Origin of the sequence: Phormidium tenue FACHB-1052 (assembly GCF_014696675.1) — a bacterium.
In the GTDB taxonomy this organism is placed as follows: Bacteria; Cyanobacteriota; Cyanobacteriia; order Phormidesmidales; family Phormidesmidaceae; genus Nodosilinea; species Nodosilinea tenuis_A.
This window is the reverse complement of record NZ_JACJQN010000022.1, coordinates 1-57,671: the sequence shown is the minus strand read 5'-3', so window position 1 is coordinate 57,671 and position 57,671 is coordinate 1. Positions and strand designations below refer to the sequence as shown.

The 57,671-nt window shown below is 59.6% G+C and carries 48 protein-coding genes and 1 riboswitch (1 of these 49 running past the window's edge); of the genes, 30 read left to right on the top strand and 18 right to left on the bottom strand.

Features of this window, described 5'->3' with window-relative positions:
- The 5 genes from H6G07_RS23310 to H6G07_RS23290 all read right to left on the bottom strand — a co-directional run.
- Positions 1–756 carry the 5' portion of a Crp/Fnr family transcriptional regulator gene (locus tag H6G07_RS23310; protein ID WP_073610705.1) on the bottom strand. Its footprint begins 45 nt before the window's first position, so only the first 756 of its 801 coding nucleotides appear in the window; it begins with the start codon at positions 754–756; its stop codon lies beyond the left edge, outside the window.
- Between the two features lie 83 nt (positions 757–839).
- Positions 840–1,151, bottom strand: coding sequence for an NIL domain-containing protein (locus H6G07_RS23305; RefSeq protein ID WP_084173573.1), 312 nt, complete (start codon positions 1,149–1,151; stop codon positions 840–842).
- A gap of 90 nt (positions 1,152–1,241) precedes the next feature.
- A complete protein-coding gene (cysW, locus tag H6G07_RS23300) occupies positions 1,242–2,117 on the bottom strand; it encodes a sulfate ABC transporter permease subunit CysW (protein ID WP_073610706.1) in 876 nt (291 codons plus the stop codon).
- Positions 2,110–2,955 (bottom strand): sulfate ABC transporter permease subunit CysT, encoded by an 846-nt coding sequence (cysT, locus tag H6G07_RS23295; protein ID WP_073610707.1) that lies wholly within the window; start codon positions 2,953–2,955, stop codon positions 2,110–2,112. The genes cysW and cysT overlap by 8 nt, the downstream gene beginning before the upstream one ends.
- A gap of 92 nt (positions 2,956–3,047) precedes the next feature.
- Positions 3,048–4,124, bottom strand: a complete 1,077-nt coding sequence (locus H6G07_RS23290; protein WP_073610708.1) for a sulfate ABC transporter substrate-binding protein — start codon at positions 4,122–4,124, stop codon at positions 3,048–3,050.
- Between the two features lie 349 nt (positions 4,125–4,473).
- On the opposite strand from H6G07_RS23290, the gene H6G07_RS23285 reads away from it, so the two are divergent.
- Positions 4,474–5,505, top strand: a complete 1,032-nt coding sequence (locus H6G07_RS23285; protein WP_073610709.1) for a sulfate/molybdate ABC transporter ATP-binding protein — start codon at positions 4,474–4,476, stop codon at positions 5,503–5,505.
- Between the two features lie 224 nt (positions 5,506–5,729).
- Positions 5,730–6,599 carry a prolipoprotein diacylglyceryl transferase gene (gene lgt, locus H6G07_RS23280; RefSeq protein ID WP_139297173.1) on the top strand — a complete coding sequence of 290 codons (870 nt, stop codon included), beginning with the start codon at positions 5,730–5,732 and terminating at the stop codon, positions 6,597–6,599.
- Here the strand turns inward: lgt and H6G07_RS23275 are convergent.
- From H6G07_RS23275 to H6G07_RS23265, 3 genes are all read right to left on the bottom strand, one after another.
- Complete coding sequence (locus H6G07_RS23275) at positions 6,596–7,048, bottom strand: response regulator transcription factor (protein ID WP_073610710.1); 453 nt, start codon at positions 7,046–7,048, stop codon at positions 6,596–6,598. The two genes, lgt and H6G07_RS23275, sit on opposite strands and share 4 nt — an antisense overlap.
- Before the next feature lie 94 nt (positions 7,049–7,142).
- A complete protein-coding gene (locus H6G07_RS23270) occupies positions 7,143–8,432 on the bottom strand; it encodes a sensor histidine kinase (protein ID WP_073610711.1) in 1,290 nt (429 codons plus the stop codon).
- Complete coding sequence (locus tag H6G07_RS23265; protein WP_073610712.1) at positions 8,425–9,114, bottom strand: response regulator transcription factor; 690 nt, start codon at positions 9,112–9,114, stop codon at positions 8,425–8,427. Before H6G07_RS23265 ends, H6G07_RS23270 begins: the two co-directional genes overlap by 8 nt.
- Positions 9,115–9,173: 59 nt before the next feature.
- Here H6G07_RS23265 and H6G07_RS23260 point away from each other — a divergent pair, with 59 nt between their 5' ends.
- Positions 9,174–9,563 (top strand): hypothetical protein, encoded by a 390-nt coding sequence (locus H6G07_RS23260; RefSeq protein WP_073610713.1) that lies wholly within the window; start codon positions 9,174–9,176, stop codon positions 9,561–9,563.
- A gap of 77 nt (positions 9,564–9,640) precedes the next feature.
- Here H6G07_RS23260 and H6G07_RS23255 read toward each other — a convergent pair whose 3' ends face one another.
- The gene (locus H6G07_RS23255; RefSeq protein WP_073610714.1) at positions 9,641–10,210 is read right to left on the bottom strand and encodes a hypothetical protein; all 570 of its coding nucleotides are present in this window, start codon (positions 10,208–10,210) and stop codon (positions 9,641–9,643) included.
- A gap of 129 nt (positions 10,211–10,339) precedes the next feature.
- Here H6G07_RS23255 and H6G07_RS23250 point away from each other — a divergent pair, with 129 nt between their 5' ends.
- The 3 genes from H6G07_RS23250 (at position 10,340) to H6G07_RS23240 (ending at position 13,544) form a co-directional block, all read left to right on the top strand.
- On the top strand, positions 10,340–11,050 hold the full coding sequence (locus H6G07_RS23250) for a response regulator transcription factor (protein WP_073610715.1): 711 nt from the start codon (positions 10,340–10,342) through the stop codon (positions 11,048–11,050).
- Positions 11,047–12,474 (top strand): ATP-binding protein, encoded by a 1,428-nt coding sequence (locus tag H6G07_RS23245; RefSeq protein WP_244901962.1) that lies wholly within the window; start codon positions 11,047–11,049, stop codon positions 12,472–12,474. Before H6G07_RS23250 ends, H6G07_RS23245 begins: the two co-directional genes overlap by 4 nt.
- Before the next feature lie 338 nt (positions 12,475–12,812).
- Positions 12,813–13,544 carry a TPM domain-containing protein gene (locus H6G07_RS23240; protein WP_139297177.1) on the top strand — a complete coding sequence of 244 codons (732 nt, stop codon included), beginning with the start codon at positions 12,813–12,815 and terminating at the stop codon, positions 13,542–13,544.
- A 209-nt stretch (positions 13,545–13,753) separates the two neighbouring features.
- Here the strand turns inward: H6G07_RS23240 and H6G07_RS23235 are convergent, their stop codons facing one another.
- Positions 13,754–15,925 (bottom strand): hybrid sensor histidine kinase/response regulator, encoded by a 2,172-nt coding sequence (locus tag H6G07_RS23235; protein WP_242026959.1) that lies wholly within the window; start codon positions 15,923–15,925, stop codon positions 13,754–13,756.
- A 191-nt stretch (positions 15,926–16,116) separates the two neighbouring features.
- On the opposite strand from H6G07_RS23235, the gene cobN reads away from it, so the two are divergent.
- A complete protein-coding gene (gene cobN / locus H6G07_RS23230) occupies positions 16,117–20,010 on the top strand; it encodes a cobaltochelatase subunit CobN (protein WP_073610716.1) in 3,894 nt (1,297 codons plus the stop codon).
- A 261-nt stretch (positions 20,011–20,271) separates the two neighbouring features.
- Here the strand turns inward: cobN and wecB are convergent, their stop codons facing one another.
- Entirely contained in the window at positions 20,272–21,417 is a 1,146-nt protein-coding gene (gene wecB, locus H6G07_RS23225) for a non-hydrolyzing UDP-N-acetylglucosamine 2-epimerase (protein ID WP_073610717.1), read from the bottom strand.
- A gap of 350 nt (positions 21,418–21,767) precedes the next feature.
- On the opposite strand from wecB, the gene H6G07_RS23220 reads away from it, so the two are divergent.
- The 4 genes from H6G07_RS23220 to H6G07_RS23205 all read left to right on the top strand — a co-directional run bounded on the left by H6G07_RS23220 (position 21,768) and on the right by H6G07_RS23205 (position 32,357).
- Positions 21,768–24,176, top strand: coding sequence for a hybrid sensor histidine kinase/response regulator (locus H6G07_RS23220; protein ID WP_073610718.1), 2,409 nt, complete (start codon positions 21,768–21,770; stop codon positions 24,174–24,176).
- A 29-nt stretch (positions 24,177–24,205) separates the two neighbouring features.
- Positions 24,206–26,848, top strand: a complete 2,643-nt coding sequence (locus H6G07_RS23215) for a PAS domain S-box protein (protein WP_073610719.1) — start codon at positions 24,206–24,208, stop codon at positions 26,846–26,848.
- Positions 26,849–27,211: 363 nt separating this feature from the next.
- Positions 27,212–28,444 carry an EAL domain-containing response regulator gene (locus H6G07_RS23210; RefSeq protein ID WP_073610720.1) on the top strand — a complete coding sequence of 411 codons (1,233 nt, stop codon included), beginning with the start codon at positions 27,212–27,214 and terminating at the stop codon, positions 28,442–28,444.
- A gap of 199 nt (positions 28,445–28,643) precedes the next feature.
- Positions 28,644–32,357: a PAS domain S-box protein gene (locus H6G07_RS23205; RefSeq protein ID WP_073610721.1), complete on the top strand. Its 3,714-nt coding sequence runs from the start codon at positions 28,644–28,646 to the stop codon at positions 32,355–32,357.
- A 10-nt stretch (positions 32,358–32,367) separates the two neighbouring features.
- Here the strand turns inward: H6G07_RS23205 and ilvD are convergent, their stop codons facing one another.
- A complete protein-coding gene (ilvD, locus tag H6G07_RS23200) occupies positions 32,368–34,263 on the bottom strand; it encodes a dihydroxy-acid dehydratase (protein ID WP_073610722.1) in 1,896 nt (631 codons plus the stop codon).
- A gap of 226 nt (positions 34,264–34,489) precedes the next feature.
- On the bottom strand, positions 34,490–34,936 hold the full coding sequence (locus H6G07_RS23195) for a hypothetical protein (RefSeq protein WP_073610723.1): 447 nt from the start codon (positions 34,934–34,936) through the stop codon (positions 34,490–34,492).
- A 676-nt stretch (positions 34,937–35,612) separates the two neighbouring features.
- On the opposite strand from H6G07_RS23195, the gene H6G07_RS23190 reads away from it, so the two are divergent.
- The 3 genes from H6G07_RS23190 (at position 35,613) to H6G07_RS23180 (ending at position 37,353) form a co-directional block, all read left to right on the top strand.
- Positions 35,613–36,005 (top strand): GFA family protein, encoded by a 393-nt coding sequence (locus H6G07_RS23190; protein WP_073610724.1) that lies wholly within the window; start codon positions 35,613–35,615, stop codon positions 36,003–36,005.
- A gap of 394 nt (positions 36,006–36,399) precedes the next feature.
- The gene (locus tag H6G07_RS23185) at positions 36,400–37,077 is read left to right on the top strand and encodes a cadmium resistance transporter (RefSeq protein WP_073610725.1); all 678 of its coding nucleotides are present in this window, start codon (positions 36,400–36,402) and stop codon (positions 37,075–37,077) included.
- Positions 37,078–37,158: 81 nt separating this feature from the next.
- On the top strand, positions 37,159–37,353 hold the full coding sequence (locus tag H6G07_RS23180; protein WP_139297174.1) for a hypothetical protein: 195 nt from the start codon (positions 37,159–37,161) through the stop codon (positions 37,351–37,353).
- Positions 37,354–37,365: 12 nt separating this feature from the next.
- Here the strand turns inward: H6G07_RS23180 and H6G07_RS23175 are convergent, their stop codons facing one another.
- From H6G07_RS23175 to H6G07_RS23155, 5 genes are all read right to left on the bottom strand, one after another.
- Positions 37,366–38,055 carry a phosphatase PAP2 family protein gene (locus tag H6G07_RS23175; RefSeq protein WP_073610726.1) on the bottom strand — a complete coding sequence of 230 codons (690 nt, stop codon included), beginning with the start codon at positions 38,053–38,055 and terminating at the stop codon, positions 37,366–37,368.
- A gap of 15 nt (positions 38,056–38,070) precedes the next feature.
- Entirely contained in the window at positions 38,071–38,604 is a 534-nt protein-coding gene (locus H6G07_RS23170; protein ID WP_199312383.1) for a DUF7980 family protein, read from the bottom strand.
- A gap of 50 nt (positions 38,605–38,654) precedes the next feature.
- A complete protein-coding gene (locus H6G07_RS23165) occupies positions 38,655–39,125 on the bottom strand; it encodes an HAD family hydrolase (protein WP_073610727.1) in 471 nt (156 codons plus the stop codon).
- A complete protein-coding gene (locus H6G07_RS23160) occupies positions 39,122–39,943 on the bottom strand; it encodes a sulfite exporter TauE/SafE family protein (RefSeq protein ID WP_199312381.1) in 822 nt (273 codons plus the stop codon). The genes H6G07_RS23165 and H6G07_RS23160 overlap by 4 nt, the downstream gene beginning before the upstream one ends.
- Before the next feature lie 66 nt (positions 39,944–40,009).
- Entirely contained in the window at positions 40,010–41,629 is a 1,620-nt protein-coding gene (locus H6G07_RS23155) for a cation:proton antiporter (RefSeq protein WP_073610728.1), read from the bottom strand.
- An 85-nt stretch (positions 41,630–41,714) separates the two neighbouring features.
- Positions 41,715–41,798: riboswitch (Fluoride riboswitch) on the bottom strand.
- A gap of 164 nt (positions 41,799–41,962) precedes the next feature.
- Here H6G07_RS23155 and H6G07_RS23150 point away from each other — a divergent pair.
- From H6G07_RS23150 to H6G07_RS23075, 16 genes are all read left to right on the top strand, one after another.
- Entirely contained in the window at positions 41,963–42,640 is a 678-nt protein-coding gene (locus tag H6G07_RS23150; protein ID WP_073610729.1) for a DsbA family oxidoreductase, read from the top strand.
- Positions 42,641–42,825: 185 nt separating this feature from the next.
- Positions 42,826–43,602: a class II glutamine amidotransferase gene (locus H6G07_RS23145; RefSeq protein WP_073610730.1), complete on the top strand. Its 777-nt coding sequence runs from the start codon at positions 42,826–42,828 to the stop codon at positions 43,600–43,602.
- 367 nt (positions 43,603–43,969) lie between these two features.
- Positions 43,970–45,037, top strand: coding sequence for a sulfonate ABC transporter substrate-binding protein (locus H6G07_RS23140; RefSeq protein WP_084173582.1), 1,068 nt, complete (start codon positions 43,970–43,972; stop codon positions 45,035–45,037).
- Positions 45,038–45,072: 35 nt separating this feature from the next.
- Positions 45,073–46,185: a sulfonate ABC transporter substrate-binding protein gene (locus H6G07_RS23135; protein ID WP_084173584.1), complete on the top strand. Its 1,113-nt coding sequence runs from the start codon at positions 45,073–45,075 to the stop codon at positions 46,183–46,185.
- Positions 46,186–46,307: 122 nt separating this feature from the next.
- Positions 46,308–47,450, top strand: coding sequence for an FMNH2-dependent alkanesulfonate monooxygenase (gene ssuD / locus H6G07_RS23130; RefSeq protein ID WP_073610731.1), 1,143 nt, complete (start codon positions 46,308–46,310; stop codon positions 47,448–47,450).
- Positions 47,451–47,630: 180 nt separating this feature from the next.
- Complete coding sequence (locus tag H6G07_RS23125; protein ID WP_199312379.1) at positions 47,631–48,683, top strand: aliphatic sulfonate ABC transporter substrate-binding protein; 1,053 nt, start codon at positions 47,631–47,633, stop codon at positions 48,681–48,683.
- A gap of 112 nt (positions 48,684–48,795) precedes the next feature.
- The gene (locus H6G07_RS23120) at positions 48,796–49,599 is read left to right on the top strand and encodes an ABC transporter permease (protein WP_073610732.1); all 804 of its coding nucleotides are present in this window, start codon (positions 48,796–48,798) and stop codon (positions 49,597–49,599) included.
- Positions 49,600–49,781: 182 nt separating this feature from the next.
- Positions 49,782–50,531, top strand: coding sequence for an ABC transporter ATP-binding protein (locus H6G07_RS23115; RefSeq protein ID WP_073610733.1), 750 nt, complete (start codon positions 49,782–49,784; stop codon positions 50,529–50,531).
- A gap of 55 nt (positions 50,532–50,586) precedes the next feature.
- Complete coding sequence (gene ssuE, locus H6G07_RS23110) at positions 50,587–51,135, top strand: NADPH-dependent FMN reductase (RefSeq protein ID WP_073610734.1); 549 nt, start codon at positions 50,587–50,589, stop codon at positions 51,133–51,135.
- A 43-nt stretch (positions 51,136–51,178) separates the two neighbouring features.
- A complete protein-coding gene (locus tag H6G07_RS23105; RefSeq protein WP_073610735.1) occupies positions 51,179–52,375 on the top strand; it encodes an acyl-CoA dehydrogenase family protein in 1,197 nt (398 codons plus the stop codon).
- 66 nt (positions 52,376–52,441) lie between these two features.
- Positions 52,442–53,251 carry an aliphatic sulfonate ABC transporter permease SsuC gene (ssuC, locus tag H6G07_RS23100; RefSeq protein WP_084173588.1) on the top strand — a complete coding sequence of 270 codons (810 nt, stop codon included), beginning with the start codon at positions 52,442–52,444 and terminating at the stop codon, positions 53,249–53,251.
- A 148-nt stretch (positions 53,252–53,399) separates the two neighbouring features.
- The gene (locus H6G07_RS23095) at positions 53,400–54,161 is read left to right on the top strand and encodes an ABC transporter ATP-binding protein (RefSeq protein WP_073610736.1); all 762 of its coding nucleotides are present in this window, start codon (positions 53,400–53,402) and stop codon (positions 54,159–54,161) included.
- Positions 54,162–54,242: 81 nt separating this feature from the next.
- Positions 54,243–54,380, top strand: coding sequence for a hypothetical protein (locus tag H6G07_RS23090; RefSeq protein WP_171973092.1), 138 nt, complete (start codon positions 54,243–54,245; stop codon positions 54,378–54,380).
- Positions 54,381–54,485: 105 nt separating this feature from the next.
- Entirely contained in the window at positions 54,486–54,662 is a 177-nt protein-coding gene (locus H6G07_RS26120) for an FAD-dependent oxidoreductase (RefSeq protein WP_199312377.1), read from the top strand.
- 64 nt (positions 54,663–54,726) lie between these two features.
- Positions 54,727–56,913 (top strand): type I DNA topoisomerase, encoded by a 2,187-nt coding sequence (topA, locus tag H6G07_RS23080; RefSeq protein ID WP_073610737.1) that lies wholly within the window; start codon positions 54,727–54,729, stop codon positions 56,911–56,913.
- Positions 56,914–56,962: 49 nt separating this feature from the next.
- On the top strand, positions 56,963–57,496 hold the full coding sequence (locus tag H6G07_RS23075; protein WP_073610738.1) for an NUDIX hydrolase: 534 nt from the start codon (positions 56,963–56,965) through the stop codon (positions 57,494–57,496).
- Positions 57,497–57,671 lie beyond the last annotated feature (175 nt).

The following is a 57,671-nucleotide window of genomic DNA, read 5'->3' as shown; positions in this document are numbered from 1 at the left end:
CACTTCCTTTAGCCCTTCGGGGTCGACTACGTGCACCTGGTCGTTGGCCGACTCGGCGGTTTTGCTGGTTTTGATATAGCCTGCCTTCGTTAGTCCCTTTAAGACCTGCTCGACGGTGCGGTGGTTGAGCTGGCAGGCCCGAGCGATCAGATCAATGGGCAGATCAAAGCAGTAGGTGGGGCTACCGCCCCGGCTTGGCTGACTGCCCAAGCTGCGCTCTTGATAGATCAGCGCCCGCAGCAGTGCCGCCACTGCCTGGGGGGGATAGGTGCTGCAATTGAGCAGGTGGTACTGAAACTTTTCGCGCAGCTCAAATAACAGCGAGTAGCGATCGCGAAAGATTTCATGCTGGTCGTACAGCGATTGCACCACCGCCACCGGCACCTTGATCACGTCGGTGGTCTTATAAGCTTCTACCAGGCTGGGGAACGCCCGCACCACCGGCCCAAACCCCACCGGCAAATTGCGCATGCCAAAACAGGCCCCCGGATAGGTCATGGCCATCACCCGGTCGAGGGGAGTACTGCGCATAATTACTGGGCCGCCCTCAACCACTACGTAGAGGTGCTCTAGCCAGGTCTGCGGACGAAAGGCCGTATACACTGGCCGGTTGGAGTACAGCTTTTCTATAACCAGGACGCTGGGATCTAACCCCTTGAGCAGGTCTTTGCCCTCCAGTCCCTGAAACAAAAAGCTCTTCGTGGTCAAAGTTTCGACGGCATCGGTCGCCGAAACCTGGCCTTTTTGCCTTGCCATACTGCACTACGGGTTTGTTACCCCGCCATTGTCCCTCGAAAACTACGCTTGCTCAAGAATTCTTGACCGCAATCTCGATTATTTCAGTAGCCGTCGTCGGCATCGGTGTTGAACCACAGATCGGCCTCTAGCTCCACCAAATCTAGCAGCGCCTCGTGGACAGTGGCGGCGCGCCCCTCGATCGCCAAATCAAACCAGCCGTCTTCCTGGCCGTTGGCCCCGAGCAGGGCACCCAAAATATTTACCTTGAGACCGTAGCGGTTGATCAGGTTTGAGATCACCGGGTCGGGGTGGCGCGCCTTGGGAATACGGATCTTAACTTCGGTGTGAATCAGGCTTTCAGGGTCTTTCAGGTGCAAAGCCTCAAGACCGTAGTCGGGAGAAACAGATGACATGGGGAACCTCCTGAACTGTAAGCTGCAAAATTTGGCGATCGGGCGATCGCTCTGACCGACCCAAGACCTGGCGCTCAACCCTAAACTGGACTAATGCCCTCGATGCTGAATGCCCGCACTGCGCTCCAGCAGATACTTCAGCACCAGGGTGACCACCGCCAAACACGCCAGCAACAGGGCGGCGGTGTAGGCCGCCTGGCTGTTGTACTGCACATGGGCCTCTTCAATAAAGAGGGGCAGGGTTTGGGTTTTGCCCACGATGTTGCCCGAGACCACAGTCACCGCCCCAAACTCACCCATGGTGCGTGCATTAGTTAAAATTAGGCCGTAGAGCAAACTCCACTTAATTGACGGCAGCGTGACCCGCCAGAAGGTCTGCCACTGGGTGGCCCCCAGGGTGGCGGCGGCCTCTTCTTGCTGGATGCCGTTTTCTTCGAGGGCGGGCAGCACCTCGCGGGCAATAAAGGGCATGGTGATAAAGATACTGGCCATAACGATGCCTGGCAGCGCAAAGATAATCTTGATGCCGTTGGCATCAAGCAATGGCCCAAACCAGCCCCGGTTGCCAAACAGCAGCACCAGCATCAGACCCGCCACCACGGGCGAAATCGAGAAGGGCAGGTCGATGATGCTGATCAGCAGCGATCGCCCCGGAAAATTTTTGTTGGCCAACGACAGCGCCGCACAGAGCCCAAATACCGTGTTCAGCGGCACCGTGATCACTGCCGTAATCAACGTCAGCTTCGCCGCATGTAAAAAGAACTTGCTGCTAAACGTGTCAAGTATCCCAGGCAATCCCGCCTTAAACGCCTGAATAAATACGTTGAGGGCCGGCACCAGCAAAATTAGCGCCAGGTAGCCAAAGACAAAGGCCACCAGCAGCCACTTGCCCCACTGAAACCTGCTTGCATCCCGAGCCTTGGATCCTGGGGCGGCAATAGGTTGGTTTAAAGATGAATCAGCCATAGAAGCGCCTCCCTCGGGCCTGAATAAGGTTGATCACCAGCAGTGCCGACAGCGAAATCAGCAGCAGCACCGTGCCAACTACCGTGGCCCCGGCGTAGTCAAACTGCTCCAAACGCTGAATGATCAGCACTGGGGCGATTAAGTCTTGAAAGGGAATATTGCCCGCAATAATCACCACGGAGCCGTACTCACCCACCGCCCGCGAAAAGCCCATGGCCACTCCGGTGAGAATGGCAGGCATCAGCGGCGGCAAAATTACCCGCCAAAAGGTCTGCCACTGGGACGCCCCCATCGACCAGGCGGCCTCTTCCATTTCTGACTCCATGTCTTGCAGCACTGGCTGCACCGTCCGCACCGAAAAGGGCAGCGCGATGAAGATCATCGCCACCAGCACCCCCAGACGGGTAAACGACACCTTGATGCCAAAGGGCTCTAGAAAGCCGCCAATCAGGCCGTTGCTGCTGTAGATCGTCGATAGGGTTAAACCGGCCACCGCCGTCGGCAGAGCAAAGGGCAAGTCGATGATGGCGTCTAAGAATCGCTTGCCCGGAAACTCGTAGCGCACCAGCACCCAGGCAATAATTAGCCCAGCAAAGCCGTTGATAATGCTGGCCACCAGCGCTGTAAAAAAGGTGACGTTGTAGGTCGAGATGGCTACCGGATCGGTAGCAATGCGCCAAATCTCTGCCGGGTTTAGGGTCAGAGCCTTGAGCACGAGCGCCGCCATCGGCAAAAGCAAAAACAGGGTGAGATAGAGCCAGGTGACCCGCCAGGTCCAGGAGGCGTGAACAATCTGGTGCCAAAGACCTGGGGATGAAGACGGTGGGGATGAAGTCATGGGTGCAGAGAAAACAGGTCGATTAGTCAATCCCGAGCGACCCTCACCCCAGCCTGCTCTCGTTTAGAGCGGGCTAGGTAAGGGCCATCTACCTACTTGCCGACCTTCGATTGAATCTGGTCGAAGATTGCCCCATCGGCGAAGAACTTTTTGTCGATTTCTTCCCAACCGCCCAGGTCAGCCACCGTAAACAAGGTGGTAACTTTAGGGAACTGATCGGCAAACTTTTCACCCACCGATGGGTCAGAGGGGCGGAAGCCCACTTTGGCAAATTCTTCTTGGGCCTCGGGGGTAAACAGGAACTCCACAAAGGCCTCAGCGACCTCGCGGGTGCCGTGCTTATCCACATTGGCATCGACAACCGCAATGGGGTTATCGATGGAAATATTCACATCGGGAACCACAAAGGGCAGCTCTTCGCCATTTTGGGCGGCCAGCAGTACCTCGTTTTCGTAGTTGATCAGCACATCTCCCTGGCCTCGGGTGAAAAACACGTCGGTGGATTCCCGCGCATCCTTGGGCAGTACCGGCACGTTTTGATAGACCTTGGTAACGAAGTCTAGGGCAGCGGCGTCATCGGCACCGGTTTGGGTCTGAAAACCCCAGGCCCCTAAAAAGTTCCACTTGGCCCCGCCGGAGGTTTTGGGGTTGGCGGTGACTACCTGCACGTCGTCGCGGGCCAAGTCTTCCCAACCCTGAATATTTTTGGGGTTGCCCTCCCGGGTAACGAGCGCCGCCACGGAGGAATGCACGATCGCATTGTTGGGAGCTTCGCCTTCCCAACCGGGTTCAATCAGGCCACCTTCTTCAATTTTTTTGGTGTCTCCGGCTAGGGCCAGGGCGACGACATCGGCCTCTAGGCCGTCGAGCACGGCTCGGGTTTGGGAGCCTGAGCCACCGTAGCTCTGGCTAAAGGTGACCTCTTGGCCAGTTTCGGCTTTCCACTTCTCGGCGAATTTAGGAATGATTTGCTCGTAGGCGGCCTGGGTCACGGCGTAGGAAACCAGGGTCAGCTCTACGGGGCCAGCGGCAGCGGTGGTCGCGTCGCCCGTGCTGGCCTCGGGGGTCGATGTGGTGCTACCGCAGGCGGCCAGGGTGCCCGCTAGCCCCAGGCCAGCCGCAAATAAGATTGCCGATCGCCGCGAAATATAACGTTGAGGTGAGGTCATGGGTAGCTCTCCAAAGAATCTCCGGTATCTCGATAGGGTTTTCGAGGATTACGTTTACGGACTGTATCACAAAATTTTGAACTTAGATTCAAAATGAAGTTGAAGTCATTTGTACATTTTTCTAAAATTAGCTCACCCCTGTTTTTGGATGAGTTGCATTTTTATTGTGAGTGGGGTAGCGTAGGGTCACATTGCAGCTCGGTGAATGGGCGATCGCCCCTGTAAGACTCAGTCATGTCCGGCCCCGGCTGCCGAGGTTTAGGTTCCAAGCGACCCTGGGGAAAGCGACACCGCTTCACTGGGGTATCGCGCCCTGGTCGAAGCACACTGTAGATTTTGGAAAACACCCGTGGGAATTAGAGTAGACAACGTTTCAAAGCGGTTTGGGGATTTTCAGGCCCTGGAGCCCATCACTTTGGATATCAAGAGTGGTTCTCTGGTAGCTCTGCTGGGGCCATCGGGCTCGGGTAAATCGACCTTGCTGCGGGTGATAGCCGGTTTAGAAAAGGCTGATACCGGGAAAATCTACATTTCGGCCCAAGATGCCACCCACAAAACGGTGCAAGATCGCCAGGTGGGTTTTGTGTTTCAGCACTACGCGCTGTTTAAGCACCTCACCGTGCGCAAAAACGTGGCCTTTGCCCTAGAGCTGCAAAAGTGGCCCCCAGAGCGCATCAAGAATCGGGTCGATACCCTGCTCGATCTGGTGCAGCTCGATGGGTTGGGCGATCGCTACCCCGCTCAACTGTCGGGCGGGCAGCGACAGCGGGTGGCCCTGGCGCGGGCCCTTGCCGTCGAGCCCCAGGTGCTGCTGCTCGACGAGCCCTTCGGTGCCCTCGATGCCAAGGTGCGCAAAGATCTGCGCGACTGGCTGCGCCGCCTCCACAACGATGTCCATGTCACCACCGTCTTCGTCACCCACGACCAGGAGGAGGCAATGGAGATTGCCGATGAAATCGTGGTGATGAGCCATGGCCGGGTTGAGCAGGTCGGTTCCCCCGCTGAGATCTACGAAAATCCCGCCACTCCCTTTGTGATGAGCTTTATCGGCGCGGTCAACGTGCTCTCCCCCGACAACACGTGGAAGTCGCTCCACCGCGATGCCCCTACCCACGGCGAGGTGTTTCTGCGGCCCCATGATATCGAGATCTTCACCGGCCATCGCGACGGCAGCGTCGCCGCCACGATCAACCACATCATTCACCTAGGCTGGACGATTCGCATCGAGCTGACCCTCGACAATGGCCACCCCATCACCGCCCACATTAACCGCGAGCAGTATCGCGACCTAGGCATTGAGACAGGGCAGACAGTGTACCTACGGGCCAAGCTGATTCGCAGCTTTGCCACTGCGTCGGGTTTTGCGCCGTCGGTGGCTTAACCCCCAAAGGTCTGGTTGCCCCTAGACTCAGTGAACCGGTTAAATGCGCAGTTCTAGTTTGCCGGGGAAGGTTTTGACGGCACCAAAAACCTTCCCCGGCAACTTGCTGTCTTGGCCTCAAACCAGTGTTTAGCCTGGCGATCGCTCGCCAGGGAGCCTCAATATAATGTCATAGTGGTTTTGGCCCCGAGCCGGGGGCCAAGACGTAAGCAGGTGGGCGGGCCATGGAGTTAGCAGGTATAGAACTGGGGCTGGAGATGGCGGTCAGCGGATTGGCGCAACTGGCGTCGCCGGGGCCGATTATCTTTCAGCTGGGACCCCTGACCATTCGCTGGTATGGGCTGCTGATTGCGATCGCCCTGGCGATTGGCATTACCCTGGCGCAACGGCTGGCCCAGCGGCGCGGCCTTGACCCCGAGGCGGTTGCCGACCTATCGATTTGGCTGGTGCTGGGGGCTTTGCCCGCTGCCCGCCTCTACTACGTCGCCTTTGAGTGGGATCGCTATGCTGACAACCCGCTGAGTGCCTTTGCCATCTGGCAGGGGGGCATTGCCATTCATGGCGCGATCTTGGGCGGCATGCTGGCGGCACTGCTGTTTGCCCGCCTCAATCGACTGTCATTTTGGGCGCTGGCGGATGTGGTGGCCCCGGCCCTGGTGCTGGGCCAGGCCATTGGCCGCTGGGGCAATTTCTTTAACTCCGAAGCCTTTGGCAGGCCGACCAATCTACCCTGGCGAGTCTACATTCCCCCCGCCCAGCGCCCCCTCGGCTTGGAGGCGGTGGAGTACTATCACCCCACCTTTCTCTACGAATCGCTGTGGAACTTGGGGGTGTTTGCCTTGGTGCTGTGGCTATTTTTCTGGGGATTGCGCCATCCCGAACGGCTGAAGACGGGCACGCTGTTTTTGGTCTACTTCGCCACCTATAGCCTGGGTCGCCTTTGGATTGAGGGTCTGCGCCTTGATAGCCTCATGCTGGGGCCGCTGCGCATGGCTCAGGTGGTGAGTTTGACGGGGATTGTTTTGGGGGTGGCTGGGTTGCTGTGGCTCTATGTCGGGCGGCGATCGCTGCCCGATGTCATCAAAGGCGGCTAAGCCCCGATCGCGCTGGGGAAGAGCCGCTGAGCCTGTCGCTGCTTTAGCACCCCCACTAGGTGCTGGGTCGAGAAGGGCTTGAGAAAAATATCTTGGGCAGGCACTAGGGTACGCAGGTTGAGGCCACCGACGCAGTAATCTTGGGCCAGCACAAGCACCTCAGACCGCTGTCGATCAACCGCCGCCACCAGGGAAATAATATCGGCTTGAAAGTGGTCGGCATCGAGCAAAATCTGGTCAAAGGTAGCGTGCTGCATGGCCTCAATCACTGCGTGGGGGCTAGGGGCCACCGTGGGCAACCAACCCTGACGACACAGTGCTTTTTCGAGTAGGGCGGCTAGACGCAGACGGTTGGCGGTGACCAAAATGCGGGGCGATCGCGGCCCTGGGGCATCGCTAGTCAGTTGCCGATCGGCTACCAGGGCTAAGGTACGGCCTAGGCGTGTCATCACTAACCACCTCCTGTGGGCAGACCTCGCGGTCTGCGGCGTTCTTCCCCAGTGTGCAGGCCAAAAGTAACACCAGGGTTTCGGCGACGGCGCGCTAGGGTCTTTTGGGAAACTGGCGGGGCGGTGTCGCCAGCGGCAGCCGAATCTCAAACTGGGTGCCCACCTGGGGCTGGCTGCTCACCTGGATTTGCCCACCGTGGAGGGCAATGATTTGCTGCACAATGGCTAGTCCCAGGCCGACGCCGCCCGACTGGCGCGATCGCTCCGGGCTGACCCGGTAAAAACGCTCAAAAATGTGGGGTAGGTCGGCGGCGGCAATGCCAATGCCTGAATCTTCTACCCGCAGTACGACCCAGCGGTGCTGCACCTCGCCACGCAGGGCAACGGTGCCGCCAGCGGGGGTGTAGCGCCGGGCATTGTCTAACAAATTGATCAGCGCCTGACGCAGCAGGTCGGGTTCTGCCCGCAGCCACAGGGGCGCGGGCGGCAGGGTGGCCGTAAAGGTGAGGTTTTGGGCTGCCATGACCGCGCTATAGTCGGCCACCAGCGGGGTGAGAATGGCCACCAAGTCAATGGGCGGCCCGATCTGCCAGGGCTGCTGGCCCTGGTGGCGAGCTAAAAACAGCAGCCGCCCCACTAGGGTGCTCATGCCCTCGCCCACCTCAGAAATGGTTTGCAGGCAGGCGGTTTGCTCCTGGGGCGAGGTAGGTTCCATCAGGCCGAGCTGGGCGTGGCTGACGATCGCCGCCAGGGGGGCACGCAGCTCGTGGGACGCATCGGCGGTAAACTGCTGCAATCGCTGGTAGGCGGCGCGAATCGGCTGCATCGCCATGCCCCCCAGCCCCCAGCCCACGGCGGCGATCGCCCCCAGGGCCGCCGGTACCCCCAGGGCCAAAAACCAGCGCAGGTTTTGCAGGGGCTGCACCACCGGGTCGAGCCCGGCTGCCACCTGGAGATAGCCCAAAATTTGCCCATCGCGGTATACCGGCAGGGTGAGCTGCCGCAGCTGACGAGCTGAAGCCGGGTCTAAAACTGTTTGAAAACCCAGGTCATCCTCCAGCGTGGGCGGTGGGATTGGCCCCATAAACTGCATCAGCGTTTTCTCAGGGGTATACCACCGAGCAAGGACGATGCTGGTGTCGATGCGGATGGCGTCGCTGCCCAAGAGGGGCGCGTCTTCGAGATCGATGCGGCGGCGGTCACCGTGGCTGATTTCTTCGACCCCTGAGGAGATCACCTGGCCGGTGGTGTAGAGAGCCTGGTCGAAGGTGCGGAGGCGATCGCGGGCTTCGCGAACGTAGAGCAGCCCGGCAAATAGCACCAAAATGCCGCCCATCGATAGGGTAAACCAGCGGGCCAAGCTGAGACGACTGCGCTCAAACATGGGGCTCCTGGGCGGGCTTGGCCAGTCGATACCCCATGCCGTAGATGGTTTGCAGCCAGGCGTCTGCGCCCACGGTCTGCAAGCGCTGGCGCAGCCGGTGCACCAGCATGGCCACGGCTTTGCTCTCGGGGGCCATATCCCAATCCCACAGGGCCTGCTCGATTTGGTCGCGGGTCAGCACCTGCTGGGGATGGCGCAGCAGGTATTCCATCAGCTGAAACTCTCGCCCTGAGAGCTGCACCGAGCCCTGGGGGCATTCCAAAATCAGGGTGTTGAGGTCGAGGGCAAGATCGTCTAGGGTGAGGCGATCGCCCAGCCACAGGGGCGACCTGCGCCCCAACGCCCGCACCCGCGCCAAAAATTCGCTGAGGTTTACCGGTTTTACCAGGTAGTCGTCGGCCCCGGCATCGAGCCCCATCACCTTATCGGCGGTGGTGTCTTTGGCGGTGAGCAGCAGCACCGGAGCGGTCTTGCCCAGGCGGCGGTAGCCCTGGCACAGCTCTAGGCCGCTCACCTGGGGCAGCATCCAGTCGAGCACCAGCAGATCGTAGGGGCGATCGCCCATCAGCGTTTGCGCCACCAGCCCATCTGCCACCGCATCGACTCGATGGTTGGCTTTCATCAGTGCTTGCTGAAGCGGGTGAAGCTGCGCCAGATCGTCTTCAACCAGTAGAATCTTCATCGGCGGTGGTTCTCCCAGGGGCGAACCCTGTCATCCAGTTACCTACTTTAAGGCCAGCTATGCCCATGCACCACCTCCAGCGCTACCTGAAAATTGGCCTGGGGTTTGTCGCTCCCCTGGTGCTGACTGGTGGGGCGGTGTGGGTGGGCAGTGGTTGGTTCACTGGCCGCGTGCTGAGTCAAACCTACGGCGGCGATCGCCAGATCGACACCACTGGTGTCCAGCCGGTGACCGTCTCCTTTGATGTCACCGTGCTCGCCCTCGATGCCGAAATCGACCTCCAGTCTCAAGTGACCGAAATTAGTGTCCGCACCAGCGGCTCGTCGCTGCAAGAAATGGAGTTTGAGTACCCCCTGGTAGATTACGCCGACATCGAGCAGGCCCTAGCCGACGACCTGGGCCTCCAGCCCGCCGACGTGCGCGCCCTAATTCGCTACCGCATTGACTAGCTAAAAAAGCACCCTGGCCATCTCGCCGAGATAGCCAGGGTGCAGCCGGGGAAGTGACGATTGACTATGGCCAGGAACTACTGCGCTGGGGGACTGCCCTCGGGGGCGCAGCCTCCTGGCCCCCGGCCTCTTCCCATGTTGCTGCGCAGGGCCTCCTGGAGATCGGTTTCACTGACGCCTAGTTCGGCGGCAGCAGCGGCCAGGTCAGGCCGGGCGGGCGGCTCGGCGGGCAGGCCCAGGGCGGCTTTTAAAGCGGCTTCAGTGACGCCGAGCTGCGTGGCGGCGGTGGCCAGTCTTTGACCGCGATCGCCATCTCTGCCGCTGCGCAGAGCTTCCCGCAGCTCAGTTTCGCTTACCCCCAGCTCAGTGGCGGCGGCGGCGGCTAGGTCAGGGCGCGGCGGCGGTTCAGCAGGTAGGCCCAGGGCTTCCCGCAGCGCGGCTTCGCTAACGCCTAGATCCGCTGCGGCATTGGCCAGCCCTTCCCCGTGACCTCGACCCCGGCCCTCGGGCCGCTGACCGGGCTCGGTTGGGGTGGCTTCAGGGGGTGTGGGTTGATCTTGGGTGGTTTGGCTAAAGGCGGCCAAGCCCAGACCGCTTACCAGGGCAGCGGCCAGGGCAGCGGTCAGCAGTGAACGATGCATTGCCATGGATAATTGGCTCCGGTGATTGAGGTTGACGATTCCTATTAAGCCTGGGCACTATGGCAAAACCATGGCCACCAAATTACAGCTTTGTCATTTTTGTGACCCGCTGGCGGTGCTAGGTTGTGAACATCTATGAACGTTTTATTAGTCGAAGACGAGGCCAAAATTGCCAGTTTTGTGGCCCAGGGGCTGCAAGAACAGGGCTTTGTGGTGGATACCTGCCCTAACGGCACCGAGGGCTACGCCCTGGCCACCGATCGCACCTACGACGTGGTGCTGCTCGACATCATGGTGCCGGGCATGGACGGGCTGGCCATTCTCAAGGCGCTGCGGGGGGCGGGCTACGCCGTGCCGGTAATTTTAATCACCGCCCGCAACGAGCTAGACGATCGCCTGGCCGGGCTAAATCTGGGGGCTGACGACTACATCGCTAAGCCCTTCTACGTCGAAGAACTGGTGGCCCGCATGCACGCGGTGGTGCGGCGCAGCAGCGGTGAACGGCAGAATTTTTTGGCCGCTGGCCCCCTGCGCCTCGATCGCATCACCCGCGAAGTCACCTGCGGCGGGCACCAGGTCGAGCTGACGGCGCGGGAGTTTAACCTGCTGGAATATTTGATGCGATCGCCCGGTCGAGTGCTAACCCGCACCCAAATTTTGGAGCATGTCTGGGGCTACGACTTTAACCCCAGCACCAATGTCGTCGATGTGGCCATTCAGCGGCTGCGTAAAAAGCTCGACCCCCTAGAGGCCGCCCATTGGATCGAGAGCGTGCGCGGGGTGGGCTACCGCTTTCGCCCCCCTGACGAGAGCAATTCGGCAAGTTCCAGAGGGGAACGCCCGTGACGCGATCGCCGCTGCCCCGACTTTCCCTGCGGCTGCGGCTGGCGCTGTGGTCTGCCGCCCTAGCCGGAGGGGCGCTGCTGGGGTTTGCCCTGCTGTCGAGCTGGCTGATCTACCAGGCCAAGCTCGACAGCCTCGATGCCCGGCTGGAGCGTATTACTCCCCTGGGTCGCCCCGGCGATCGTGGGGAACGGCCCGATCGCCCCGCCATTCCCCCGAACCCAGAATCGGCCCTGGCCCAAGACCTGGGCCTGCCCGCCGATGCCGAAGTCGGGCTGTTGCTGGTGGGCCGCACGGGGGAAGTGGTCTATCAGTCGCCCCAGTGGCCCAGCGCGATCGCCCAGATTTCCCCTGTGCCCAGTCCAACCCCGGGACGGCGGGGGCCACGTCGATTGATGACCGTGCGAACGCCCGATGGGCCTTGGCGCGTGGCGGTGCGGACTACGCCTTTGGGGCAGCTGGCGATCGCCGCCAACCTCGACGTTCTACGCCAAGAGATGGTGACTCTGCGCCGCATCTACGCCCTGACCATTCCCGGCCTGCTGCTGGTGATTGGGGGCGGAGCCTGGGCGATCGCCGGTCAAGCGCTGCGGCCCGTGCGCCAGCTCAGCCAGAGCATTGGCCAGGTGACGGCCCAGGGGCTGCACCAGCGGGTGCCCGCCGACCCCGACCCCGAATTTGCGCCGCTGATTGCCGCCTTCAACGCCATGCTGGAGCGGCTAGAGCGCAGCTTTCAGCAGGCCTCCCGCTTCAGCGGCGACGCCGCCCACGAACTCAAGACGCCCCTCACCATTCTCCAGGGCGAGCTAGAGCGGGCCATTCAGCAGGTCGAAACCGGCTCAGCGGCCCAGCAAACCCTCAGCCAACTGCTCGACCAAGTGCGCCACCTGAGCGGGATTGTGCGCAAGCTGCTGCTGCTGTCGCTGGCCGATGCCGGGCAAATGAGCATTCAGCGCCAGCCGGTCGATTTCAGCGCCCTGGTGCAAGATCAGCTGGAGGATCTCTCGCTGCTGGCCCCCGACCTGACGGTGACGGCTGAGATTGAGCCGGGCCTGAGGGTAATGGGCGATCGCGACCTGCTGGCCCAGCTGATTCAAAACCTGATCACCAACGCGGCCAAATACAACCTGCCCCAGGGCTGGGTACGAGTCCAAGCCCGCCGTGCTCAGTCCCAGGTGCAGATCACATTGACTAACGCCACCACGCCCCTCACCGCCACCGAGGCCAGCCGCCTGTTCGATCGCTTTTATCGCGGCGAGCCTGCCCGCGATCGCCAAACCGAAGGGCTGGGCCTGGGCCTGAGCCTCGCCCGCGAAATCGCCCGAGCCCACGGCGGCGATCTGGTGCTGGCCCCTAGCCCCGATGGAGAGGCCCGGTTTGATCTGCACCTGCCCGATACCAAGTCCGTTGCCAAGCTTAAAAACTAGGGCTCCCGTAGGTTGGGTGAAACGCAGTGCGCCCCAACCTTGATGGGCCTGCTTGGGTTCCGCCAGCGCTCCACCCAGCCTACAAAGCTGCAAGTCTAGGTCTGGCCAAGGTGAAGGGTAGCCTTGCCCGAAGAGCAGAGAAATATTAGAGTTATGTAAACAACTGTTAACAAAGGTATAGACTAAATTAAGGAAAATACTCCACTATTGGCTTTACCTTGGGCCAGCGGTGGGCCGCCTTCGTCGTTGTCAGTTCCATGTTCTTACGGCAAGTCAGTATGAGACACGCGCTAAACATTTTGGTCATTTGTGTAGTAAGCCTCTGCGCCTGGCTGCCGATGGCACCGGCTTTGGCCTACGACAACCCCGAACTCCTACCCGACACCCAGACCGCCATCATCGACCTGGCCAAGTCGCTCAGCGCCCGCCAAGAGGAGAGTCTCGACTCTAAGCTCAACGACTTTGAGGCCGAAACCGGCTGGAAGCTGCGGGTGCTGACCCAGTACGACCAAACCCCAGGCCGCGCGGTAAAAGATTTTTGGGGCCTTGATGACCGCAGCATCATGCTGGTGGCTGACCCTCGCGGCGGCAACCTGCTCAACTTCAGCGTGGGTGATGCCGTCTACGACCTGCTGCCCCGCACCTTCTGGATTGAGCTGCAAACCCGCTACGGCAATCAGTTCTTTGTGCGCGAAAACGGCGAAGACAACTCTATTCTCAGCGCCCTTGAGTCGATCCAGGGCTGCCTGCGCCAGGGGGGCTGCAACGTGGTGCCTGGTCTGCCCCAGGAGCAGTGGGTGCTAACGCTCATCACCTCCATCGTCGGCGGCGTGATCTGTGGTTTCGCGGCCCATCCTCGCAAACCCGATCAGATTTTTGCCTGGCAGTGGGTGCTGATCTTCTCGCCGCTGTGGGGGATTTTGTTCTTTGCCTTTGGCATTGGCCCAGTGGTGACCCGTACCAGTGACTGGCTGCCCCTAACTCGTAACATCGCAGGCTTTTTGATTGGTGCACTGGTGGCCTTCCTCACGCCAATCCTGGGTAATCAAGCCTCCAATTCTGAGACCTAAAGGCGAGGGATTTTGTTTAAGCGGCAAGAGATGTGGATGTGGGCATCGTTCGTCAGAACGATGCCCGCGCTGTTTTGGGAATGGGAACTGGGGCGCAGGACTGAAGAATAATCGGCAGACTTGAACTTTGGTATTTTGGGCTGTTATAGCCCAAAATACATCTGTGATGGAGCGATCGCCCCCTCGGTCAAGACATTCTGCACAACCGTCTACACCGGCTGGGCGGCCATAACGGCATTGACTGTTGCCAGTAGTTGTCGGGGGTCAATGGGTTTGCTAATACAGTCGTTGGCCCCGGCTTTAAGGGCTTGCTCGGTTTGCTCAGGGCTGTCTAGATCGACTAGGGCCAGAATTTTTCGCCCTGGGGAGCCTGATCCCTGGCGCAGGGTGGCAATGATATCGCGGCCATCGGCGCTGGCGAGGCTGAGGCTGGTGATCATGGCAGCGGGTTGAAGCAGCTCTACCTGGTCGAGCACTCGCGATCCGTCCACAATCCAGATCACCTGGTAGCCAGCGGCGGTGAGCATGTCGCAGATGACGCTGGCGGTTTCTTCGTTGTCTTCGACTAGCACAATGCGCCCCACGATCGGTTCAGCCGTGAGGGCTGGCTCAGCTACGAGGGGTTCGCTCAAGCGCTGGAGCGGAATTCTGACGGTAAAAATTGAACCCTTACCGGCCTCTGAGCTGACTTTGATGGAGCCGCCGTGGAGTTCGACTAGCTGCTTGGTGAGGGCTAGGCCCAGGCCCGTGCCCGCGTGTTCTCGCTGGAGCACACTTTCAAGCTGCTGAAACTTGCTAAACAGCAAGGATTGGGCGGCAGCCGAAATGCCAATGCCCGTGTCTTCGACTTGAAAGACAGCATCGTTTTGCTCGCGCCGCACGCGCAGCACAATTTTGCCACCGGCATCGGTAAACTTGACGGCATTGCTGAGCAGGTTGGCGAGAATTTGTCGCACCCGCCGGGGGTCGGCCAAGAAGGTATCTTGACCGTTGGGCAGCTTGAGGTCGAGGGCGATGTCGATATCGTTTTGGGTGGCCTCGGTGCGAAAGGCATCGACGCTCTGGCGACACAGGGACGTGAGGGAAAACTGACGCACTTCTAAAACGGTGCGCCCGGCCTCAATTTTTGACACGTCGAGAATGTCGTTGATGACGCGCAGCAGATGCTCGCCGCTGGTCTGAATGGTGGCGAGGTAGTCGCGCTGGCGGGGGGTGAGCTCGCCCAATGACCAGCGCAGCAGGGTAGCCGACATGCCAATGATGTAGGTGAGGGGGGTGCGCAGCTCGTGGCTCATGGTGGCCAGAAACTCGGTTTTGGCCCGGTTGGCGGCTTCGGCGGCCACCAGGGCATCGCGCAGGTCTTGGGTGCGTTCGACGACGCAGACCTCCAGGTTTTGGGTCTGCTGCTGGAGCTGGTGGTAGAGCTGGGCCTGGTTAATGGCGATCGCCAAGTGTTCGGCAATGTGCTGCAAAAACTCCGTTTCCCAGGGTTGCCACTGGCGCAGGTCGTCGCACTGGTGCACAATCAGCAGCCCCCAGAGCTGCTGACCCACCAGAATGGGAGCCACGGCCTTTGACTTCACCTGCATTTCTCGGAGAAAGGTGGCCATGCAGGGGGCATGGGGGTAGGCTTGGGCCACGTCGTCAATGGCGAGGGGGTGCCCGTGGCGGTAGCGACGCTCCTGGTGGGGGTAGTCGGGGTGGTCGTGAAAGCAGAGGTCTTCGGTGTAGTGGAGCACCGAGGCGAAGCGATCGCTCGATCGCGACTCGTAGGTGATGTAGCCGATCGGGCCTGGCTGGCTGGAGCGGGCAGAGGCAGCGCTATCCATAGGCTGAACTGGGGTGTCGGGCACCTGGTCAAACTGGTAGATCAGCAGCCGATCGGCCTGGAGGAACTGGCGCACCTCAGCCACGGTGGTTTCTAAAATTTCGCCCAGCTCCAGGCTGCCCTGAATTTTGGTGATCACCTGGTTGAGCAGCAGGCGACGCTCTCGCTGCCGATTGATGAAGCTTTGGGCCGGCACCTCAGCACAGGCCTGAAGCCAGGCCAGCATAAACTGGCTGAGGGCGCTGAGGCTGGTGGTCGGTACGGGCCGACCCAGGCCCCGCTGGGCTAAAAACGACTCTACCTCTGCCGCCTCGGCGGTGAGATCGACCACGATGCGATCGTCATTTTGAGGGCGCGCCGTGATTACCACCGCCAGGTCTTGGCCCTCTAGGCACCAAAAAATGCCGTCGTTAGGGATGTCGGCGGGGAGGTCAGCTTTGGTGAGCAGGGTCAGCTGGTACTGCTGGCAGTACTGACGCAAAAACTGCCCCAGCAAAACTAGAGCAGCCTTGGGCATGACCTGTTCGGTGCCACGGGTTATAAAGTCAGGCATTTCTATATTTTGAGGCCGAGGGCGCCCACTGCGGTGGTTCGAGACGGGGAGTTGCCAAAGAAAGCCTTAAGGTTTGAGGAGTCTATCCAAGCGAGTCCCCATGGTAGCTTTCGTTTTGGGTCTACCCTGACTTACGCTAGAGTTCCTTCAGATTTGCTATTGCCGTCTTGTTGTTGCCCTAAGGATTGCCCATGCACCGCTTAGCCGCTACCCCCGGCGGCTGGACGCCGGATACCGAGGGCGTCATTTTTGTCGAACAGACCCCGGCCCCACTGGTGTTTCTCACCGCCGCCGATACCGAAATTCAAAGCCTGACTCGGGCTAGTTTTCCCGCCGATTTTCCGGCCTTGCGGGTGGCCAACCTGCTTCAGCTTCAGCAGCAGTTGGCGATCGACACCTACGCCGACGATGTGCTGCGCCACGCCCAACTTATCGTGGTGCGGCTGTTGGGGGGTCGTGCCTACTGGCCCTACGGTCTAGAAGTCGTCCGAGATGTGGCCACCGAAACCGGAGCGGCGCTGATTGTGCTGCCCGGCGACGATCGCCCTGCCCCTGATCTGATCAGCCATTCCACTGTGCCGCTGACGGTGGCCAACCAGCTCTGGCGCTACCTCAACGAGGGCGGTGTTGAGAATATGGCCTATGGGTTGATGTGGGTGTGCGATCGCCTGCTTCATACCGCCTACCACCCCCCCGAGCCTCAGGAAATTCCTAAAGTTGGGGTATATCCTATCAATTCAAAATTCAAAATTTCTCCTTTAGAGACGCTACGCGAACAAAATTCAAAATTCAGAATTGGTCTGATCTTCTACCGGGCTCACTATCTGGCGGGCAATACTGCGCCTATTGATGCTCTGTGCGCGGCCTTGGCAGAACGGCATCTGCATCCGGTGCCTGTGTTTGTATCGTCGCTGCAAGACCCGGAGGTGCAGGAGGATTTGGTTGCGCTGCTCAAACCCAAAGCGGGGCAAGGCATTGACGTGCTGTTGAATACCACCAGCTTTTCGGTGGCGAAGCTGGATGGTGCCACGCCCAATTTAGATCTGTGGGAAACCCTCGACGTGCCAGTGCTGCAAGTGATTCTCAGCGGCGGCACCAAAGCCGCCTGGGAAAGCCAAAGTCTGGGCCTCTCGCCCCGCGATATCGCCATGAATGTGGCTCTGCCCGAGGTGGATGGGCGTATTATCACCCGCGCGGTTTCGTTTAAATCGGTTCACCAGCGCAGCGAGACGCTAGAAACCGATGTGGTGACCTATGAGCCAGTGAGCGATCGCATCACCTTTGTCGCCGATCTAACGGCCCAGTGGGCCAGCCTGCGCCGTACTCCCGTGGGCGATCGCCGCATCGCCCTGATTCTCGCCAACTACCCCAACCGCGACGGTCGCCTGGCAAATGGCGTTGGTTTAGATACGCCCCAGAGTGCGATCGAAGTTCTCCACGCCCTCAAGGCGGCAGGCTACACCCTGGATGACATTCCCACCGATGGCGATGACCTGATTCGTCGGCTCACTGCCGGGGTGACTAACGATCTCGAGGGCCGCGATTTTCGGGAAGTTCGCCAGTTCCTAACTCTGGCTGATTACTGTCAGCATTTTGAGACTCTGCCGGAAGCGGTGCGCGTCGGTATAAGCGATCGTTGGGGCCTTCCTAGAGGAGATGGGGACGGTGAGGAAGATGGAGAAGGTGGGGGAGAAATTCAAAATTCAAAATTCAAAATTCAAAACTCTTTACCCCCTACCCCCCCCACCCCACTCTCTTCCTTCCCCATTCCCGGCATCCAACTCGGCAACATCTTCATCGGTGTTCAACCCAGCCGAGGCTATGACCTTGACCCCTCCCTCAACTACCACTCGCCTGATCTGGAGCCAACCCACGACTACTTTGCCTTTTACACCTGGCTGAGGCAGAGTTTTGGGGCGCAGGCGATCGTTCACCTGGGCAAGCACGGCAACCTGGAGTGGCTGCCCGGCAAGGGCGTCGGCCTGTCGCAAAACTGCTACCCCGAGGCGATGTTTGGGCCCATGCCGCATCTGTACCCGTTTATCGTCAACGATCCGGGTGAAGGCTCCCAGGCGAAGCGCCGCGCCCAAGCCGTGATTCTCGACCACCTGACGCCGCCCCTCACCCGCGCTGAACTTTACGGCCCCCTCGAAAAGCTGGAAGGTCTGGTGGACGAATACTACGAGGCCCAGAGCTTAGATCCCTCACGGCTGGGGCTGATTGGCGATCGCATCCTCACCCTCCTCACCGAAACCAGCCTCCTCTCCGAAATCTCCCCCACCCATCCACCCATCCACCCATCCACCCATCCACCCATCCCCACTCTCCTCCCCACCCTCGACACCTACCTCTGCGACCTCAAAGAAGCCCAAATCCGCGACGGCCTACACATCTTTGGCCAGTGCCCCGATGGCCGACAGCTACGGGACTTGATCGTGGCGATCGCCCGCCACCCCGGCCCCGGTCGCCAGGGATTGACGCGAGCGATCGCCGAATCCTGGAACCTCGACCTCGACCCCCTCACCGCCGAGCCTGGTGAAGCTTTTACCGACCTGGAGGGCTGTCGGATTGTGGGGGATGCGATCGAGGCGCTGGAGGAAGAAGCGTCTCGCTTGGTAGAGTCCATCCTGCAACCATCTCCCCCACCCATCCACCCATCCACCCATCCACCCATCCACCCTCCCACCCCCCTCGCCGCCGAACTCCACTGGATTCAGCACACCCTCATTCCCGCCTTGAGCCGCACCACCGACGAGATCGCCAACCTGCTGGCTGGCCTCGACGGGCGCTACGTACCCAGCGGCCCTGCTGGAGCCCCAACCCGCAACCGTCCTGACGTGCTGCCCACTGGGCGCAACTTTTTTTCGGTAGATATTCGCGCTATTCCTACAGAAAGTGCCTGGGATGTGGGACGGCGGGCGGCGGAAGTGTTGGTGGAACAGTACACCCAAGACTATGGCGAGTATCCCCAAACCCTAGGCTTGTCGGTGTGGGGCACCTCCACCATGCGGACTGGTGGCGACGACATCGCCGAAGCTCTGGCTCTGATGGGGGTGCGCCCAGTGTGGGATGGCCCCTCGCGGCGGGTGGTTGATTTTGAGGTGCTGCCGCTGTCGGCGATCGGGCGACCTCGCGTGGATGTCACCCTGCGGATTTCGGGTTTCTTTCGCGATGCGTTCCCCAATCTGATCGACCTGGTGGATCAGGCTGTAGCGGCAGTGGCAGATTTAGACGAACCGCCGGAGCAAAATCCTTTGGCGGCGCGATCGCGCCAGGAGAGCGCCGAGTGGCAGGCCCAGGGGCTGACAGCAGAGCAGGCAGAATTGCGAGCGCGCTACCGCATCTTTGGCTCTAAACCGGGGGCCTACGGAGCTGGTTTGCAGGGGCTAATCGAATCACAAAACTGGACTACCGACGAAGACCTAGCCCGCGCCTATCTGAACTGGAGCGGCTACGCCTATGGCCGTAACGCCCAGGGCCACGCCATGCCCGAAGCCTTTGAGCAGCGGCTCAAGCACCTGCAAGTGGTGCTCCACAACCAGGACAACCGCGAGCACGACCTGCTCGACTCCGACGACTACTACCAGTTTCAGGGAGGGATGACGGTGGCGGCCCGCACCCTCCAGGGGCAGCAGCCTGCCACCTACTTTGGCGACAACGCGGTGACGGCCAAGCCCAAGGTGCGATCGCTCGACGCCGAAATTGCCAAGGTCTACCGCTCCCGCGTGGTTAACCCCAAGTGGATCGAGGGCGTCATGCGCCACGGCTATAAGGGAGCCTTTGAGATGGCCGCCACCGTCGATTATCTGTTTGCCTACGATGCCACCGCCCGCTGCGTCGCCGACCACATGTACGAGGGCGTGGCCCAGGCCTACCTGCTCGATCCAGCGGTGCAGGCCTTTGTGCAAACCTCAAACCCCTGGGCACTGAGGGATATGGCCGAGCGACTGCTCGAAGCTAACCAGCGGGGGCTGTGGGCCACGGCCACGGCTGAGATGCTGGATAGCCTGCGACAGCTCGCCAACCAGGCGGAAGGGGTGCTAGAAACCCAGCAGTTCGATCGCGGCCAACCCCAGGCCGAGTAGAGGGAAGTTGTTGCCCCCCTTTTTAAGGGGGTTGGGGGGATCGACCTGGGGCAAGACAGCCAAGATGCATTTGTATGTAGGGCAGCCCAAACAGGGGGGGTGTTGCTGAATTGAGGAATGAATCTGCAAAAGCAACAGTTGCTGCATCGCCCCCCAACCCCCCAAATTTGGGGGGCTTTGAAGTCGTCTGGTTCCCCCCAGGATTGGGGGGCTAGGGGGGCAAATCATACCGTTGATCAGCAACGCCCAGGGGGATCACGGCTAGCACGCTAGGGGCTGCCGCACCGCCGCTGCGGTCTGTTGTAGGTAGGCCCGCGTAATCTCAAGAATGCGCTGGGAGGCCTGGCCATCGCCAAAGGGGTTGATCGCTTCGGCCATGGCCTGGTAGGCCTCGGGGTGTAGCAGCAGGGTTTCGGCCTCCGTCAGCATGCGATCGGCATCGGTGCCGATCAGTTTGGCAGTGCCCGCCATCACGGCTTCGGGGCGTTCGGTATTGTCGCGTAGCACCAGCACTGGTTTGCCCAGGCTAGGGGCTTCTTCTTGCAGGCCACCCGAGTCAGTCATCACCAGATAGCAGCGCTGAATTGCGCCCACCAGCTGGGTGTAGTCGAGGGGTTCTGTCAAAAAGGCGCGGGGATGATCGCCGAGGGCGGCCTGGAGCGGTTCTCGCACGGTGGGGTTGCGGTGCAGGGGCAGCAGCAGGGCGGTATCGGGAAACCGTTCGAGCACCTTGAGAAACCCCTGGGCGATCGCCCCCAGAGGCGCTCCCCAATTCTCCCGCCGATGCACCGTCGATAAAATCACCCGGTGGCGGCTCCAGTCTAGCCCCGGCACTTCGCAGTCCGGGTGGCGATCGGCCACCGACAGCAGGGCGTCGATCACGGTGTTGCCGGTCTGGTGCAGATTGCCGGTTACCCCCGATCGCTCCAAATGCTGCACCGACAGGGCCGTGGGCGCAAAGTGCAGTTGGGCGATTTGGGAGATCAGCCGCCGGTTGGCCTCCTCCGGGAAGGGGTTATAGATGTTGTCGGTACGTAGCCCGGCCTCGACGTGGCCCACCGGAATTTTTTGATAGAAGGCTGCCAGGGCGGCGGCAAAGGCCGTTGTGGTGTCGCCCTGCACCAGCACCATGTCGGGGCGCTGCTCTTGAAACAGGGACTCCAACCCTTGAAGGCTGCGACAGGTGATGTCGGTCAGGGTTTGGCGGGGCTGCATAATTGCCAAGTCGCGATCGGCGCTGAGGTCAAACAGCGCCATCACCTGATCCACCATCTCCCGGTGCTGGCCGGTGAGCAGCACCTGGGTGTCAAAGTCGGGGCACTGCCGAAAACACTGAATCACCGGCGCAAGTTTAATCGCCTCAGGGCGAGTGCCCAACACAATGCAGACTTTAAACGGTGGAATCATCGGGAGCTGCCCTTTGAATGCAAAATCATGCTCAGAATAACCTGTTCGGGCAACCATCCCCGGCGGCGATGCTGGAGATCATGCCAGAACGCAGGCACAGAAGCGTGAGCCATGGGAAAAAATGCCCGCTCAACTTGAATTCTGCCATTTTGGGCTGTCTCGACCCAGACTCATCGGCTGGGGAACGGTAGCCCACGGCTCGATAATAATTGTTGTCATCGATGGTTTCAGCGGGGGCTCGGTGCTTACCATAATAGAAATAGGATTTTGTTGGCCGATCGCGAGGGAGCCATGGCGATCAAGTCGCCCACAGCAAGGGGGCCACAGCCATGGAGGCTGAGAGATATTCTATGACCGGGCCGCTAACCAGGCAGATTCTTTGGGTAGGTGAGCCTGCTGCATGGGGGCGCGATCGCCCGCTGACCGACCTGACCATACCCGAGGAAATCGTTGCCCTAGACTCGGTGGATGCCGCCCTGGCTCACCTCGCCGCTGGCCATCAAGTTGACGGCATTGTGCTAAATTTGGCCAGCTCAGCTCCGGTGGGGCTAGGGCCGCTAGGGGCGCTTCAGGCCCTAGCCCCCGACCTGCCGGTGATTGTGCTAGTCAACCCGACCCAGGCCACCCTGGGGCTGGAGGCTGTTTGGGCTGGGGCCGAAGACTACCTGGTTATGGGGCAAGCCGTCGCCGCCGACATCAAGCGCGCGCTGGACTGCGCCCTAGCCCGCCGCCATCGGCTGCGATCGGAGTTGGCGACAGGGGGCAACACTGGCGAACAGGTGCAGCTTGACGCTGAACGTCGACAAAACGAGGCGCTCTTGACCACCTGCATTCGGCAGCAAGCCATGCTGCTCACCAGCGCCGAACTGATTGGCAACATGGGCAGTTGGGCCCTCGACCTGACTACGAATCACCTGGTTTGGTCGGCGGGCACCTATCGCCTATTTGGCCTGCGCCCGGAGGAACCGATTGAGAGCTTTGAGCGGTTTATCGAGCGGGTGCTGCCCGAAGATCGGCCCCAACTGCTGCACAACCACGCCCACGTCGGTACGCTGCGCGGAATCTTGGAGGTCAACTACCGCATTCGTCGCCCCGATGGCGAGATTCGCTGGTTGGCAGATCGGGGCAACATCGAAGTCGATGACGAAGGGCAACCCTGTCGGCAGTTGGGCACGGTGATCGACGTAACTGCTCAAAAGACGGCGGAGGCCACCCTGCGGGCCAGTGAGGAACGGTTTCGGCTGGTTTCAAAGGCCACCAACGACGCGATTTGGGACTGGGACTTGCTCTCCGATGTCACCTGGCGAGGCGAGGGCTACAAAACCCTGTTTGGCTATGGCAAAGAGGATCTTGCGACCTCTAACGACTGGTGGCGCGATCGCCTGCACCCTGACGATCGTCAGCGGCTGCTGGCCTCAATTCAGACGGCCCTAGAGGGAGACGCCACCATCTGGACTGAGGAGTATCGCTTTCGCTGCCGCGATGGTCGCTATGCCTACGTCAAAGATCGGGGCTATGTGATGCGAAACGCCCAGGGGCAGGCGATCCGGATGATTGGCGGCATGCTCAACCTGACTGAGCAAAAAAATCTGGAGGCCCAGCTGTTGCAAAGCCAAAAAATGGAGGCCATTGGCCATCTGACTGGTGGGGTTGCCCATGACTTTAACAACCTGCTGACGGTGATTTTGGGCAATGCCGAGCTGCTGGTCGAACTGCTCGACACCCAGCCCCGGCTGCGATCGCTGGCCGATCTGATCAGCAGTGCGGCCCAGCGGGGGGCCGACCTCACCCAGCGCCTGCTGGTCTTTGCCCGCCGCCAAATCCTCGACCCCAAGCCCGTCGATGTCAACCAGCTGATTGCCCACATGGATGCGCTACTGCGCCGTGCCCTGGGAGAACAGATCGAGGTGCGCTGTAGCTACGCCGCTGACCTGGGGCTAGCCCTCGTCGATGCCAGCCAGCTAGAGAGCGCCCTGCTCAACCTCTGCCTCAACGCCCGCGATGCCATGGACGGCGTGGGCCGCCTCACGCTTACGACCGCCCACACCTGCATCATTTCGATGGTTGACGATTCTCAAGCAAGCTTTTACCCTGGCGACTATGTCATGGTCACTGTCTCAGACAATGGGGTGGGCATGGGGCCAGAGCTGCTGAGCCAGGTGTTTGAGCCATTTTTTACCACCAAGGCCAAGGGCAAAGGCACCGGGCTAGGCCTGAGCATGGTCTATGGCTTTGTTCGTCAGTCTAACGGCTACGTCAACATTGACTCTGAGCCGGGGGTGGGCACCACAGTGCAGCTATACTTGCCCCGCTGCCGCGATCGCCCCCCACCGGCCTTAGACCGCCGTGCCCCCGATTTCTCTGCCGAGGTAGACGGCTGTCCTGGCGGCTCAGAGCTGATTTTGCTGGTCGAAGACAATACTCTGGTGCGCGACTATGCCCAGCAGCAGCTCGAAAGCCTGGGATATCAGGTGTTGGCCGCCGAAAACGGCCCGGCTGCCCTAGAACTGCTGCATCAGTGGCCCGCCATCGATCTGCTGTTTACCGATGTGATCATGCCCGGCGGCATGAATGGCTGTGACCTGGCGGCTGCGGCCCACCGGCTGCGTCCACAGCTGCGGGTTTTATATACCTCTGGCTATACCGAAAATGCCCTGATTCCTCAGGGGGCTCAGGAGCCTGAGATCCTTCTGCTAGCCAAGCCCTACCAGCGGGCTGAGCTGGCTCGCCATGTTCGTCAAGCCCTCGCCAAAGGTTAATCCAGGGAATGTCTGCTCGCGGCCCAGCTATGACGTTTCAAATGCTGTATGCCGCGCCCCGCTGCGTGCGGGGAGCGACCATGGCCGGTTTTGTGGCGGTGTTTCTGGCCGATATCGTCACCCCCCTGGGGTTTGCCCACGGCATGCTGTATCTGCCTCTAGTGGCGGTATCAGGGCTATCTCACAGCAGCCGATGGGTGGTGGTGGCAACCGTGGCGGGGGTGGTGCTGACGGCGATAGGCTTTTTTGTGTCACCCTCGACGCTAACCGGGGTGGCCCTGGCCTACGCGATCGCCAATCGGGTGGTGGCAGCCCTAGCGACCGCTATCACCGGTTGTCTCACCCTGGCGGTGGTGCGGTATTTCAGCCGGGTGCAAGTGGCCCAGCGAATGCTCAGCCAAACCCACGACACCCTGCGATCGCAGCAGACTCTGCTGCAAATCGCCAGCGAGATTGGCCACCTGGGCGGCTGGCTGGCCCGCCTTGATGACCAGGCGGCGATCTGGTCTGAGGAGGTCTGCCGCATCCATGAGGTGGAGCCTGGCTTCGCCCCCACGGTGGCCCAGGGCATCGAGTTTTATGCCCCTGAGTACCGCGATCGCATTGCCAGCGTCTTTGCCACCTGTGCCGCCACCGGCCACCCCTTTGACGAAGAGCTGCAAATCATCACCGCCCGCCAGCGCCGGGTGTGGGTACGCGCCATCGGCCAGCCCGTACGGGACGACCGGGGCACCATCGTGGCCGTGCAGGGCGCGTTCCAAGACATTACGGCTCAAAAGCGGGCCGAAGCGTCCCTGGAGCGCAGCGAGCAGCGGTTTCGCCAGTTAGCCGACGCCATGCCCCTGATTGTGTGGACTGCCGAGCCCGACGGCACCGTTGACTACGCCAGCCACGCCCTGCGGGTCTACACCGGCATCTACGATCCAGCCACGCCCCCCAGCCAGATCTGGATGACCCTACTGCATCCCGACGATGTTGACCCCTGCCTGGCCATGTGGACGGCGACCGTGCAGGCCGCTAGCCCCTATCGATTTGAGTTTCGGCTGCGGCGCTACGATGGCGACTACCGCTGGCACCTGGTGCAGGCGGTGCCCATTCGTGACGAAGCTGAGCAAATTGTTAAGTGGTACGGCACAGCGATCGAAATCCACGACCAAAAGCAGCTCGAACAGGAGGCCCGCCAGATCGCCGATCGCCTCAACACCACCCTAGAGAGCATCACTGACTGCTTTTTTACCCTCAATCGCCAGTGGAATTTTACCTTTGTCAACGGCCAGGCTGAGCAACTCTGGCAGCGTCAGCGAGCCGATCTGCTGGGCAAGTGTGTGTGGGAGGAGTTTCCAGAAGCGATCGGCAGTGTCTTTCAGCAGCAGTTCGAAAAAGCGGTAGACGAGGGGCGATCGGTCGAGTTTCGAGAGTTTTATCCCCCGCTAAACGCCTGGCTGGATGTGCGGGCCTATCCCTCCAGCGAGGGCCTGGCCGTGTACTTTCAAGATGTGACCGATCGCATCGCCCTGGAAGAGCGTCTGCACCAGTCGCAGCGGCTAGAGTCAGTCGGTCAGCTGACCGGCGGCATTGCCCACGACTTTAACAATCTGCTCACCGTGATCTTGGGCAACGCCGAGCTACTGAGCGAAATGCTGGAAGCCGACCCTCACCTGCACCCCCTGGCAAAGATGATTGGCAGCGCCGCCCAGCGGGGGGCCGAACTCACCCAGCGGCTGTTGTCCTTTGCCCGTCGCCAGGCCCTCAACCCTGAGGCGGTGGATATCAATCAGCTCATGACCCGCATGGATGAGCTGCTGCAACGCACCCTGGGCGAGCACATCGACATCGGCATCGTGGGGGCAGCCAATCTGTGGCCCGCCCTGATCGACTCGGCCCAGCTCGAAAACGCCCTGCTCAACCTCTGCCTCAACGCCCGCGACGCCATGGTGCAGGGGGGGCAACTCACCCTCGAAACCGCCAATGTCCACCTCGACCTAGACTACGCCAGCCAGCATGGAGATGTAGTGCCGGGGCAGTACGTCATGGTGTCGGTATCCGACACAGGCGTGGGCATTGACCCCAGGCATCTAGAGCGGGTGTTTGAGCCGTTCTTTACCACCAAAGAAAAGGGTAAGGGTACCGGCCTCGGTCTGAGCATGGTCTACGGCTTTATCAAGCAGTCAGGGGGCCACATCAAGCTCGACTCCGAACTCGGCCACGGCACCACCATCCGAATGTACCTCCCCCGGTTTTGGGGCGATATTCAGCCCGCCCTGCCCGTCTCAGAGGGAGTGGTGCCAGGCCACTCAGAACTCATTTTGCTGGTGGAAGACAACGAGCTGGTGCGCCGCTACGCCCACGATCAGCTGGTTGACCTGGGCTACCGGGTGCTGGTGGCCACGAGTGGGCCAGCCGCTTTGGCCCTGCTCTCTCAGCCAGACTCCATTGACCTACTGTTTACCGATGTGGTCATGCCCGGCGGCATGAGCGGGCGCGACCTCGCTGAGTTGGCCCAGCAGATTAGGCCGGGGCTGCGGGTGCTCTACACCTCGGGCTACAGCGACAATGCGATCGTTCATCAAGGTCGGCTAGATGCGGGCATCCTGCTGCTCAGCAAGCCCTATGGCCGCACCGAACTCTCGCAAAAAATTCGAGAGGCGCTGGCTGTCTCCCCCCACCCATGACCCCAAAAAATCCGGGCCAGGGCACTAGGTTAGGGCTTAGCATAGTGTACGGGTTTGCCAAGCAGTCCAACGGGCAGATTCCAGCTCTGCGATGGGTCAAGCACAGATTCTCTTGGTCGAAAACGATGACCTAGCGCACAGTTACGGGCAAAATCAGCTATAGCCAGGGTATCGGGTGGCAGTAGCTAGCCGTAGCCCGGCTGCATTGGCAACCATCTAGGGCAAGCTATTGTTCTCCCAGGGCAGCCAACCTGGCCTAAAAATGCCCTGTGCTGACTGGGCAAACGTGGGCGGGCAGGCTGAGAGATGACTAGCTAGGCCATGGCAGTACAGGGACGGGTCGAGGGGAGCAAGTGACAAGGCATGGGCGATCGCCGACTGTTGATTTTAGATGACGACCCCATGACCGGGGAGACCATTCAGCGGATCGCTGAATTTGCCGGGCTGGAGGTGCGTTTCACCCCCGACCCCGACCGGTTCTTTACTCTGCTCCACGAGTGGCGGCCCACCCACATTGCCCTCGACCTAGTGATGCCCACCATGGATGGGGTTCAGGTCATGGCTCGGCTGGCCAAGCTGTCCTGCCGGGCCAGAATCATCATCACCAGCGGCGTCGGCAGTCGAGTGCTCGATGCCGCTGGGCGATCGGCGGTCGAGCACGGCCTCGACATTGCCGGGGTGTTGGCCAAGCCCTTTTCGCTGCCCCAGCTGCGAGAAATGCTGCTGGGCCAAGTTGCCAGCCCGCCCCTAGCGCCCCCGGTTGCCGGTGCTCCCATTCAGCCGCCGGAGCTGACCCCAGCCGACCTGCACCAGGCCCTCGATCGCCGTGAGTTTGTGCTGGCTTACCAGCCTAAGGTGCTCTGCACCACAGGCGAACTGGCCGGGGTTGAGGCTCTGGTGCGGTGGGCTCACCCTGTCTATGGCCTGCTGCCGCCGGGGCGGTTTATTCCCCTGGTGGAGAGCTGCGATCTGATTGACCCCCTCACCGATCAGGTGATTGAGCAGGCCCTGGCCTGGTTTGGGCCGCTCTGCACGGCGGGGGCGACACCGCTGTCTACGGCGATCTGCGAGCACCTGATGCTGTCGGTGAATATTTCGGCCCGCACCCTGGGCAACGGGGCGCTGTTTGAGCGCGTGCAGGAGCGCTGCGGTGCCCACGGCGTTGACCCGGCTCGGCTGATCTTTGAACTCACCGAAACCAGCGCCATGGATGACCCGGTGGCCTCCCTCGATCTGCTCACCCGGCTGCGCATGATTGGCTTTCACCTGTCGATCGACGACTTTGGCACCGGGTTTTCGTCGATGCTGCAGCTGGTGCGGCTGCCCTTTTCAGAAATCAAGGTGGACAAGTCGTTTGTGATGACGGCGATGACCTCCCCCGAGTCGCGCACGGTGGTGAAGTTTATTGTTGACCTGGGCCACAGTCTGGGGCTGCGCTGCACTGCTGAGGGGGTTGAAGACGCTGAAACCCTCGATTATTTGACCGCCATTGGCTGCGACTTGGCCCAGGGCTACCACATCGCTCGCCCCCTGGCTGGCGACGATTTTTGGCCCTGGCTGGCCGCTCGCGATCGCTATGCCCTGAGGGAGAGCTAAGCCATCGCACCGAGCCTTAAATTTAAAGTTCAACCAGGGGGTGTCCTCAGAGCTGGGTTGCCCAGGCCCGTTACTACAGCCCGTTAACTACAAACTATGAAGGCTAAGGCAGCGCCGATCGCCCACGGCTATGTAAGGGCATTATAAAGAAAGCATGCAAATTTACACATTCGCATGTAAATCGTCACACAGGCCCAGGATGAATGACTCCACCGACGAGGCTGAGCGGCTAGCGACGGTGCAGCGATATCACATCTTAGATACGCCGCCGGATGGAGCTCTAGACCGCATAACCGCCCTCGCCGCCCGACTATTCCAGGTTCCGATGGCACTGATTACGGTGGTCGATCGCGATCGCATCTGGTTTAAGTCGCGCTATGGGGTGACCCTAGAGCAAATCGACCGGGAGTTGGGGCTGTGCGCCTCGGCGATTTTGCAGGGCGAGGTCTACGCCATTGCCGACGTCCGCCAAGACCCGCGCACGGTGTCCCATTCCCTGGTGCAGGGCAAGATGGGCCTGAGGTTTTACGCCGCCGTTCCCCTCACCACTCCCGATGGCCATGCCCTCGGCACCCTGTGCATTCTCGATCGCCAGCCCCGCCAGCTGACCGCCGACGAAACTCAAACCCTAGTCGATCTGGCCAGCCTAGTGATGGATCAGCTAGAGCTGCGGCAGCTCAACCAGTCGCTAGCGGTCAACGCAGCCTTGCGCGCCGCTGAGCTAGCCGAGCGCAACGCCGAGCTAGAGGCCAGCAACCAGGCCCTCCACCTGAGCAATCAGCGCTTTCGCAACGCCTTTGACTATGCTGGCATCGGTATGGCTTTGGTCAGCTTGGAGGGCCACTGGCTAGAGGTCAATCACGCCCTTTGTGAGATCACCGGCTACACTGAGGCTGAGCTGCTGACCATCGATTTTCAGTCCCTAACTCACCCCGACGATCTGGAGGCTGACTTAGATCTCACGGAGCAGCTCATCAATCGCAAGATTCGTTGCTGCCACCTCGAAAAGCGCTATCGCCACAAGCAGGGTCACTGGATCTGGATTTTGCTCAGCTGCTCGGTGGTTTGCGACCTCCAGCAAGAACCCCTGTACTTTGTATCTCAGATTCAAGATATCAACGGGCGCAAGCAGTCAGAGCTGGCCCTGCGCAAAAGCCAAGCCATGCTGATCAAAGCCCAGAGCGTGGGCCGCATTGGCAGTTGGGAGTATGACGTTGCCACCCAGAAGGTCACCTGGTCCGCCGAAAAATTTCGCATCTTGGGGCGCGACCCCGCCTTGGGCGAACCCAGCTTCGACGAACTGCTGCGGCTTTACCATCCCGACGATGGCGATCGGTTGCGTCAGGCAGTGGAAAACGCCTTAACGACTGGCCAGCCCTACAGCATTCGAATTCGGTGTACCCACAGCGATGGGAAAATTCGCTACCTGGATGACCGGGGTCAGGCTGAATGCAACGCCCAGGGTGAGGTCGTGCGCCTGTACGGCATTGCTCAAGATATTAGCGATCGCGTGCAGGCCGAGCGTGAGCTGCGCGAAATCAGCACCGCCCTGGCCCACGCCGTCGAGGGCATTTCTCGCTTGGACAACGCCGGGCGCTATGTCAGCGTCAACCAGGCCTATGCCGCTATGGTCGGCTATACCCCCGAGGAACTGGTGGGCCAAAACTGGCAAATTACTGTTCACCCTGACGATCTAAAGCGAGTCATCCTAGCCTACGAGCACATGCTAGCCGAGGGCAAGGTCAACGTTGAAGCCCGGGGAATCCGTCAAGATGGCTCAATTTTCCATAAACAGTTGTTTATGGTGACGGCCTACGATGACCAGCAGCAGCGCCAGGGCCACTACTGCTTTATGAAGGATATTAGCGAACGAGCCCAGCTCGAAGCCGAGCGTAGGCAGGCCGAAAATGCCCTGCAACAGGAGTTAGAACGATTGTCTGAGGTGGTCGATACCCAGCAAAAAGTTGCCTTGGTCAACCCCCACCTAGAGCAGGTGATGACGGTGATCGCAGAAGGTGCGCTATCGCTCACCCGTGCTGATGGGGCCGCCGTTGAACTCCTCGAAGGTACCGAGCTGGTGTGTAAGGCCGGTAGCGGCATCGCCCAGGCCCACCTGGGCTGGCGACTGCCCCTGGCTGACAGCCTGGGCGGCCAGTGCCTTGCCGAGGGCCGCACGCTGTACTGCGCCGATGTGGAGCGTGAGGGATGGGTCAATTCTCCCATTATTCAGGTTCTGGGGCTGCGATCGCTGGTGGTGGTGCCCTTGACCTATCAATCAGAACAGGTCGGCGTGATCAAAGTCTTCTCGCGCCAGCCCAGCGCCTTTACCGGGTCTGATCAGCAAACCCTACAGCTGATGGCGGGCTTTTTGGCGGCTAGCTTACACTCAGCGCGGGAGTTTGAGGCCAAAACCACCCTGCTGCAAGAGCTGCGAGACAGTGAGGAGCGCTATCGTTCGGTGGTTGCGGCCCTTTCTGAGGGGGTGGCTGTGGTGCAGGCAGACGGCATCCTGCTGACCTGCAACGCCAGTGCGGCCAAGATTGTCGGGCTGCAAAGTTGGCAGATTGTTGGTCGCTCTCTGGCCGATATGAAACTGTACATGATTGGGGAAGACGGCTCTCCCTACCCCCAGGAGGCCCATCCAGCTGTTCTCACCCTGAGCACGGGACAGCCCGTTCACAACCAGGTGATGGGTCTGGTTAAACCCGACGGCACGACCTGGATTTCCTGCAATACGCGCCCCCTTTTTCATCCCAACGAACGCCTGCCCTATGCGGTGGTACTGTCGTTTACCGACATTACTGAACTGAGGCGATCGGAGGTGGCGGCCCTGCGGCGGCGGGCTGAGCAGGAGCGACTGCTGAGTGAAATTGCCCAGCGCATTCGTCAAACCCTCGACCTCAAAGCGATTCTCACCACGACCGTGACCGAGGTGCAGCAGTTTTTGCGCACCGATCGGGTGCTGATCTATCAGCTAGAGGCCAGTGGCCAGGGCGTGGTCATTGCCGAGGCCGTCACCGCTGGCTACCCCCCGCTGCTGGGGCACCAAGGGCACAGTCCGCTCGCTGAGGCGCGGCAGGTGCAGTTACAACAAGGCCACCTGGAGGCGGTTGCCGATCTTCAGGCCAAACCCGATCGCCTCTGCCCCCTCGATTGCCTCACCCAGGCCCAGGCTTTGGTGGTGGTGCCGATTGTGCAGAGCAACCGGCTGTGGGGCATGCTGATTGCCTACCAAAACCAGGGGCCGCGCCCCTGGGAACCCTCTGAGCTAGATGTGCTCAAGCGATTGGCCATTCAGCTGGCGATCGCGATTCAGCAGTCGCAGCTCTACCAGCACATTCAAACCGTCAATCGCCAGCTCGAACACCTGGCCACCCACGACGGCCTCACCCAGGTGGCCAACCGACGCAGCTTTGATACCTATCTTCAGCAGGAGTGGGGGCGTCTGCTGCGCGACCAGATTCCCCTGAGCCTGATTTTGTGCGACATTGACCACTTCAAGCTGTACAACGATACCTACGGGCACCCGGCGGGAGATGTGTGCCTGCAGCGGGTGGCCCAGGCCCTAGAGCAGGTGGCCCAGCGCCCCGCTGACCTGGTGGCCCGCTACGGCGGCGAAGAGTTTGCCCTGGTGCTGCCCGACACCGACCGGGCCGGAGCCGAGGCGATCGCCCGCGCCATTCAGCAGACTTTGATCGAGCTAGCCCTGTTTCACGGGGCCTCGCCCCTGGGCCAGCGCATTACCCTCAGCCTGGGCATTGCCAGCCTGGTTCCCCGTCAGGAGCAGTCGGCCCAGATTCTGATTGACCAAGCCGATGCGGCCCTTTACCTGGCCAAGCAGCAGGGGCGCGATCGCTACCGAGTGTTTCACCTAGGGCAAGGCCAGGCCGGGTTGGGCAACGGAGCCTGCTAAGCGGGAGGATCTACTCCAGCATCTCTAGGTTGCGCACGCCCCCCTGGTCAGCGCTGGTGGCCAGTAGGGCGTAGGCCTTGAGGGCCGCAGTCACCCGCCGCTGGCGGGGCTGGGCGGGTTTCCAGGCGGCTTTGCCCTTAGCCTCCATGGCCACCCGGCGATTGGCCAACTCTTCTGCCGATAGATCGACGTTAATGGTGCGGTTGGGGATGTCGATCACGATGCGATCGCCCTCTTCGACCAAAGCAATATTGCCCCCCGCTGCCGCCTCGGGTGAGGCATGGCCAATGGAGAGCCCCGAGGTGCCGCCCGAGAACCGCCCGTCGGTGAGCAGGGCGCAAACTTTGCCCAGCCCCTTAGATTTGAGGTAGCTGGTGGGGTAGAGCATTTCCTGCATCCCCGGCCCGCCCTTTGGCCCCTCATAGCGGATGATCACCACGTCCCCCGCCTGTATCCGGTCATTGAGAATGGCGGTGACGGCGGCATCCTGGCTTTCAAAGATGCGGGCTGGCCCTTCAAACACTCGCAAAGTCGAGGTCGGAACGCTGGTGGTGTAGCGTAACTGCTCCGCCTCAAACATACTTTCGTCGATGCCTGCGGTCTTGACGACGCAGCCATTGACGGCCAGGTTGCCGTAGAGCACGGCTAGGCCACCGACCTGCGAATAGGCATGCTCCACACTGCGGATACAACCTGACTGCCGATCTAGATCGAGGGTAGGCCAGCGCGTGTCTTGGCTGAAGGCCACCTGGGTGGGAATGCCCGCCGGGCCAGCTCGAAAGAAGGTGTGCACGGTGTCGTCGGTCGTGCGGGTCACGTCCCAGCGATCCAGAGCTTCCTTCAGGGTGGGGCTGTGAACCGTGGGTACGTCGCTGTGCAGCAGCCCGGCCCGGTCGAGCTCGCCCAAAATGGCGTATACCCCCCCCGCCCGGTGCACATCTTCGACGTGGTAGTTGGGGGTGTTGGGAGCCACCTTACACAGTTGGGGCACTTGCTGCGACAGGCGATCGATGTCGGCCATGGTAAAGTCCACCTCGGCTTCGCGGGCTGCCGCCAGCAGGTGCAGAATGGTGTTGGTAGATCCGCCCATGGCGATATCCAGCATCATGGCATTCTCAAAGGCTTTGAAACTGGCGGTGGAGCGGGGCAGCACCGACTCGTCGCCCTGCTCGTAGTAGCGCCGGGTGATATCGACAATGGTGCGGGCGGCGGTGAGGAACAGGTCTTTGCGATCGAAGTGGGTGGCCAGGGTGGTGCCGTTGCCCGGCAGCGACAGGCCGATCGCCTCTGTCAGGCAGTTCATCGAGTTGGCGGTAAACATGCCTGAGCAAGAGCCGCAGGTGGGGCAGGCGGAGCGCTCATACTCTTCGACATCCGCGTCGCTCATGGTGTCGCTGGCGGCGGCCACCATGGCATCGACCAGGTCGAGCTTGTGCTCGGAGAGCTTGGTCTTGCCCGCTTCCATCGGCCCGCCCGAGACAAACACAGCGGGAATATTCAGCCGCAGGGCCGCCATCAGCATGCCGGGGGTGATCTTGTCGCAGTTGGAAATGCAGACCAGGGCATCGGCGCAGTGGGCGTTGGCCATATACTCGACGGAGTCGGCGATAATCTCCCGTGAGGGCAGGCTATAGAGCATGCCGTCGTGACCCATGGCGATGCCGTCATCAACAGCAATGGTGTTGAATTCTTTGGCGACGCCGCCAGCGGCCTCAATCTCGCGGCACACCAGCTGACCTAGATCCTTTAGATGCACGTGGCCCGGCACAAACTGGGTGAAGGAGTTGGCCACCGCGATGATGGGCTTCTCAAAGTCCTCGCTTTGCATGCCGGTGGCGCGCCAGAGGGCGCGGGCTCCGGCCATATTGCGTCCATGGGTGGAGGTTTTAGAGCGATAGGTCGGCATGGCACGTTCTAGTCTAAAGGATTGGCTAGGGTCTGGCTCCAGCATCTTGAAAGCATGGGCGAGACTGTAAGCGTAATAACCACAATAGCTGACTATACGGTTCACATAAATAAGGCATGCCCCCCAACCCGATCGGGTTGGAGGGCAACTAGAACTTAGTAATGTGGTTAAATCGTGCGTTTAAGGTGTTCAGTACCTTAACTATTCGTCCTCCCACTTACTAACGCTAGTCGCTAAAAGCACCTTTGATGTTATCTACGGCCCGCTCAACAGCATTCATGGATTTTTCAGCTGCTTGCTCGGTGCGATCGGCATCTTTGCTTGCTTTTTGCTCAATGCGGTTGCGATCGCGCTTGGCCTTGCGCTCAACAGCGCTCCCCGTGTCCTCAGCCTGATCGACTTTCGCAGCGTTGCTTCTGGCGGCGTCTTTAACTTTGTCTTCCGCAGTGCGGATGATATTTTTGGAAGCCCCTTTCACATCCTCAGCAGCCCCTTTGACCTGGTTGCCAGCGTCTGCGGCTGCAATTAGGGTTCCACCAGGGGCAGCCATGGCTGAAATATTTGAGAGCGCCGGGCTCTGCCAGACGAAGGCGATCGCAACTAGGCAGACTAGGGTTGCAGTCACTCTACGACCTAGGGCCGAAAGTTGGTTCATGAAACGATTAGACTTCATAGACATAGTCCTTACAGAATTTAACTATCTAGTTTTATCCTGCTGGCCTTGGCCATTAAAACATCCTCTAGATAGACTTTTGTTGAACTCAATTTTTGCGAGAATCTGCTAGCTGTTGTCAGTTATGGCTGTTGGCCAAGATTAATTTTGCTGGCAGATATTGGGCAGAGCATTGCTGCCAACAAAATTCATACTAAAAAAGCTTACCCTTCTACCCTTAAAATAGGCGACCCATAGCGCGATCGCTTATTCTTTTGGTAGAAGGGTAAGCGTGTCCTCGAGAGAAGGAGTAACGTCGTGTTTCCTTTATTTTCATAACGTGATATTCATTTGCTCACCAACAAAAAAATGGAGGCAGCAAATTTGAGGAATTCAACAATTAGCTTGAGTTGAATTGTCACAGCTATTGCTGATCAGGTCTTATTATTTCAGGAATGTGCGGGTTGAGTATGGATTCAGCTTAGGAGAATAACTGGGTATCTCCTTCGCCCTAAGGACAGAAACTAAACTCCGATTGGCCCTTCGTTTGAGGGATATATAGCAAGAGCCTGTAGCTCAAATCACCCTATTCAACCCGACAAACAACGCCTTTAAGGCGGAAGAGCCCACTCGATCCGCTCAAACACACTGTTAGCATTCACCGTGCCTGCCCGCTTAATTTTAGAGGAGACGCAGTATGGAGCAATTCCATGGCGGTTGTTTGTGCGGCAACGTGCGAATTGTGGCGACGGGACGCCCGTACCGAGTCGGCCTTTGTCACTGTCTGGACTGTCGCAAGCATCATGGGGCTCTTTTTCACGCCTCCGCGATTTTCCCTCAAGATGCGGTGGCGATCGCTGGCGAAACCCGCGACTACGAAGGGCGGTTTTTCTGTCCCCGCTGTGGCTCGTCCGTTTTCGCCCGTACCGCAGACGAAATCGAAGTGTATCTAGGTTCTCTAGATGCCCCCAATCAACTGGTGCCAACCTACGAAAACTGGATTATCCGTCGCGAGGCTTGGTTGCCGCCGTTTTCGCTGACAAAACAATATGAGTGCGATCGCGACCCCACAAGTCGCTTTGAGGAGTAGGTCGCCCGATCAAAATCGGCGAGATTTTGCTAAGTTCCACGACCGGTCTTCTGCCCACGCAAGCATTGTTGTGTGCTCCAAAAACTTAGATTGGGATCTGACACCACCCAAATTCGTCGTGTTTTGAGCTGCCAAGACAACATTGCGGGTCAGCTTCTGCGCGTTACCAAGTAGCTATATCGCATTCAAAAATCGCCAATTTGCCTTTCAAAAATGACCCGTCTGGGTACTGCTAATAGGCTCAGCTCCTGTGATAGAACCGTTGCTAGATAAAGGTTTCAGCCCTTGTGCTGCATCCATAACTTCAATTTATTGATTCTACAAAAAATAGCGTTTGCTCTTATTTTTGGTGCCCCGTAAATTGAGGGTGCTCTTCCTTCAGGGGTAATGACCTATGGACTGGATTGTACCGACCGTTATGCTTGGGTTAGCCACCGCTACGGCCACTACCTTCGATGACAACATCTACTTGACGATGTTTTTTAGCAAAACCAACCGCACCTTTCGGCCTCGCCACATTGTGGTGGGTGAGTTTGTGGGCTTTACTGGGCTGGTGGGCATTAGCCTGATTGGCTATTTTGCTGGACTCATGATTCCTCATATTTGGGTTGGCCTACTGGGCTTTTTGCCCATTGCCATCGGCGTCAACGCCTTGCTCAGCCGCCAAACCATCGCCGAAGACGAGACCGTGGCTGTGTCGGTGGCCAACCCTACCCGTTCCCACTACCGGCAGGTGTGCCGCCAGTCGCTGGGGCACACCCTGCGCGACCCTCAAACCTATCGGGTGTCGGCGGTCACTTTGGCCAACGGCGGCAACAACATCGCCATCTACATTCCCCTGTTTGCCAGCAGCACCCTGCCTCGCCTCAGCATTATTTTGGCGGTGTGCTACGCGGCGATTGGCCTGTGGTTGGCCTTGTCCTACAGCCTGACTCGCCAGCCCCAGGCGGCATTTGTGATGGCCAACTACGTGCGGCGCGCGTTTCCTTTTGTGCTGATCTGGCTGGGGGCTTCAATTGTGCTCGAAAACGGCAGCTATCAGCTGCTCTATGCCCTGGCTCCTGGGTTGTAGCGGAGTGCGAGGGTAGGGTGGAAGAGTGACGGGGTGGATGAGTCGATGGGTGGATGGGTCGATGAGTTATGGGAGATGATTATGAAGACTCGACGAGAGCGTTTCTTTGCGTGGGGGTGCTGCGATCGCGATGCGGGCCTGCTGCCCCAAAGCACCGACGCCGACTACTGGGATGGCTATCGCTCTGGCAGGCCGACGGGGCTAGATGAGGTGGTGCGCTACTTTCCCACCGCTGAGGCGTTTTTGGCCTGGCGATCGCAGCGAGTAGACGGGTGAGTCACCCCTGCGCTAGCGAGGTTGAACGGGTTGCCCTTTGGCTTCGGTCGTTAACCCTGACAGCAGCGGTAGCCAGCGAAACATAGCCTGGTGCAGGCTCAGCGCCCAGGCGATCGCGAGCAGCCAGCCCCCCAAAATATCGCTGGGGAAATGCACCCCCAGATAAACCCGGCTCGCCCCGATGCAGAGCACAAATAGACCGCCTAATCCCAGCAGCCAAGGGCGCTTAGGACTATCCCAGTTGAGCAAAACTAGGGCCAGCACGAAGGCCATCGAGTAGGTCGCGTGGCCGCTCGGAAAGCTAAAGTCGGCGTGGGGCGGAATGCCTTCCCACAGGGCGGGGCGCACCCGGTGCCAAAGCAGCTTAGCGACTTGGTTGAGCCCAGCGCTGCCCGCCATCACAAAGGCCAAATAGCTGGCCGGTTGCCAGCGACGCCGCCAGAGGCCCAGGGCCATCAGCCCTAGGGAAGCGGGCAGCACGCCCAAAAATGTGCCCAGGTCAGTGGCGATCGCCACATCTCGATTTAGTGCTGGGGTGGCGTAGCGGTGCAGGCGCAGCAAAAAAGCCGCATCCCAGGCAGGTAGGGTCGGGTAGGCCGCCACCAGCAGCCCCAGGCCAATCAAAATCACCAGGGCCAGCAGCGGTAAAATCACTCCCAGCCAGAGGGGGCCGGGGGCTGAAGGGCGAGCAGACTGTTCCATCGGAATAGGGTTAACTTAGGCTGAAATCCAGGTCATGAGCCAGCTAGGCAGCACGGCGTTGAGATTGGTGAGCAGGTCACCCGTGAGAAAATCGGGCACCTCTAGAATGTGCAGCTGTAGCAGCACCACGATCGCCAGGGTATACACCGTGGAGGTGATCAAGCCGTTGCGCAGCGAGTGACCACTGCTGCCCTGCCCCCCTTTTTGCAGTGCGGTGACCGCTCCCTGCTGCATGAGCACAAAGCCGACGACGTTAGTCAGCCAGTAGCCCAGCCCGGTCATAGGCACCAGGGCATCGGGAAAGGGGCGACTGACCAAGTAGCCAAAGCCCAAAGCCAGGGGCAGATTGATCACCAGATCATTCCACCAGCACAGGGGTGAGAGCAGGTAGCCGACCACCACCAGGCTGCCGCCCCCCAGCCGCCGCAGCCAGGGGGCGGCAGCTTGGGGGGCATCCGCTATAGATATAGATGCGCTGTCTGCGGCGGCGGTAGCCGTGTCTAACTCAGTATCAGCATTCAACTTGGTATCGGACTGAAGGAGTGACAAGGGGTTCATCCTAACTATGGGGGTTAACGCTAAGCAGAGGAACTGCAAACCTACGATCGCAACGTAGCCACCAGTCGCCGAGGCTGGCGCAGCAGCTCAAGGGCATCCAAAATGCTGGTGGCGATAACATCGGCTGAGACTAGGGTTTCGACCGCACCTCCTTCGCGCTGCACTAGGGCAATACCCAGGGCGGCGGCTTTGAGCATCTGGCGATCGTTGCGGCCATTGCCGATCGCCACCACCCGCTCGGTGCCCAGGTCGGTAATGTAGGCCAGCTTGGTTGCGGCCTGGTTTTCGGGTGGGGCAATGGTCAGGCTCAGGGGCAGGCCCGCTAGTTCGCCCTGGGCCAGCCCAAAGGTGTCGGCGGTGATCACGTGGATCTGCAACACCTCAGCCAGTGCCGCCAAGATTTCGCCCGCCTGAGGCATGAGACGACCATCTATGGCCAGGGTGCCGTTGTAGTCCAAAACCAGGTGGGATAGCTGGAAGTGGCGAAAGCCGGGAACGTTGATGTCGATCATGGGTTTAGCAACAGTCTCAGGGCAAGGGCAATAACGGTAACGACGTAGATGCGGCGGAGCCAGCGGTTGGGCAAGCGCAGCACCACCCGGCCTCCCAAAAACGCGCCCGAGAACATCACCACACCTAACAGCAAACCCAGGCCAAAATCTACTAGCCCCAGGTAGATAAACACTAGGGTGGCCACCAGAGACGAAAAAATATTGACCAGCTTGCTAGTGGCGATCGCCCCCACAAAGCTATGGCCAAAGCAGCCCACAAAGGTCGCGGTGAGCAGGGTGACGTAGCCGCCGCTAAACAGTCCGCCGTAGATCGCCAACAGAAAGGTAGCCAGATACCCGATCGCTACCTCTAGGGCAGAACGTTTGGCCAGGCTGGGCTGAAGGCCACTGTCACCCAGCGTCAAAGAAACCCCAACCACCACCAGCATAGAGGCGGCGATCAAGGACGACAGGGCACTGGTGGGCAGCCGCTGGAGCAGCACCGCTCCCAAGGCAGACCCCACCAGGGTGAAGCCAATTAGCCCCGGCGCGCGCTGGCTGTCGAGTTTGTGTTGGCCCACAAAAGGCAGGGTGGCACCGATGCTCATCAGGGTGAGAGCGGCCATATTGGTGGCGATCGCCACCTGCGGCTCGACCCCCGCCTGCAGCAGCGCGGGCACCGTAATTAGCGAGGTGCTGCCGGTCACCATGCTGACGGCGCTAGTGAGAAAAAACACCCCCACCAAAAGCGCCAGCACGGTTGGGGAAAGCCCCAGCTCACCTAAGCTGAGCTCGATCTGAGCTGCGATCGCACCATTGACCATGCCGAACCCGCCCAAACCACTAAAAGCCTATCGGATTACCGGTGTTTCCCTCAAAAACTATGCCACAGTTTCAGTACGCTTTCAATATTTTTGAGATTCAACCACAATGACCGGCAGCTCGCTGGTCTCTAACACCGCTTGAGAGACCGATCCTACCAGCAGGTTGTCTAGGGGACGGTGGTTACGCTTGCCCACCACAATCTCAGCCGCGCCATACTCTCGGGCCACCCGCCCAATCTCCTCGGGCACCGAGCCTGACGCGGTGATAAACCGATGGCGAATGTCGGCCAAGCACCGCTGCACTCGCTGGCGCAACTCCTCTACCGCCGCCGGATCGTCCCCTCGCACTACGTGCAGCACCACCACATCGGCATCGCTGCGGCGGGCCAGTTCAGCCGCTTTGGTCAGCACCGCTACTGCCAGCGGCGAGCTATCCACCGCAGCCAGCAGCACAATTTCGCGGGCAACGGCCACCTTGGTCGGGTCAACCTCACCGCGCTCTAGCAGCTTCGGTGCAAAAACAGGAATCGCCCAGGCCCCCAGGGGAGCCGTGACCAAAATCGAGAGGGCTGACAGCGCCAAAATAATCTCGCCGCCCTCGACCCCCTGGGCCAGCGGAATCGCACCGATCGCCGCCTGTACCGTCGCCTTGGCCGAATTGCCCGGCAGCAAAAATAGCCGCTCTCTCCACGTCCAGTTGCTGCCCACCGTAGACAGATACCAGCCCAGCGATCGCCCCACCAGGGTGCCAATCGCCAGCACCAGCAGCCCCACGCCCAGGGTATCGCCCAGCACGCTGAGCTCAATGCTCGCTCCCAGCAGCACAAATAGACTGATCTGGGCGATCGTCCACAGGCTGTCGAAGCCGCCCCGCAGCCGTCGCGCCAGCGGGGCGTCGAGTTCAATGAGAAAAAAACCAGCGGTCATCACCGCCAAATAGCCCGAAAACACCGGAAAATCGTCGGCCACCACCACCAGTAACAGGGCAAAGCTGGCCGTCACCAGGGCATCTTGTACCGCATTTTGAGTCCAGTTTTGCTGGGTCAGCAGCGACACCAGCAGGCGGGCCGTCAGCCACCCCAGCAAAATCCCCAGGGCAATCTGGGCAACAATTTGCAGCGGCAGCCGTTGCAGCGGGCTCAGCGTGACGCCGCCTAGGGTAATGGTGGCTGCACCCTGGGTCAGAAACGCCAGCAGCAGGCTAAACACCAGCAGCAGCAGCACATCCGAGAGGGCACTGCCGGTCAAAATCGCGTCGGGAATGCCTTTTTTCACCCCCCAGCCCAGGCTTTTGAGTCGCAGCATGGCGGGCACAATCACCGCCGGTGACTCGGCCCCGAGCACGCAGCCCAGCAGTAGCCCCGTGGCAATATCAACCTGAAATAGCCACACAGCGGCCAGGGCAATGGCGATCGCCTCACAGGCGGCGGGCAAAAACCCCAGCCGCAGCGCCACCGACCCCTGCTGGGCCAGCTTTTCGCGATCGAGGCCCAGGCCCGCCTTCATCAAAATCACCATCACGGCAACGGTGCGTAGCCCGTCCGCCGCCGCCAATACCCCAGGGCTAATCACATTGCCCACCTGAGGGCCAAGCAGAATCCCCACCAGCACCATGCCCACCAGGTCAGGGGCCTTGAGCCGCCGGGCAATCTGCCCAACGAAAAAGCCCATCAGCAAAATCCAAATTATGCTTTCTAACATGTCGCCACGCCAAAGTTGAACGGGTTGCGCGGCCTGTGGCAGTAGTTAAAAGACTCAAAAGCCCCTACCCTTCCGCCCCAAGCCGGAATGAGTAGGAGCCATTAGCCCTTAGGCGGTCAAATCTGACTCACGTAGGGCGGTTTTGGCGAGCTCCATCGCCTTTTCTATGGTTATACCAGGTCGGCATGAACTGTGGCCACCCTACCGGTTCAAAAAGCCGGTTCAAAAAGAGAGACAGCAAACGGGTGGGCAAAATAGCGATATGGTGAAATAACGCCTAGCTACATCGCTTTTATCTCACGTTCCTCCCCCCTCATCGCACTCTTGACACCCATGGAACCCATTCAGATTTCCTATTTTTCCGATGTGCTCTGTGTTTGGGCTTACATCGCTCAAATACGTTTGGATGAGTTGACAACGGTCTTTCAAAATCAGGTTGCGATCGAATACCATTTTGTACCGGTGTTTGGCAATGCCCGAGAAAAACTGGAGAGCCGATGGCGAGAAAAAGGAGGATTAAAAGGCTATAGCAACCACGTGCTCGAAGCCGTCCAAAAGTTTGATCACATTGCCGTTGATCCTGATATTTGGACAGGGGTTACGCCGCCATCATCGACATCCTGCCACCTGTTTCTCTACAGCATTCAGTTATTAGAAACCAAAGGCGTTATTCCCAAGTCAGAGAAAATTTTTGAAAAGGCAGTTTGGTCGTGTCGCGAAGCCTTTTTTACGAAACTTGCCAACATCAGCGATCGCGCCGTACAGTTTGCCCTGGCTGAAGAGTTGGGCCTGCCGATCGCCGCCCTTGAGCAGCAAATTGACAGTGGCGAGGCCTACGCTCTGCTCTCAAAAGACTTGGAGTTGGTCAAAGAGCACGCTGTTACCGTTAGCCCAACCTTGATCTTTAATGAAGGTCGGCAACGACTCAACGGCAATGTTGGCTACCGCGTGATCGAAGCCAATATTCGAGAATTGCTGCATAACCCGCCTGAAGAACAGTCTTGGTGCTAGGCCCGTCGGCAGAGTAGACGCGATCGCCGAGCCGGAAGTGGGCGAGGCCGCCGCGTTCAGCTCTACAACTCCGAAACCCTAGACTGGTCGCCAGCGGCCAAACCCTGTTTGGTGATGATGTATCGATCGCAGCGGTAACGGAGTTAGCCTGAGAGCTACTAAAAGACTCGTGAAGATACGCCACTATGTGCCAGCTGTTGGGGATGAACTGCAATGTGCCCACTGATATTTGCTTCTCCTTTGAGGGGTTTTGTGCGCGCGGGGGCAAAACCGACGACCACAAAGACGGCTGGGGCATCGCCTTTTTTGAAGGTCTAGGCTGTCGGGTGTTTCTCGACGACAACCCGTCTAGCGCCTCGCCCGTGGCCGCCTTCATTCGGCAATACCCAATCAAATCGACGAACGTGATTGCCCACATTCGCAAGGCCACCATTGGGCCAGTCAAGCTCGAAAACTGCCACCCCTTTAAGCGAGAGCTGTGGGGGCGCTACTGGGTGTTTGCCCACAACGGCGATCTGCCGACGCTGCCCTGCGACCACCAGGGCATCTACCGCCCGGTGGGGCAAACCGACAGCGAGCAGGCCTTTTGCCTCATACTCAACCACATTCGGCAGCGGTTCCCCGATCGCAAACCCCCCATTCAAGACCTATACCTCGCCCTGCAAGAGATTACGGCGGCGATCGCCCCCCACGGCATCTTCAACTATTTGCTGTCGGATGGCGAACACTGCTTTGCCCACTGCTCCACCAAGCTCTGCTACATCGTGCGCCAGGCACCTTTTGCCGCCGCCCACCTAATTGACGAAGACATTACGGTGGATTTTCAAGAGCTGACCACCCCGAGCGATCGCGTCGCCGTGATCGCCACCACTTCCCTCACCGACAACGAGGATTGGACTCCCATCCAGCCCGGTGAGTTGCTGGTCTTTCAAGACGGCTTACCGCTCCATCTAACCCCTTGAGTCGGGACGCCCCTCAATTATCTCCCTAGAAACCCTCGGCTTTTCGTTTTTAGGGGGAGATCCACGTCTGACGTTCAGATCCGAATTTGATAGGCTTCAGGCGGCAATAGGTTCTTTGCCCCATTGGTATCTTGCGCCCGGAGACTAACACCAAGGCGTCCCAATTTTTCGGTAAATGTTGAATGAAATTAAATTTCATTTGTAACAGAGTTTACTTGAACTTCACTCAAGCTGCGTGCCATACTGCGCCAGCAAACAGCGGTATTTCTACCGACTTACCGTAGTTATCCTGGGTTGGCTTCGGCTTTGAGCAACTGCTGCAAGGTCAGGTCTGCGCCAGGAATAGATCATTTGTGGAGGCACAGCCATGGCACAGCATCGCCCAGCTTGGGGGCTTACTCGGCGACAGTCGCTAAAGTCGTTTGCCTATTTATTTGCCAGCGGCATGGGGCTGAGTGCAGCAGTCACCGCCTGTAGCAGCGACTCCACTACCAGCACCGAGCCCCAGGCCACCACCGCCAAAGCCAAGGTGCTACGCATTGGCCACCAAAAGTTTGACCCGTTCATCTTGATCAAAGCGCGGGGCGGGCTTGAGGAACGGCTGAAGGCCTTTGGCACCCGCGTCGAGTGGATTGAATTTCAGTCGGGGCCGCCCCTGCTAGAGGCGTTGAACGTTGGCAGCATCGACATTGGCCGCACCGGCGATGCCCCCCCGGTTTTTGCCCAAGCAGCGGACACGCCCTTTTTCTATGTCGGCAGCGGCGCACCCCGACCCAAGAGTTCGGCCATTGTGGTGCAGGCCGATTCGTCGGTGCAAACCCTAGCCGATCTCAAAGGCAAAAAGGTGGCCTTTCAGCGTGGCTCCAGCGCTCACTTTTTGGTGGTGCAGGCGCTCAAAAAAGCCGGGTTAGCCTGGTCAGACATTGAGCCGGTGAACCTCACCCCCGCCGATGCCCGCTCTGCCTTCGAGCAAAACAACATCGATGCCTGGGGCATTTGGGATCCCTTCTACGCGGCCTCAGAGAAACAGGTAGGGGCGCGCACCCTGGCCACCGGGGAAGGGCTAGCCCCCAACCGAGAGTTTTTCCTGGCCTCTAAAGCCTTCGTGGCCGACAACGAAGCGCTGCTGGTGGCCCTGCTCGAAGATACCGCTGAGGTTGCCCAGTGGGCCGACAACAGCCCCGCCGAAGTGGTGGAGGTGCTGGCCCCCATCACCGGCCTAGAGCCAGAGATTTTAGATGTGGTCACCCGCCGCCGCACCTGGATCTTTGACCCGGTGCAGACCGAGGCGATCGCAGAGCAGCAGCGCATTGCCGACGCCTTCTACGAGCTAGCGCTAATTCCTAAAGCGGTGCGCGTGCAAGACGTGATCTGGACCCCCAGCTCAGCTACCTCGGCCCGGCTGAAGCCGTCTGCTGCCAACCTCCTCGCCTAACTCCCCACTGCCATTCACCAAAGTTGAGCCCATTCATGAATTTTGAAAAACCGGAGTTTGAAAAAGCTTTGCAGATTGTGCCTCGCTACAACCACTCCCATAGCCAGTCCCAAACCTCAGCGTTGCGGGGGTTAGCCTCCCGCCGCCGATTCCTGCGTCAGGGCGGCATGTTCTTAGGGGGCATGGCCCTGGCCGGTGCGGTGGGAGCTTGCAGCAGCGAGTCTACGCCTCAGGCCCAGACTGGGGCGACCCAAGCCGGTGCCGGTGGTGCTGCCCCCGCTGCCACCAAGCAGCTGCGGGTGGGCTACCAAAAGTCATCGACCGTGCTGAACCTGCTGAAAAACCAAAAGCTCCTCGAAAAGCGCTTTGAGGCCGAGGCCTTCCCCATCACCTGGAACGAGTTTGCCGCTGGCCCCCAAATGCTCGAAGCCCTCAACGTGGGTAGCATTGACGTCGCCTACACGGGTGAAACCCCGCCGATCTTTGCCCAAGCCGCCGATGCCCCCCTGGTCTATGTCGCATGGGAAGACGTCGGTTCGCTAGCCGAAGCCATCCTCGTGCAGAAAGACTCGCCGATTCAAAGCGTCGCCGAGCTGAAGGGCAAAAAGGTGGCCCTCAATAAAGGCTCTAACGTCCACTACCTGCTGGTCAAAGCCTTAGAAGAAGCGGGTTTGCAGTACAGCGACGTCGAGACTGCCTACCTGCCCCCCGGTGACGCTCGCTCAGCCTTTGAGCAAAATAGCGTCGATGCCTGGGTGATCTGGGATCCCTTTCAGGGAGCAGCAGAAAAGCAGCTGGGAGCCAGAACGCTGCGCGACGGCAAAGGCATCGCCCGCAATCGAGGCTTCTATCTCGCCACCAAATCCTTTGCCGATAGCCAGCCCGACGTACTCAAGGCGGTTTTAGAAGAGGCCGAAACGATCAGCACCTTTGCCAAAGAAAACCCCGCCGAGGTCTCTAAGTTTTTGTCCAACGAGCTGGGGATTCCCACCGACGTGCTGGATCTGGTGGAAAGTCGTCGCGGCTATGGCATTCAGTCCATCACCGACGAGGTCGTGACCTACCAGCAAGACATCGCCGACACCTTCTACGACCTACAGCTGATTCCCAAAGAAATTGATGTATCCACCGTCATTTGGAACGGCTAGGTAATGCCTACCAAGGCACTAAAGCTTGACGTAGGGCCGATACAGCTCAAACACTGCGCATGCGCTTCTGACTCTCTCCTACGTCTTTTCTCTTTGTTGTTCTCTCTGCGTTTTTCACTGCTATGAGCCTCGACATTCACTGGTTTATACCGACCCACGGCGATGGCCGCTACCTGGGCACTGCTGTGGGGGGTCGCGCCATCACCGCCGACTATCTACAGCAGCTGGCCGGTGCGATCGATCAGTTGGGCTACGCCGGGGCGCTGCTGCCCACCGGCAAATCCTGCGAAGACGCCTGGATTACTGCCGCATCGCTGATTGCCGTCACCAAGCGCATGAAGTTTTTGGTGGCGATTCGCCCCGGCATTTCTTCTCCAGGCATGGCGGCCCGCATGGCGGCTACCTTCGATCGCATCTCCAAGGGCCGACTGCTGGTCAACGTCGTCACCGGCGGCGACCCCTACGAGCTGGCCGCCGACGGCCTGCACCTCGACAAGCAGGGGCGCTACGAACTCACCGATGAGTTTCTCGAAGTCTGGCGCGGCGTCATGCAGCAGGAAGTGGTGGATTTTGAGGGCCAGCACCTGACGGTCAAAGGCGCAAAGCTGCTGTTTCCCCCCGTGCAAGACCCCTACCCACCGCTTTATTTCGGGGGCTCCTCGGCGATCGCAAAAGAAATTGCCGCCAAGCACGTCGACCTGTACCTCACCTGGGGCGAACCCCCCGCCCAAGTCGCCGAAAAAATCGCCGAAGTGCGCCAGCTAGCTGAAGCCCACGGGCGCACCCTGCGCTTCGGCATTCGTCTGCACGTCATCGTGCGCGAAACCACCGCCCAGGCCTGGGACGCCGCCAACGATCTGATTCGCTACCTGGATGACGACACCATCGCCGCCGCCCAAAAAGCCCTGGCCCACGCCGACTCCGAAGGCCAGCGCCGCATGGTCGCCCTCCACGGTGGCCGCCGCGACAGCCTCGAAATCAGCCCCAACCTCTGGGCCGGCGTCGGCCTGGTGCGCGGCGGAGCCGGCACCGCCCTAGTCGGTGACCCCGACACCGTCGCCCAACGCATGCAGGAATACATCGACCTGGGTATCGACACCTTCATCTTCTCCGGCTATCCCCACCTCGAAGAAGCCTACCGCTTCGCCGAACTCGTATTCCCCAAGTTGCCTCTGGAGAACCTACCCACGGCAGCCCCCAGCCGCTACCTCAGCCCGCTGGGTGAAATTATGGCCAACGATAAAGTTCCCGCTCCGGCAAGTTGAGGGTAATGGGGTGAGGGGTGGCGAGCAAGTTTGGCAGGTCGGCCTCCAGTCTGGACAGCTCTTTCGCTCAGTATTGCCGGGAAATCCATCTATTTTTCAGCTCCGGCATTTCCTAATTTCGCTTTCAGTTTTCGACCCAGTATAGGTGTAGCAATGCTTCGGTTCCATAACCTTCGATTTTTGTCCCTACCGCGTCCCTTGAGCCGGGTGGGTAGGCGACAGTGGCTGCGAGGCATGTTAGCCATCACTACCGCCTTTTGCGTAGCGGTGCTGAACAGCTGCGCCCAACCCTCCCCCAGCAGCGACGCCGCTAGCTCAGGGGCTACCGCTGCCGCCGCGCCCAGCGTAGTGCGAATCGATTTTGCCTACTATAACCCCGTCAGTCTGGTGCTCAAAGCCAAAGGCTGGCTCGAAGAAGACTTGGCCAAAGACAACGTCAAGGTGGAATGGGTGCAGAGCCAGGGCAGCAACAAAGCCCTAGAGCTGCTCAACAGCCGCAGCATCGACTTTGGCTCCACCGCTGGGGCCGCTGCCCTGCTGGGCAAAGCCAACGGCAACCCGATCAAGTCGGTCTATATCTACTCCAAACCCGAGTGGACGGCTCTAGTCACCCGTGCCGACACCGGCATCAGCAAAGTCGAAGATCTGAAGGGCAAAAAGGTGGCCGCCACCAAGGGCACCGACCCCCACATTTTCTTGCTGCGCGCCCTCGATCAGGTCGGGCTCTCTGAAGCCGATATCGAAGTCGTGCAGCTGCAGCACGCCGACGGCAGAACAGCCCTAGAGCGCGGCGATGTCGATGCCTGGGCTGGCCTTGATCCTCACATGGCCAAAACCGAGCTAGAGCAGGGTTCTAAGCTCTTCTTCCGCAACCCCGACCTCAACACCTATGGCTTTCTCAACGTGCGGGAAGAGTTTGCCAACGCTCACCCCGCCTACGTTGAACGAGTGCTAGCCACCTACGAAAAAGCCCGGCAGTGGGCGATCGAAAACCCGGCAGAACTCGAATCAATTCTGGCCGAAGCAGCAGGGCTCGAGAAAAATGTGGCCGCCAAACAGCTTGAGCGCACCGACCTGTCAAATAGCGTGATTGGCACCATCCACAAAGACACCATCACCGCCGCCGGAGACGTGCTGAAAAAGAGCGGCGTAGTGCCTGCCGATACTGACATAAACGCCGTCGTAGACTCTTTGATTGATCCGCAATTCATTGAAAAAGTTGCAGCAGGGTAGGGAGTGAAGGGGTAGGGAGTGGGGAGTAGGGGGTAGAAAGATTTGGCCTCACCCCTTACCCTTCACCCTTACCCCTCACCCCCCACTCATCTACCCCTCACTCCCCCATCCCATGTCCCTCTCCCTCTCCCGTCGCACAACCAAACAGCGCCTCGCCGTTCCCCGCTCTCTCCAGGGCTGGCTACTGCCGATCGCACTGGTAGCCGCTTGGGAACTGCTCTCTCGGCTCGGGCTAGTGGCCCCTAACCTGCTGCCTGCCCCCACGACGGTGTTGGAGACCATTCTGACGATGGCTCGCAGTGGCGAGTTGTTTCGCCACGTGGGCATCACTTTTTACCGAGTCGTGCTCGGGTTTGGCATTGGCACCCTGGTGGCGACGGTGCTGGGGGCGCTGACGGGCTACTCCCGCATTGCCCATGCCTATTTAGATCCGCTGCTGCAAGCCCTGCGCAACATTCCCTCGATCGCCTGGGTGCCGCTGTTTATTCTCTGGCTGGGCATTTATGAAAGCTCGAAGGTGACGCTGATTGCGGTGGGGGTGTTCTTTCCGGTTTACCTCAACCTGATGAGTGGCATTCAGGGGGTCGATCGCAAGCTAGTAGAGGTCGGCAAAATCTATCGCCTTAGCCAGCTACAGCTCGTTCGCCGCGTATTCCTCCCCGCTACGCTGCCAGCTTATTTAGTCGGGCTTCGCAATGGGCTGGGGCTGGGCTGGATGTTTGTAGTCGCCGCTGAACTCATGGGGGCCAGCCAGGGTTTGGGCTACCTGCTAATCGACGGCCAAACCACTGGACGCCCCGCCGTGATCATCGCCAGCATTGTGCTGTTTGCCCTGTTAGGGAAACTGACCGATTCAGGGCTGTCGGCGGTTAGTGGTCGGCTGCTGCATTGGCAAGATTCCTATGGCGCGGGGTAGGGAGTGGGAGGGTGGATGGGTGGGCGGGTGAGGGAATTACGGGGTCGTCCACAAGCCCTCATCGCTGCCGCAAGAGACCTCTAGTAAGCCTCCCAATCCCAGTCAGTCTGACCTCTCCCTACTCATCTACCCATCCACCCATTACTCTCTACCCATCCACTCCCTACCCCCTACCCCCTCCAATGCTCTACATCGAGAACGTTCACAAGCAATTCGACAACGGCCTGCTGGCCCTAGAGGGCATTGATCTGGCGATCAAGCCGGGGGAAGTAGTCAGCTTAGTCGGCACCAGCGGGTGCGGCAAGAGCACGCTGCTGCGGATTGTTGCGGGGCTAGATTTTCCCACCCTGGGGGCGGCGTTGATCGACGGGGAGATCATTACCGCGCCGCACCCAAAGGTGGGGCTGATTTTTCAAGAGGCTCGGCTGATGCCCTGGCTAACGGTGGCTGAAAATATTCAGTTTGGCCTCAAGGATTTGCCTCGACTAGAGCAACAGTGGCGCACGGAGCAGGCGCTACAAAAGGTGCATTTGACCAACTTTGCGGCGGCCCTGCCGCGACAGCTTTCGGGGGGAATGGCGCAGCGGGTGGCGATCGCCCGCGCTTTAGTCACCCAGCCCAGCATTCTGCTGCTCGATGAACCCTTCAGCGCCCTCGATGCCTTTACCCGCACCCAGCTTCAAGACCATCTGCTAGATATCTGGGCGGAAGACCATCCCACCCTGCTGCTAGTCACCCACGATGTCGAAGAGGCGCTGGTGCTGAGCGATCGCATCATCGTGCTGCGACCGCACCCAGGCCGCATTCACCGCGAGCTGGTGGTGGATTTGCCCCGCCCTCGCCGTCGCAGCAGCCTGGAGTTTCAGCGGTTGAAAGAACAGCTAATTGGCGAGCTTGACCTGACGCCAGAGCTGGATTTGGTGAAGCTGTGAAACCCAATTTTGAATTTTCAATTTTGAACTTTGAATTAATTTCTGAGGTTTAACCATGACAAAAGTTGTTGCGATCGCCGGTAGCCCGTCCCATCCCTCCCGCTCCTACGCGGTGCTAGAGGAGGCGCAGAAAATTCTAAAAACCCAGGGCGCTGAACTGGAGATTTTGCTGGTGCGCGACCTGCCAGCGGCGGATTTGCTCCACGCCAGATTTGACAGTGAGGTGATCAATGCCGCCACGGCTCAGGTTGCCGCCGCCGATGCCGTAATTATTTCGACCCCTATCTACAAGGCGGCCTACACCGGCATTCTTAAGGCCTTTCTCGACCTGCTGCCCCAAAAGGCGCTGGTGGGCAAGCCGGTTTTGCCGATCGCCACTGGGGGCACCCTGGCGCATTTGCTGGCGATCGACTACGCCCTCAATCCGGTGCTGGGGGTGCTCGGGGCCACATACATTCTCCAGGGCGTGTATCTGGTCGATACGCAGTTTCAACGGCTAGAGACGGGCGGCATTGAGTTTCACGACCCCGAGCTAGAAGCGCGTCTGCACAGTTCGCTGGAGGGGTTGGTGCGATCGCTCCCTGCCGTGCTCACGGCTGTCTAGGTTGGTGACCCTATATTGAGTCTGTTGTTCAACATCTTTACCTATGCCGCTGCTCACCTCGCCTCAGCTTCAGACTGATAGTCAGGCCCACGCTATCGACGCCTGGGTTGACACCCTGGTGGATGAATTTGCCGCCACGGCGGTAGAGCGCGATCGCCAGGGGGGCACCGCCCAGGCCGAGCGCGATCGCCTGCGCCAGAGCAACCTGCTGAAGCTGCTGATCCCAACTCAGCACGGCGGCCTCGGGGCCGATTGGGAAACCGCCCTGCGCATTACCCGCCGCTTTGCCCAGGTGGATAGCTCCATGGCCCACCTGTTTTCGTACCAGCATTTGGGGGTAGCTACACCCCAGGTATATGGCACCCCCGATCAGGCCGCCCACTACTACAGCCAAACCGCCCAGCACAACTGGTTTTGGTGCAACGGCTTTAACCCGCTCGATCGCCGGGTGACGCTCACCCCCGATGGCGCGGGTTTTCGCATCAACGGCACCAAGAGCTTTTGCTCAGGCTCCGTCGATGCCGATGTGATTGCGCTCAGCACGGTGCAAGAAGGCGTAGAGGGTTTTCGGATTGCGATCGTGCCCACCCAGCGCGAGGGCATTGAGGTGCAGGGCGACTGGAACAACATGGGCCAGCGGCAAACCGACAGCGGCAGCATTCGCTTTAGCAACGTGTGGGTGGCGGCTGACGAAATTTTGGCTCCTTCCGGTAATGAGGCGTTTCGCACCTTTCGCTCCTGTCTCACCCAAATTACCTTCACCAACATTTATCTGGGGGTGGCCCAAGGAGCCTTTGAGGCGGCGCGCTCCTACACCCGTAGCCAGACGCGGGCCTGGCCAGGGTCTAAGGTCGAGTCGGCCACCGAAGATCCCTACATCCTGCAACACTACGGCGAGATGGCGATCGCCCTCGAAGCCGCTACTCTGCTCACCGATCGCGCCACCGCGTTAGTCCAGGCCGCCTGGGAAAAAGGCTATGACCTCACCGCCGAGGAGCGAGGCAAATGTGCGGTGGCGATCGCCACCGCCAAAGCCTTTGTCACCCAAAACGGCCTGGCCCTAACCAACAAAATTTTTGATGTCATGGGCACCCGCGCCACCACCGCCGACTACGGCTTTGACCGCTACTGGCGCAACCTCCGCACCTTCACCCTGCACGACCCAGTCGACTACAAAATTCGCTCGGTGGGCAACTGGGCGCTCAATCGGGAGTTACCCACCCCCGATTTTTATTCCTAAACCCTTAGTCATATTGCCTCGCCCGGTTAGTTCCCCAGACCCTAAAAACGCTTGAACGCTTGAACGATGCAAACCATCCACCGTAGAGACCCGCTTTCTGAGCTAATCGCCAGAGTCCCGTGGGATCACATCATTCCCTGGGTGGTGCCTGCCGCCCTAATTCTGCTGTGGCAAGTCTTGGCCCAGATCGGATTAATCAACAGCCGCATTCTGCCCGCCCCAACCGAAGTGGTGCAGGCGGCCCTTCGCCTCACCCTCAGCGGCGAGCTGTTTAAGCATGTGACCATTAGCGCCTGGCGGGCCGGAGTGGGGTTTTTAATTGGTGGCAGCATCGGCCTATTTTTTGGCATTTTGAACGGCGTCTCTCGCCCCGCCGAGCTGCTTGCCGATAGCTCCATTCAAATGATTCGCAATATCCCCCACCTGGCGATGATTCCCCTGGTGATTTTGTGGTTTGGTATCGGTGACGAAGCCCGCATTTTTTTGGTCGCACTGGGGGTGCTGTTTCCTATATACGTCAACACCTTCTACGGCATTCGCGCCATCGACCCCGGACTGATTGAAATGGGCCGCGTCTATGGCCTCAACCGCCGCCAGCTATTTTCGCAAATTATTTTGCCCGGTGCCCTGCCCAGCATGCTGGTGGGCCTGCGCTATGCCCTCGGCAACATGTGGCTCACCCTGATTGTGGCCGAAACCATCGCCGCCAGCTCCGGCATTGGCTACATGGCGATGAATGCTCGCGAATTCATGCAGACCGATGTAGTGGTCGTCGCGATCTTGCTCTACGCCCTGCTGGGCAAATTCGCCGACTCCTCCGTGCGTTGGCTGGAGAAGAGCACCATTGCCTGGCACCCCAGTCAGAACCTGAAGTGAAAGGGAGAAAGCATTTAATTCTTAGTTTTGAGTTCTTAGTTCTTAGCCTTGAATGTTTAGGTTTGAATTTTGAATTCAAGGCACTAATTCAAAACTCAAACCTAAACATTCAAAACTTTCCCACTTCCTACCCCCACTCCCCACTCCCATGACCTACACCCAAACCCCCTCAACCCAAAACCACCCCCAAACCACCTACGGCAGCCACATTTGGATCAACAACCTGACCAAAGCCTTTGGCGACCTGACGGTGCTCGATCGCTTTTCCCTAGAAATTGCGCCGGGGGAATTTGTCGCTATTGTCGGTAAGAGCGGCTGCGGCAAAAGCACGCTGCTGCGCTTGCTGGCTGGGTTAGAAAACCCTTCCCACGGCGAGATCAAGCTCGATGGCCAGCGGCTGGCGGGGCTTAATGCCAAGGCGCGGGTGATGTTTCAAGATGCGCGCCTGCTGCCCTGGCGCAATGTTCTAGAGAACGTCTCGCTGGGCCTGAGTTTGCAGGCGCGCCCCCGCAGCCACTGGGCCTTGCAGCAGGTGGGCCTAGACAACCGCGCCAAAGACTGGACTACGGTGCTGTCGGGGGGACAAAAACAGCGAGTCGCCCTAGCACGGGCCCTGGTGACGCAGCCCCATCTCTTGCTGCTCGACGAACCCCTGGGTGCCCTTGATGCCCTCACCCGCATTGACATGCAGCGGTTGATTGAAACCCTGTGGCAAGAGCAGCAGTTTACCGCTCTGCTGGTGACCCACGATGTCGAAGAGGCGGTGGTGCTGGCCGATCGCGTCGTGGTGATTCAAAACGGTCGCATTGAGCTGGATGTGGCAGTGAATCTACCCCGCCCCCGCGACTTGGCCAACCCAGAGCTGATTCAGCTCAAGCAAGAAATTCTCCACCGGATTCTGAAAAAGTAGGGCTGATGGCACCCCAGCTTGGGGCAAGACTGGGGCATTCCGTTTAACGGCTGTACCGTTTACTAATTGGTGTCGATAACCATGAATGACTCTAAGCTGCTTCAAGATCCACTGCGATCGCACAACGATGCCCGCAACCTTTTGTTTGTCACCCTGCCCAGTTTGCTGGGGTTAGTCGGTCTGCTGGGGCTAACCCTGTTTCAATCCGCCTCCCTGTAATCTAGCGGGACACCCCCCGCCTATGCCACCGATGCGGGCACAGTTGACCCAACGAGTGCCGATAGGCTGCTGCGCCAAGGTGCTGGTTTCCTACGATCGCCCCTGTTGGCGGAAGCAGGGGCTAGGGTATGGACGAGTTACGGTGAAGCTCTGACCGCCCTGGTGGGGCGCATTCACTGGGCGGGCACAGAAATGGCCGATCGCTGGCCCGGTTTTTTTGATGGTGCCGTGCACACCGGGAAAGCGGCGGCAGCAGCGATTGCTAGGGTTGAGATGCTGTAATTTCTGAGTTCAAGTGTACTATTAAATTAGTGCATTCCCACCCCGATCGCCCATCGAGGCCACCATGACCAATTTGCTGCTGATCGAAAGCCCTGGCAAAGTGAAGAAACTGGGGCAAATTCTGGGTTCGGGCTGGGTAATCAAGGCCAGCATGGGCCACGTGCGCGAACTCGCCAATGACGGCGAAGATGCCCTCGGCTTTGACCTGGGGGCAAACTCCATCGACTGCCGCTACCAGCCCCGTGATGCCCGCGCCAAAAAAGTGTTGTCAGACTTGCGCCAGGCGGTCAAAGCCGCCGACTGTGTCTACATCGCCACCGACCCCGATCGCGAAGGCGAGACCATCGGCTGGCACCTCCAGCAAGCGCTCAACCTGAAGAATCCTCGGCGGGTGGTCTATAGCGAAATTACTGCCCAGGCGGTGAGAGCCGCGATCGCCCGTCCCCGCACCCTTGACCAAAGCTTAGTCGCCGCCGGACGCGCCCGCGACTGCCTCGATAAGCTAGTGGGCTACAAAGGCAGTCGTCATGTGGTTTGGCCTCTAAATAACGGCGCAAAATCTATGGGTCGAGTGCAGAGCGCCACCCTGCATTTGCTCTGTGCTCGTGAGCGGGCCATTCAAGCCTTTGTGCCCCAAGACTACTGGAGCGTGTGGGTCACCTACGGCGAGGGCTTCAAAGCCTTTTACCGCAGTAGCCCCAAGCCCCAGCGTAAGTCTGCCAAAGACGCAGAAGATCAGGGCACCGAGAACGAGTCGGAGCGGGTGACCAGTCAGGAGCGGGCGGATCAGTTGGTGGCGATCGCCCGCGCCAATCCCCACCACGTCCTCCACATCGAAGGCAAACAGACCACCCAATCGCCCCCGGCCCCCTTCGTTACCTCCACATTGCAACAGGCTGCTGGCTCCAAACTCCACTTCAGTCCCGAGCACACCATGAAGGTGGCTCAAGCTCTCTACGAAAAGGGCCATATCACCTACATGCGCACCGATTCCATCACCCTCTCGGCTCCCTTTTGTGACGCGGTGCGCCAGTACCTAGAGCAGCACGACCCCACCAACCTGCCCCGCAAAACCACCCAGCACCGGGCGATCAAGGGCTCTCAGGAAGCCCACGAAGCGATTCGCCCCACCGATGTCAACCACCTGCCTCAACACCTCCAGCGAGAACTTTCGGCGGAGCAGGCCCGCCTCTACGAGCTGATCTGGAATCGAGCCGTGGCCTCGCAATGTGCCCCGGCGCGCCTGCGCAAAACTCGCATTGTCACCCAGGCAGGCGATGCCTACTGGGAAGCCCGAGGCCAGGTGCTCGAATTTGCGGGCTACACTCGCTATTGGAACAACCTCAGCGCTGATTCAGTGTTGCCCGCCCTCACTCAGGGACAACTTCTCCAACTCGATCAGGCCCAGGCGGATGCCAAGCAGACCCAGCCGCCGCCGCGCTACAGTGAACCCAAGCTGGTGAAGCTGATGGAGCAAAAAGGGATTGGTCGCCCCAGCACCTATGCCCCCACCATCAAAACCCTGCGGGAGCGGGAGTATGTGGATCTGCTCCAGGGCAAGCTCCAGCCCACTGCGTTGGGATTAGAACTCGATGGAGCCTTGGAGAAACTGCTGCCCGATCTAATTCAGCCGGAGTTTACCGCTCAGATGGAGACGGCGTTGGATGCGATCGCCACGGGCGACCAGGAGTGGCAGGCCTATCTGCTCGACTGGAATCGGGGTTATTTTGCGCCTGCGATCGCCCAAGCCAAATCCCAACTGCTCTCTCTGCCGACCTTTGCCGAGCATGCCCCGGTACCAGGAGCGGTGTCATTGGAGCGATCGCCCGTCACCACAGCCAAACCTACCACCGGGCAACCGACCAAAACCAAATGCCCCACCTGCGGCGAGGCGATGACCAAACTGCCCTCCCGTTCCAAAAAGATGAAGGCTAAGCACTTTCTCAAATGCTCAGGCCCCGGCTGCGGCACCGTCATGTTTTGGAATGCCCAGGCCAAACGTTACGAACTGCCCCAAGCCCAGCGCCAATCCCTCAATTCAGAGATGTTTACCGATCATCCCTGCCCTATCTGCGGTGCCCTGCTGGAGCGCTACGCCTACACCAAAGAGGGTCAAGACAAAGTCATGTTGCGCTGCTCAATCCTGGAGAATCGCCGGGGCAAATGTAAGGAAGTCGCTTTTTTCCAGAGCCGAGGGGAGTTTTGGTCGCCCAAATTCGGTACTTTGAAGCTACCGGCACCTAGCCCTTAGATAATCATCATGGGATTGGAGTTGTTAGGGGGCTTACCACCACAGTGCCATGAATCCACAGAACTGTATTCAAGCCGTTTCCTCCCACACCCCCTTTGACCAGGAGGAGGCCGAGTCCATCATCGCCACGCTTGCGTTTTTAGGAGAACAAAGCCGATTCTGGCAGCGAGACAACTACGTGGGTCACCTCACCGCCTCCGCCTGGGTGGTCAATCAAGCCAGATCTCACGTGCTGCTGACCCACCACCGCAAGTTTGACTGCTGGCTTCAGTTGGGTGGCCACGTGGATCAGGGAGATGAATCCTTGTTGGCCGCAGCCTTGCGTGAGGCCAGGGAAGAATCGGGCATCCAGGCGATTGAGCCGCTACAGGCCACCATCTTTGACATTGGCCACCATCCCATCAACACCGCTAAAGAGCCGTCCCATGTGCATTACGACATTCGCTATCTGCTGGTGGCTAAGACGGTGGACTTTGTAGTGTCTGAGGAATCTAACGACCTGGCCTGGATTCCCCTGGCAGAGGTAGCGACCATCAGTAGCTCAACCGCCCTACACCGCATGGCCGATAAACTGGCTAGCTAATGTCGGGGCGTAGGCAACGGCTGGGGGATCCCCCCTGCTCCCTGAAAAAGGGGTGTCTGAGTCCGCTTCAAAGTCACGACTTGGAAGGTTAATGTGACATCACTGAGAATCGGATCCAGTATTGAGGGATTCGTCAGGATGAGGGTTGATGATGTGGCCGCTAGTGGGGATACCG

Excerpts from the sequence above, each read along its gene's own strand:
- cobN (WP_073610716.1), top strand. The coding sequence starts at position 16,117 with ATGCACCGCTTAGCCGCTACCCCCGGCGGCTGGACGCCGGATACCGAG.
- H6G07_RS23240 (WP_139297177.1), top strand. The coding sequence starts at position 12,813 with ATGGCACCGGCTTTGGCCTACGACAACCCCGAACTCCTACCCGACACC.
- H6G07_RS23215 (WP_073610719.1), top strand. The coding sequence starts at position 24,206 with ATGACGTTTCAAATGCTGTATGCCGCGCCCCGCTGCGTGCGGGGAGCG.
- H6G07_RS23105 (WP_073610735.1), top strand. The coding sequence starts at position 51,179 with ATGCCGCTGCTCACCTCGCCTCAGCTTCAGACTGATAGTCAGGCCCAC.
- H6G07_RS23075 (WP_073610738.1), top strand. The coding sequence starts at position 56,963 with ATGAATCCACAGAACTGTATTCAAGCCGTTTCCTCCCACACCCCCTTT.
- wecB (WP_073610717.1), bottom strand. The coding sequence starts at position 21,417 with ATGATTCCACCGTTTAAAGTCTGCATTGTGTTGGGCACTCGCCCTGAG.
- topA (WP_073610737.1), top strand. The coding sequence starts at position 54,727 with ATGACCAATTTGCTGCTGATCGAAAGCCCTGGCAAAGTGAAGAAACTG.
- ilvD (WP_073610722.1), bottom strand. The coding sequence starts at position 34,263 with ATGCCGACCTATCGCTCTAAAACCTCCACCCATGGACGCAATATGGCC.
- H6G07_RS23205 (WP_073610721.1), top strand. The coding sequence starts at position 28,644 with ATGAATGACTCCACCGACGAGGCTGAGCGGCTAGCGACGGTGCAGCGA.
- H6G07_RS23090 (WP_171973092.1), top strand. The coding sequence starts at position 54,243 with ATGAATGACTCTAAGCTGCTTCAAGATCCACTGCGATCGCACAACGAT.
- lgt (WP_139297173.1), top strand. The coding sequence starts at position 5,730 with ATGGAGTTAGCAGGTATAGAACTGGGGCTGGAGATGGCGGTCAGCGGA.
- H6G07_RS23250 (WP_073610715.1), top strand. The coding sequence starts at position 10,340 with ATGAACGTTTTATTAGTCGAAGACGAGGCCAAAATTGCCAGTTTTGTG.
- H6G07_RS23270 (WP_073610711.1), bottom strand. The coding sequence starts at position 8,432 with ATGTTTGAGCGCAGTCGTCTCAGCTTGGCCCGCTGGTTTACCCTATCG.
- H6G07_RS23210 (WP_073610720.1), top strand. The coding sequence starts at position 27,212 with ATGGGCGATCGCCGACTGTTGATTTTAGATGACGACCCCATGACCGGG.
- cysW (WP_073610706.1), bottom strand. The coding sequence starts at position 2,117 with ATGGCTGATTCATCTTTAAACCAACCTATTGCCGCCCCAGGATCCAAG.
- H6G07_RS23145 (WP_073610730.1), top strand. The coding sequence starts at position 42,826 with ATGTGCCAGCTGTTGGGGATGAACTGCAATGTGCCCACTGATATTTGC.
- H6G07_RS23135 (WP_084173584.1), top strand. The coding sequence starts at position 45,073 with ATGAATTTTGAAAAACCGGAGTTTGAAAAAGCTTTGCAGATTGTGCCT.
- ssuC (WP_084173588.1), top strand. The coding sequence starts at position 52,442 with ATGCAAACCATCCACCGTAGAGACCCGCTTTCTGAGCTAATCGCCAGA.
- H6G07_RS23255 (WP_073610714.1), bottom strand. The coding sequence starts at position 10,210 with ATGGCAATGCATCGTTCACTGCTGACCGCTGCCCTGGCCGCTGCCCTG.
- H6G07_RS23190 (WP_073610724.1), top strand. The coding sequence starts at position 35,613 with ATGGAGCAATTCCATGGCGGTTGTTTGTGCGGCAACGTGCGAATTGTG.
- H6G07_RS23235 (WP_242026959.1), bottom strand. The coding sequence starts at position 15,925 with ATGCCTGACTTTATAACCCGTGGCACCGAACAGGTCATGCCCAAGGCT.
- H6G07_RS23290 (WP_073610708.1), bottom strand. The coding sequence starts at position 4,124 with ATGACCTCACCTCAACGTTATATTTCGCGGCGATCGGCAATCTTATTT.
- H6G07_RS23175 (WP_073610726.1), bottom strand. The coding sequence starts at position 38,055 with ATGGAACAGTCTGCTCGCCCTTCAGCCCCCGGCCCCCTCTGGCTGGGA.
- H6G07_RS23155 (WP_073610728.1), bottom strand. The coding sequence starts at position 41,629 with ATGTTAGAAAGCATAATTTGGATTTTGCTGATGGGCTTTTTCGTTGGG.
- H6G07_RS23260 (WP_073610713.1), top strand. The coding sequence starts at position 9,174 with ATGCCCATGCACCACCTCCAGCGCTACCTGAAAATTGGCCTGGGGTTT.
- H6G07_RS23305 (WP_084173573.1), bottom strand. The coding sequence starts at position 1,151 with ATGTCATCTGTTTCTCCCGACTACGGTCTTGAGGCTTTGCACCTGAAA.
- H6G07_RS23275 (WP_073610710.1), bottom strand. The coding sequence starts at position 7,048 with ATGACACGCCTAGGCCGTACCTTAGCCCTGGTAGCCGATCGGCAACTG.
- H6G07_RS23265 (WP_073610712.1), bottom strand. The coding sequence starts at position 9,114 with ATGAAGATTCTACTGGTTGAAGACGATCTGGCGCAGCTTCACCCGCTT.
- H6G07_RS23120 (WP_073610732.1), top strand. The coding sequence starts at position 48,796 with ATGTCCCTCTCCCTCTCCCGTCGCACAACCAAACAGCGCCTCGCCGTT.
- ssuD (WP_073610731.1), top strand. The coding sequence starts at position 46,308 with ATGAGCCTCGACATTCACTGGTTTATACCGACCCACGGCGATGGCCGC.
- cysT (WP_073610707.1), bottom strand. The coding sequence starts at position 2,955 with ATGACTTCATCCCCACCGTCTTCATCCCCAGGTCTTTGGCACCAGATT.
- H6G07_RS23180 (WP_139297174.1), top strand. The coding sequence starts at position 37,159 with ATGAAGACTCGACGAGAGCGTTTCTTTGCGTGGGGGTGCTGCGATCGC.
- H6G07_RS23095 (WP_073610736.1), top strand. The coding sequence starts at position 53,400 with ATGACCTACACCCAAACCCCCTCAACCCAAAACCACCCCCAAACCACC.
- ssuE (WP_073610734.1), top strand. The coding sequence starts at position 50,587 with ATGACAAAAGTTGTTGCGATCGCCGGTAGCCCGTCCCATCCCTCCCGC.
- H6G07_RS23220 (WP_073610718.1), top strand. The coding sequence starts at position 21,768 with ATGACCGGGCCGCTAACCAGGCAGATTCTTTGGGTAGGTGAGCCTGCT.
- H6G07_RS23185 (WP_073610725.1), top strand. The coding sequence starts at position 36,400 with ATGGACTGGATTGTACCGACCGTTATGCTTGGGTTAGCCACCGCTACG.
- H6G07_RS23195 (WP_073610723.1), bottom strand. The coding sequence starts at position 34,936 with ATGAAGTCTAATCGTTTCATGAACCAACTTTCGGCCCTAGGTCGTAGA.
- H6G07_RS23115 (WP_073610733.1), top strand. The coding sequence starts at position 49,782 with ATGCTCTACATCGAGAACGTTCACAAGCAATTCGACAACGGCCTGCTG.
- H6G07_RS23140 (WP_084173582.1), top strand. The coding sequence starts at position 43,970 with ATGGCACAGCATCGCCCAGCTTGGGGGCTTACTCGGCGACAGTCGCTA.
- H6G07_RS23165 (WP_073610727.1), bottom strand. The coding sequence starts at position 39,125 with ATGATCGACATCAACGTTCCCGGCTTTCGCCACTTCCAGCTATCCCAC.
- H6G07_RS23150 (WP_073610729.1), top strand. The coding sequence starts at position 41,963 with ATGGAACCCATTCAGATTTCCTATTTTTCCGATGTGCTCTGTGTTTGG.